The following is a 53,419-nucleotide window of genomic DNA, read 5'->3' as shown; positions in this document are numbered from 1 at the left end:
CCTGATGACGGCCGGCGTGCTGGTCTGCGTGGTGGCCCTGTTCGGCGTCACCCTGGTGTTCGGAGGCCGGTTCCTGGTGTCGTGGGCCTGTTTCGGCTGCGGACTGCTGGGTGGCTTCGTCAGCATCCAACAGCGACTCAACACCCTGGCTGACGAGGCGCTGGACCTGCTGTCGGCGTCGTGGTTCCAGATCGCGCTGATCCCGGTCTATGGCGGCCTGTTCGCCCTGGCGCTCTACCTGGGCTTCTTGAGCGGGATTGTCAGCGGCGAGGCGTTCCCGCACTTCGCGATCCCGACGTTCCACGCCCCGCCGACCACCGCCGACCTGCAGGCCTTCTTCAGCACCGCCTACCCGGCCACTGGCGCCGATCTGGCCAAACTGCTGTTCTGGTCCATCGTGGCCGGCTTCTCGGAGCGGTTCGTGCCCCAGATCATCGGCAAGGCCGGGGGCGCGACGCAGGACTAGGGACCCGAGGCGGCCTAATTCGCTCGCGGCTTTGACTCACGCCCCATGGCGACGCCACTCTGCGGCGCCCAAAACCTCAGAGGAACCGACCGATGGTCAATCTCACCCGCCCGGACGGCAACTGGGCCGGCGACCTCGATCTGACACGGCGTTCGATCGCCATGGCGCTGGCCGGCGGCTATGCAGTGGCGGCCTTCGACGCCAACGCCGAACCGATCCACACCGACGACGTCGGCCTGGTCACCGCCACGGTCGAGATCGACGCCGGCGACCGCAAGATCCCCGGCTACCTGGCGCGCCCCACCTTGAAGGGCCGCCATCCGGTGGTGTTCGTCTACACCGAGATCTTCGGGGTCCATGAGTGGATCAAGGACATCTGCCGGCGGCTGGCGAAGGCGGGTTACGTCGCCCTGGCCCCCGACTTCTTCGTTCGCAATGGCGACCCGTCCAAGCTCACCGACTTCCCGGAGATCATGAAGATCGTCGGCGCCACCCCGGACGCCCAGGTCACCTCCGACACCGCCGCGGCGCTGAAGTTCCTGAAGGCCCAGCCGTTCGGCGACCTGAAGCGCCTGGGCGTCACCGGCTTCTGCTGGGGCGGCGGCAAGACCTGGCTGGCGGCCGAACGGTTCGCCGAGTTCAAGGCCGGCGTCGCCTGGTACGGCCCGCTGGCCAGGAACGCCTACCCCCAGACCCCGCCGATCGAGCTGGCCAAAGACCTGCACGCCCCGGTGCTGGGGCTCTACGGCGGCCTCGACAAGGGCATCCCACAGACCGACGTCGACGCCATGAAGGCGGCGCTGAAGGCGGCCGGCAAGACCGGCAGCGACATCGTCGTCTATCCGAACGCCCAGCACGGGTTCCTGGCGGACTACCGGCCCAGCTACGGGGCCGTGGACGCTGCGGCCGGCTGGGCGCTGATGCTGGCGCACTTCAAGAAGAACGGGGTGGGGTAGGCGGCCTTAACTCCTGCATCGCAGCGTGTCGCCATGAGCGACCAAGCGGTGGCGTCCTATCACTACCTCTTCAATGCACACAGTGATTCAAATCTCACAGAAATTGCCGCTGACAGTAGCCCTTCCACTGGCGCGATACCGGATGAGTCAACGTTGACAATGGCGCCAGCAGGAATTGTTCGCCGTTGCTGATGCGACAGTTGTCCTCCCGCCAAGCTATTTCGGCGGCGTAGCGTGCAGGCATTCACCGGCGATCTGGTGATGGATACCCACCTCGGCCCGGCAAAACCCTAGAGAAGAACGATTCGGCCAGCGACCTCCCGCACCTGCAGGCCGCCTTCGTGGTCGACATGACAGGCTGGCTCAAGGACGGCCGGATCAAGTACCAGGAGACTATCCTCGACGGTTTCGAGCGCGCTCCCGAGGCTCATCGGGCTGTTCTCGGGCGTCAACAGCGGCAAGATGCTGATCCGCGTGGCGCAATAGTCGCACCCGGCGTCGGGCGCTCCCATCTCTGGGTATGCGTTGACCGTCAGGATCGCCAACCCGATCAGGGGTGTGCGCCCCTTCACGCCGCATCGGCGGGCGACGGCCTTCAGCAGGTGAGCCCTCGCTGTTTTCGACCCCAAGCCGACATTCAACTGCGCAGAGTTCGAGTGCGCAGAGTTCGAGGGCCGTGATATCCCGACCCCGACCGACGCGTCCGCCGCTCAGATGGGTAACCCCGAACGAGTGCGGACTGAAGTCGCGATCAGAGCGCTCGCTGGTTTCGCGGACCGGCCAGCTCGCCGCCGCATGACCACCCCCATGGCAAAGAAGCCAGCGAGCATCATCCCCCAGGTTGCCGGCTCAGGTGCGGCGCTAGGCGTGCCGCTCCCCACGAAGTCGACACGCCGGGTGTCGAAGATCATGAAGTACTGGAAGTCATCATGGAAAAATCCGAGGTACTTCTGGGCAAATCCGCTGAACGGCTTCGAGGCGGGGTTGGTATCGAGGAATGAGACCGGATGGTCGAGATTTCCGAATGCGCTGCCATAAGCGATGCTGCCGACCTGGATGAGGCCGGCGCTGTTGAAAGCTTCGCCGCCGAGACGGAAGTCTTTCCCCGGGGCTACGGCGACGAAACTGTTGCTGGTAAGCGCGACCGTGTCGGTGATCCCGTTGATCGTGAGCGAGTAGGTCAACACCGGCTCCTGCGGGAAGAACGCGCTGACCTGATCGGCGATGATCGGATGAGGGGTGCGGAATCCCTTCGAGGTGTCGTAGGTGAAGGTCTGGACGTATTCGAGGCCGTCGAGCGCGGCGTTCGCCGGGCCGAACACGCCCGCGTAGTCAGTGCCGTGATCGATCAGGCCGGAGAAGGCCCCCGTCACCACCGCGGCCCTGGCCTCGGCCGCTCCCCAACAGACGACGACGGCGATCGCCGGGACGATCAGGCGGGAGACACGCCGGGTCGAGCGGTGGGGGCGAGGTTCAGAGCGCATTGCGGATCCTGGTGTTGAGGGGCCTTGGCCCGGCCCGCCAACGCGAGCCGTGCTGGCGCAGGTCACTCCGAATCCGTGCTCTTCGCTGGATGTTTGTCCGACCTTTATCGGATTATTTCCGGACCTTGTGGCGGCGCCGGCGCCATTTCAGCGGGGCGCGTCCGTGCTAGCCTCGGCGGCAGTGCAACGGAGGTCGCCTTGCCGACGACGAGGATCAGCCTAGGGCAGGAGCCGGATCGCACGCTCGGCGGCATACAGGTCAATCCCGCACGCGGGCTCGTTTCGGACGGCGTAACCGAGCAGCGCGTGCGGCCTCAGGTTATGCAGGCGTTGCTTCTGTTGATGGACGCTGAGGGCCGGACGGTTACGCGCGACGAACTGGTGGACGGTTGCTGGGACGGCCGCGTCGTCAGCGACGACGCGATCAACCGGGTGATCGCACAGCTGCGGATCCTGGCTCGCCAGTTCGACCCCCCGCCCTTCACCCTCGAAACGATTCCGAAGATTGGCTTCCGGCTGAACGCCGCCGACAGCGGGAAGGCTGGGCCAGCCGCACCCCCGCCGCTGCTCGACAAGCCCCCACCCGACGCGAGCTCTAAGGCCCATCCTCAACTGCGAGCCCAGGGCCGCCGGTTCCTAGCCTGGGCGGCGGGGGTGGCCGGGTTGCTTCTGCTGCTGGTGATCGCCGGCGCTTGGGTGTGGTTTGGACCGGTTCCCGCGGCGCCAGACAGGATGATGGTTCGTCTGTCTGGATTCCGGACTCTGTCGGCTGACCTACCCGCAACCCTGCGCGAATCCATCAGCGCTGAGATCGCCGCAGCATTCAGTGTCGACGGCGTTGTCGGCGTTTCAACCATGTCATCTCCCAAACCGGGAACGGCGTATGCACTGGACGGCGCCATTTACCGGGTCGGCGATTCCATTCGCGTGATTACCCGATTTACCAACCAGCACACCGGCGTGGTCCTGTGGTCCGACAGTGCCGACTACGCGGCTGACCAGGTTTCAAAAGTTCCTCACAAAATCGCCGTAGATGCCGGCACCGTCGTTCGTTGCGGTCTGTCCGGCGCTGCGACCTACAGGAAAGCGCTGCCGGACACAGTCCTAAGCAATTACATGCAATATTGTCAGGAATACTGGTCTTACGGCGGAAGCAAGACGCTTCATTTCGCACAACGCGTTGTGGCTGCGGTTCCCGATTTCTCCTGGGGATGGTCTGCCGTCGCGAACGGCTACATGCAGGCTGCCGATGCAGAACGCGACAGTCGGCGAGCGGAAGAGATGCGCGCGGCGGGGCGCGAGGCCGAGGACAGAGCGGTGGCGCTCGACCGGAACAACAGCGAGGCCCTTGCGCACAAGGCTTACCTGATCGACCCACACGACTGGATCGGTCAGGAGAAGCTTTTCAAAAGCGCCATCGCGGCTAAACCGCTTGATTGCGGCTGCGAGCACTACGGCTACGGCTTGAAGTTGCAAAGCGTGGGACGACTTGGCGCCGCGATCGAACAGTTTCACGCCGCCACCGACATGCTCGCGCTGTGGCCTGACTCCCAGCTTGCTTTGGGGCGCGCGCTTTTGGGGGCGGACCGGGGCGAGGAGGCCAGACCCTACCTCGACGCCGCGATAGATCTCAGCAAAGATCCGAACTTTGACAAACGGGTCGCGGTCGCCGTGGGCGCGGAGACCGGGGACTACGCGGCCGCCATCACCGCCCTTCGCAGCCCGCGGTTGCAGATGCCAAAAGAGAGTCGCGCCGCCCTATTGTCGGGATATCAGGCCCTGGCATCGGGCGCCCCCCAGGCGAAGATGCAGGCGATCCAAGGCCTGCTTGCGTTGCCCAAGGACAAGCAGACCGAGACGGTCGCAATTCTGCTGGCGGCGCTGGGCGCGAACCGTGAGGCCTTGCAGGTTGCCGCCCAGAGGCCACGGATCTTTTGGCGTCGAAGCATGCGCGGCGTTTTGACCGAACCCGCCTTTCCAGCGCTCGCGGACCAGCTCGGCCTCATGGCCTATTGGAGAACGTCGGGCACGAAGCCCGATGCGTGCCAGACAACGAGCAAGCCCCCCTTCTGTCGGATGATCTGAATTCCGTTTTCCGATCTCAGGCGATAACCGCGGCTCATCCGTTGGCGGCTATGGACTCGCCTTCTTTGCCGCACCGCAGACCTCCTCGAGGTCTGCCACGGGTCAAGGATTCGCGTTGACCGCCCACGCTGGGCTTGGACCCGACTGGAAGACCTCCCGGCTTGCGCCGGGAAGGCCGATTGGACGTTCGGTGATTCAGAACGGCGGCTCTTCCACCTTCGGCGGGGGCGGGGCCGCGGGGGCGGGTTGGGGCGCGGCTTCGACGGTCGGGGCGGCGGGCGCCGCGGTGGCGGCGGGCATCACGCTGGCGGCGGCGGCCTTGGCGGCGGCTTCGGCCTCCCGGGTCTCCTTCTCGTCGGCCAGCCGGGCCTTTTCCTCGTCGGAGAGTTCGGGCGGGGGGGCGGCGCCTTCGATGCGTTCTTCGCCCAGGGCGACGGCCTCCTGCGCCTGCAGCGCCTGGCCCGTGACGCCGTCGGCCCGCTGGCCGGGCAGCCGGCTCTTCTGGGGCGCGGTGGCGACGCCCATCGCGAACGCGCCGACGCAGGCGGCGCCGATCAGGACGGCGACCACCTGCAGCACGGGACGGGGCATGGACCAGTTCATGGGGCGAACCTAATGCGCCGGGCGGCCCTGCGGAAGCGCCATCCGCATCCGCTTAACTTCGGTAAACGCGCGGTTAACGATTGACGTCCAAACAAGTCGTTAACGGTGGTTCGGAGCGTGTTGGGATGGCGCGGGCGGCGCGAAAGACGGGTTGGGAACTGGCGGCGCATATCGCCAGGCTTTGCTGGACGCACACCTTCACGGCGCGCCTGCGCGGCGGAATGACCGCCACCCTGGGCGTGGCCCTGGCCGCATCCTTCGCCACCTATAACGCCGCCGATCCCAGCCTGAACGCCGTCGGCGTGGGCGAGCCCACCAATGCGCTCGGCGGCGGCGCGGTGCTGGCCGACATCGGCATCCAGTCACTGGGCGTCGCCGCGGGCCTGGCCGCCCTGCTGATCGTGGTCTGCGGCCTCGCCCGGGTCGCCGATCCGGAACCCGAGGCGAACCGGGGCCGCCTGCGCCTGCGCGCGGCCGTCGGGACCCTGGGCGTGCTGGCGCTGACCGGCGCCCTGGCCTGGGCGCCGACACCCGCCGCCTGGCCGCTGGCCAAGGGGTTGGGCGGCTTCTGGGGCGACACCCTGCTCACCGGCCTGGCCGGGCTGGTCGAATACGCCCGCCTGCCGTTCGGGACGATCATCGGCGGTTCGATCCTGGGTCTGGCGGGCGTGGTGGCGTTCGGCTACGGCGTCGGCCTCTCGAAGCTGGACCTGCGCGGCCTGGCCGACGGCCTGACCCACGCCCTGACGCCCAAGCCGCGGCTGAAGGCGGCGCAGCCCGAACCGCTGAAGACCAAGGTCTCGCGCCGCAAGGCCCTCGACCCGCTGATCGCCGACGCCGCGCTGGACCCCGCGCCGCTCCCCGCCGACGGCCCCGCCCCGCTGGTCAAGCCGCCCAAGCTCGCGCCCAAGGAAAGCGTCCGCGAGCAGAAGGAGGCGCAGTCAACCTTCTCCTTCGCCCAGGAGGGCGGCTTCAAGCTCCCCGAACTAGCCATGCTGACCAAGGCCCCGCCACGCGCGGCCCAGTATGACGAGGGCGCGTTGCGCCAGAACGCCCAGCTGCTGGAGAGCGTGCTGGCCGAGTTCAGCGTCCGCGGCGCCGTGGACCAGATTCGCCCGGGCCCGGTAGTCACCCTCTATGAACTGGTCCCGGCCGCCGGGGTGAAGTCCGCCCGCGTGGTGGCCTTGGCCGACGACATCGCACGGTCGATGAGCGTGGCCTCGGCCCGCGTTTCCGTGGTGCCGGGCCGCAACGCCATCGGCATCGAGCTGCCCAACCAGCGCCGCGAGACCGTCTATCTCCGCGACCTGCTGGCCGCCTCCGAATACGAGCGCGGCGGCCAGAGCCTGCCCATGGCGCTGGGCGAGACCATCGGCGGCGAGCCCTACATCGCCGACCTGGCCAAGATGCCCCACCTGCTGATCGCCGGCACCACCGGCTCGGGCAAGTCGGTGGGCGTCAACGCCATGATCCTGTCGATCCTCTACCGCCTGCCGCCCGAGCAGTGCAGGATGATCATGATCGACCCGAAGATGCTGGAGCTCAGCGTCTACGACGGCATCCCGCACCTGCTGGCGCCGGTGGTGACCGACCCCAAGAAGGCCATCGTCGCGCTGAAATGGACGGTGCGCGAGATGGAGGACCGCTATCGCCGGATGTCGAAAATCGGCGTGCGCAACGTCGCCTCCTACAACGAGCGCGCCCGCGAGGCGCTGAGCAAGGGCGAGCACTTCGAGCGGACCGTCCAGACCGGGTTCGACGACGGCGGACGCGCCACCTACGAGAGCGAGAAGATCCGGCCCGAGCCGATGCCGTTCCTGGTGGTGATCATCGACGAGGTCGCCGACTTGATGATGGTGGCCGGCAAGGACATCGAGGGCGCCGTGCAGCGGCTGGCGCAGATGGCGCGGGCCGCGGGCATCCACCTGATCATGGCCACCCAGCGCCCGTCGGTGGACGTGATCACCGGCACCATCAAGGCCAACTTCCCAACCCGGATCAGCTTCCAGGTCACCTCCAAGATCGACAGCCGCACCATCCTGGGCGAGCAGGGCGCCGAGCAGCTGCTGGGCCAGGGCGACATGCTCTACATGGCCGGCGGCGGCCGCATCACCCGCCTGCACGGCCCGTTCGTCAGCGACGGCGAGGTCGAGGCGGTGGCCAAGTTCCTGCGCGACCAGGGCACGCCCAGCTACCTCGACGAGGTCACCGCCAGCCCAGACGAAGACGGCGAGGACGGCGACCTGGGCCTGGGTGGCGGCGAGGAGAGCAACGACCTCTACGACCGCGCCGTGGCCGTGGTCGCCCGCGACGGAAAGGCCTCCACCAGCTACATCCAGCGCCGCCTTCAGATCGGCTACAACCGCGCCGCCTCGCTGATGGAGCGCATGGAGCAGGAGGGCGTCGTCGGCCCTGCCAACCACGCGGGCAAGCGCGAGATACTGGTCTCAGCGGCTCCTTAACGCCGGCCGCCGGGCTTGAACCCATTGGTCATCGGGTCAGGCTTTTTCGGCAGGGGTTTGCCGGAGCGGTTGATGTATTTCTCCTGGCTGGAGCCCAGGCCCATGCGGCCCGGCTGCTGTTCGACCAGATTCGTGTCGCCCGAACCGATGCGGGCGATGGCGTCGCGCAAGGTAGCGGCGGTTTCGAAGTCGCCAGCCTCTGCGGCGGCGGCCATTCGGCGTTCCAGATCCTCGATCATGCCCATCGGTGGAATATAGGCGATTGCGCCGGCGCATGCCGCGCCGCTCTATGGGGCATGCGTCTGAGCGCCCTTGTCCTCGCCCTTGCCGTGGCCGCCCTGGCGCTGCCGGGCGCGGCCGCCCCGGGCTGCGCTCTGCCGAAGGGCCTGGCCCCCGCGCCCGTGGCGCCCGTCCGCCCGGACGAAGTCGAGAGCGGCGTCACCATCGCCTACTACCTGCTGGCCATCACCTGGACGCCGGACTGGCGACGGATCAACGGCCAGACGCCCGCCACCACCCCGCCGCTGGATCCGGAGCGCCGACCACAGGGCTTCGCCCTGCACGGCCTGTGGCCCAACGGCAAGGCGCCGCCCTATCCGCGCTATTGCCGGCCGGTGGGGACAATTCCCTTGGCCACGGTGCGGGCGATGTACTGCCGCACCCCCTCCGCCGGCCTGCTGCAGCACGAGTGGCAGGCGCACGGGGCCTGCGGATGGGACGACCCGGCGGCCTATTTCCGCCAGGCAGCGAAGCTCTACGACCGCGTGACCCTGCCCCGCATCGAAGGCGTCACCGCGCTCACGGCGGGCGACCTGCGCCGCGCCTTCATGGCGAAGAACCGCTGGCTCGCGGTTGAGGACATCTACGTCCAGGCCGACCGCGACGGCCGGCTGACCGAGGTGCGGCTCTGCTACGATCTGGCCGACCGGCCCGCCGCTTGTCCGGCCGGGGTTGGCGCCCCCGACGACCGGCGAGTGGGACTGACGCCCAGCACCAGCCGGCGCTTCTAGGAACGGGCGCCTGCCCGTCAGCGTTGCGCCCGGACCCGTCCACGCCCTATTGCCGCCCAGCGGGCATGCGACACCCCCGTTTATGGAACCCGCCATGACCTTCACCCGCCGCAGCCTGACCTTGGCCCTGGCCGCAGCGCCGCTGGCCGGCCCGGCCTTTGGCCAGGCGGCCCCGCAAGCCCCCCTGGCGGCGGCAGACCAGGCGCTGGTCGACCGCGCGGTCGCCTATCTGGAGGGCCTGACCGAGGCCAAGGCCCGCTTCGCCCAGACCGACGCGCGGGGCCGCACCACCACCGGCCAGCTGTTTCTGAAGCGGCCCGGCAAGGCGCGGTTCGCCTACGACCCGCCCTCCGGCCTGCTGGTGGTCTCCGACGGCGGCGTGGTGTCGGTGCAGGACGCGCGCCTGAAGACCTTCGATTCCTACCCGCTGGCGGCCACGCCGCTGTCGCTGTTCCTGGCCCGGACGATCCGGCTGGATCGGGGCGTCGCCGTCACCCGCGTGGCGCGCATGGCCGACGGCTTCGCCATCACCGCCCGCGACGGCAGGAAGGAGACGGCTGGGACCATAACGCTCACCTTCACCGACGCTCCGCTGGCGCTGGCCGGCTGGACCGTCACCGACGCCCAGAGCCGGCCCACCCGGGTGCAGCTGATCGGCCTGGAGCGCGCCTCGGGCCTGGATCGCGACCTGTTCGTGCTGAAGGACCCCCGGCCGAAGAACGTCGGACGCGGCAAGGTCTGATCCGCCGAAATGTGTCCCGGGCGACACATGCAAGCATTAATACGAAGTCCTTTGACAAACTGTCATGCCGTGACGATATTGCCACTACGTCGTCTGCGCGCCGAGCGTGCCGACGAAACCCGTGCCGGAACCTATCCCCTCCCGGCGGCGGCATGAGAGACAACTGAACAGCCCGGGCGCTCGCCATGCGCCCGGGCTTTCTTTTGCGTCCCGAGCCCCTAAAGACACCGGCATGCGCCTGCGAATCTGCACCTGGAACGTCAATTCCGTCCGCCTGCGCGCCGAGCAGGCCGCCCGCTTCGTGGCCGAGCAGGCGCCGGACGTGCTGTGCCTGCAGGAGATCAAGTGCCGCGAGGGCGAGTTCCCGGTGAACGCCTTCGTCGAGATGGGCCTGCCGCACCTGAAGATCGCCGGCCAGAAGAGCTGGCATGGCGTCGCCATCGCCTCGCGCCTGCCGCTTGGGGCGGCGCCGCCCCTGCAGGTCTGCCGCGAGGGTCACGCCCGCTGCGTGGGCGCGACGGTGGCGGGCGTCGAGATCCATAACTTCTATATCCCGGCCGGCGGCGACACGCCCGACCGGGTGCAGAATCCCAAGTTCGACCACAAACTGGACTTCTACGAGAAGCTGACCGCCGAACTGGGCCGTCGCGACCCCAAGGCGCCGCTGGCGATCGTCGGCGACCTGAACGTGGCGCCGGGTGAGTTCGACGTCTGGAACCACAGGTACATGTCCAAGGTGGTCAGCCACACCCCCGTGGAGATCGAAGCCTTCCGGGCGCTGGAGGCCTCCCTGGGCTTCATCGACCTGATGCGCGAGACCACGCCAGAGCCCGAGAAACTGGCCTCCTGGTGGAGCTACCGCGCCCAGGACTTCCGTGCATCCGCCCGCGGCCTGCGCCTGGACCACATCCTGGTGACGCCGGGGCTGAGGGACGCCGCCTTCCGACTGGGCGCCCCCGCGGCGCGCATCCACGACGACGTGCGCGAGTGGGAACGCCCAAGCGACCACGCGCCGGTGTCAGCGGACCTGGTGCTTTAGCAGGCGATGGCGTCGAGGTGGCCCTCCGCGCTCAGGTCCAGAAGCGGCAGGTCGCGGGTCATCAGGCGGTATCCGAACTGCCGGGCCGTCGCAGCTAGAATCTTGTCGGCAGGGTCCCGCAACCGGTCGCCCGGCAAGAACGCACTTGCGACGAGGACGGACACCGGGAGGGGCGCCAGCGCCATGCCGCGATCGAGGCTTCTTTGAAACCAGCGCAACGGGTCGATGGCGAGCCTTAGCCGACCGCGCGAGGCCAGTTGGCCGATTTCCCAGGCCGATATCGGGGAGACCAGGATTCCATCCAGGACCGGCGCCATCTGCTGCAGCGCCGCCTCGGCCTCAGGGCGCAGCGTTTCATTGTTGGCGATCCACAGGAGGGCGCAGGTGTCGAGCAGGATCGGCCGACTCATTCCCGCTCAGCATCCCAGACTTCGCCCGCAGGGCTGGTCAGATCCCAACTGGGAGCGACCTTGACCGTGCCGCCGAGTTCGGCCCGCAAGCGCGCGAGCCAGTCGCCCGAGCGGCCCTTCGGGGACAAGGGGTACATGACCGGGCCTTCCTCCAGGCCGGCGCCGCGCTCAGAAGCGACGGCGCGGCGAAACACAAGCTTTTCAGCTATGGTGTCGACCTGTTCCGTCACAAAGCCCGCGTCGAGCCAGACCTTCGTCATCGGGTTGTTGGACGGATTATTGCTCCACCAGGCGGGATATTTTTTTGAGTTGGGCAACGACGCGCCCAAAACCGCCTCGACCTCGCGAAACGTGAGCGTCACGCGATCCGCGGGCTGCTGTTCGAGGAATGCGCGCAGGGGTTCATAGCGGCCTATGGAAGCCTCCCTCACCGCCAAATTTGATGCAGCTTTAGTAAGCTTTCAAGGCGCCAGCTTGTATCCGCCCTGCTCGGTCAGCAGCAGGCGCGCGTTGGCCGGGTCGGGCTCGATCTTCTGGCGCAGGCGGTAGACGTGGGTTTCCAGGGTGTGGGTGGTCACCCCGGCGTTGTAGCCCCACACCTCGGCCAGCAATTCCTCGCGCGACACGGCCTTTTCGCCGGCGCGGTAGAGGTATTTCAGGATGTTGGTTTCCTTCTCCGTCAGGCGGATCTTCTTGCCCTTCTCGTCCACCAGCAGCTTGGCGGCGGGGCGAAACTCATAGGCGCCCAGGCGGAAGACCGCGCCTTCGGAATGCTCATAGTCGCGCAGCTGCACCCGGATGCGGGCCAGCAGGACGGCGAACTTGTAGGGCTTGGTCACGTAGTCGTTGGCGCCGGAACCGAGGCCCTTGACCGTGTCGTCGTCGGTGTCGGCGGCGGTCAGCATGATCACCGGGGTCGACACCCCGTCCTCGCGCATCCGCCGGCAGGCTTCGCGCCCGTCCATGTCCGGCAGGTCGACGTCGAGCAGGATGACATCGGGCTTGGCCTCGCGCGCCTGGCGAACGCCATCACCGGCCGTCGCCGCCTCGACGACCTCGAAACCCTCCGCCTGGAGCTGTTCGGCGATCGCCCCGCGAAGGTCCTGGTCGTCGTCGACGATGAGGAGAGTCTTGCGTTGAGCCATGGGCGGCAACAAACACCATCTCAGCGCTTCGCGCCAAAGGGATTCGCCAAACCGCCAGGGGGTCAAGGTGCGCTTCACCGCCACGGCAGACGGGGTTCTGGACATCGGCGGGCGCCGCGTGCGCTGCGCCCTGGGCCCCGCCGGGGTGACGCCGGCCGCGGCCAAGCGGGAGGGCGACGGCGCCTCGCCGGCCGGGGTATGGCCGATCCGCGAGGTGATCTATCGCCCCGACCGCGGCCCGCCGCCGGCCACCGAGTTCCGGGTCCGCTGCATGGCCGAGGACGACGGCTGGTGCGACGATCCCGCCGACCCGGCCTACAACCGACCCGTCAAGCTGCCCCATCCGGCCAGCGCCGAGGCGCTGTGGCGAGATGACGGAGCTTACGACATCGTCGTCGTGCTGGGCCATAACGACGACCCGCCGGTCGCGGGGTTAGGCTCGGCGATCTTCCTGCACGTGGCCAAGCCCGGTTATCCGCCGACCCAGGGCTGCGTGGCCGTCGCGCGGCAGGACCTGGAAGACCTGCTGTCGGTCGCCAAGCCCGGCGACGCGGTGGACATCAGGGCGTAGGCGGCCCTATCCCCGCGCCCCGAATACCGCCGAGCCCACGCGCACGCTGGTGGCCCCGAAGCGGATCGCCGTCTCGAAATCCCCGCTCATGCCCATCGACAGCTTCGAGAGCCCGTTGCGCTCGGCGATCTTGCGCAGCAGGGCGAAGTGGGGCCCGGCCGGTTCGCCGGCGGGCGGGATACACATCAGGCCCTCGGGCGTGAGGCCGTAGGCGCCGCGCACCGCGGCGATGAAAGCGTCGGCCTCGGCGGGGATCACGCCGGCCTTCTGCGCCTCCTCGCCGGTGTTCACCTGGATGTAGAGGCGCGGCGTGCGGCCCTGTTTCTGCACCTCGTCGGCCAGGGCGCGGGCCAGTTTCTCCCGGTCCAGGGTCTCGATCACGCCGAAGTGCGCGACCGCGTCCTTCGCCTTGTTGGTCTGCAGCGGCCCGATCAGATGGAGCGTCAGGCCCCCGGCGGCCGTCTTGCCCGCCCAGCGGGCCAGGGCTTCCTGCACGCGGTTCTCGCCGAACACCCGCTGCCCGGCCGCCAGCACCGGCTCGATCGCTTCCCAGGGCTGCTGCTTGGACACCGCCACCAGGGTCACCGCGCCGGCTAGGCGCCCGGCGGCTTGCGCGGCGCGGGCGATCCGGGCCACCACGTCGTCATAGCCTTGGGCGGTGGGAGCGGCGGACATTTCGGGGTTCTGGACCTTGCAGCGGACGGCCCGGCTCTTAGCGGCGCGACGGCGGCTGCGGAAGGCCCTGCCGGCGCTGCTGTTCTTCACCGACCCGGTCCGCACGCCCGATCCGGAGGCGGTCGCACGGCGCCTGGCGGCCGGCAGCGCCATCGTCTACCGGGCCTTCGGGGCCCCCGACGCCGAGGCCCGTGCGCGGCGGCTGAAAGCCATCGCCCGGTCGCGCGGCCTGACACTGCTGATCGGTCAGGACTGGGGCCTTGCCCACCGGGTCGGCGCGGACGGCGTTCATCTGCCCGAGCGCCTGGCCCATCGCGCCGGACCCTTGAAGCGCGCCAACCCGGGGTGGATCGTGACCAGCGCCGCCCACTCGCTCGCCGCCGCACGCCGGAGCGGCGCCGACGCCGTGGTGCTCTCGGTCGCCCTGCCGTCGCGGAGCACGTCAGCCGCCGGCGCGCTTGGCCCGATCCGCCTGGCCATCCGCGTCCGGGCTGCCGGCCGTGCGGCCTATGCGCTGGGAGGGATCAACGACAAAACAGCCCGCCGTCTGCGGGACTCGGGCCTGATCGGCTTGGCGGCGGTGGAGGGGCTCGCGCCCGTGGGCGCAGACCTGATCGGCATGTGAAATTTCAATGGCATAAAATTCGCCGGGATGAACGGTATTGGATACCCGGCCCTAGAACCTGAAGGTCGACTCGAGGCGGACCTTGGGAGTGGTCGCCGGGCGGGCCTGGTTGGCGCGCGGGGTCAGGTCCTGTTCGCCCAGGGCGACCGAGCCCCCGACCCGGATCGACGGCGTGATCCGGAAATAGGCGCCGGCCTGGATATCGTTCGGCACCAGCGGCCGTTCGTCGGGCTGCTGCATCTCCAGCGTGAAGCCGAAATGCCCCTTGCTGGCGTCCCACTTCAGTGTCCGGCCGGAGTTCGGGGCCAGCGCCAACGGCTCGGAGCGCACCGTGAAGTCCATCGGCCTGGCCTTGTCGGCCGCCCATGCGCCACCGGCTGCCGCGCTCATCAGCGTGGCCGCGGCGATCATCATGCTGATGCGGCGGAAGGTCATGGCCTGCCTATATAGTCCCAACGATCGATCATCGCGACCTGCCACATTACACAGCTGCGCGATTGCCAGCCGATTAAGGGGCTTGGGGAAATCCGGTCAACCGGACTCGCGCATAGGGTGTCCCTCTGCGGCGAGATGCCCGGCGCCTGTGGCGGTTAGGCCACGCGATTCCTGTTTGGCGCTCTTGCACGGGTTGTTATAGAGGCCCCGGCGCGGGGGCGGTGCCGTGGCGCTTCGGCGCCGCGGAAAAGGTTGGAGACAGATGCTTATGCCGTTTGTGCGCGGTAATCGGATGCGTGGCGCGATCTTCGCGGCCACTGCGGTCAGCCTCGTCGCGGTGGCGGGCTGCGGCAGCCTGCATGTGCCATTCACCGGCAACAGCAACAAGGTCCGACCGGCCGCCGACAACGCCGCGGCGATCGGCGTCAACGGCTACCTGTGGCGCGCGTCGCTGGACACCTTGTCGTTCATGCCACTGCAGTCGGCGGATCCCTACGGCGGCGTGATCGTCACCGACTGGTACACCAACCCGGAAAAGCCGGACGAGCGCTTCAAGTGCACCGTCTACATCCTGGATTCGCGCCTGCGCGCGGACGGGCTGAACGTGGCCGTGTTCAAGCAGAACAAGGGCGCGGACGGCAACTGGATCGACGCCCCGCACGCCAGCCAGACCGAGACGGACATCGAGAACTCCATCCTGACGCGGGCGCGCCAGCTTCGACTTTCGAACATCAAGGGCTGATCCAGCCCTCCGTTCGTCTGTCGGCGCGCTCGAATACACTCGGCCGTTGACCGGAAGTCCCACTCCAGTCCAAAGGCCCGTCGTCATGGCCCGCTACAATCCCAAGGAAACCGAGCCCAAATGGCGCAAGGCGTGGACCGACGCCGACGCCTTCCGGGCGGTGGCCGATCCCGCCAAGCCCAAGTACTATGTGCTGGAGATGTTCCCCTACCCTTCGGGGCGTGTGCACATGGGCCATGTGCGCAACTATTCGCTGGGCGACGTCATCGCCCGCTTCAAGCGCGCCCGCGGCTTCTCGGTCCTGCATCCCATGGGCTGGGACGCCTTCGGCCTGCCGGCCGAGAACGCCGCCATGGAGCGCGGCGTCGACCCCCGGGCCTGGACCTACGAAAACATCGCCCGCATGCGCCAGGACCTGAAGCAGCTGGGCCTGGCGATCGACTGGAGCCGCGAATTCGCCACCTGCGATGTGGAATACTACGGCAAGCAGCAGGCCCTGTTCCTGGACCTGATGGCCCGCGGCCTGGTCTATCGCAAGGAGAGCGTCGTCAACTGGGACCCGGTCGACCAGACCGTCCTGGCCAACGAGCAGGTGATCGACGGCCGCGGCTGGCGCTCCGACGCGCTGGTCGAGAAGCGCAAGCTGAACCAGTGGGCGATGCGCATCACCGACTACGCCGACCAACTGGTCGACGACCTGGCCACCCTGGACCGCTGGCCCGACAAGGTCCGGTTGATGCAGGAGAACTGGATCGGCCGCTCCAGGGGCCTGAAGTTCCGCTTCCACTTCGCAGGCGCAGGCTCAGACAACGACCTGCAGGTGTACACCACGCGCCCCGACACCCTGTACGGCGCGAGCTTCGTCGGCATCGCCGCCGACCACCCGCTGGCCGCCGAGATCGCGGCGAAGGATCCGGCCGCCGCCGCGTTCATCGAGACCTGCCGCCGGGGGGCCGCCACCGAGGCCGAGATCGAGACCGCCGAGAAGATCGGCTACGACACCGGCCTGAGGGTGAAGCACCCGTTCGAGCCCGACTGGGAACTGCCGGTTTGGATCGCCAACTTCATCCTGATGGACTACGGCACGGGCGCCATCTTCGCCTGCCCGGCCCACGACCAGCGGGACCTGGACTTCTGCCGTAAGTATGGCCTGCCGGTGACGCCGGTGGTGCTGCCGCCGGGCGAGGCGCCGTCGACGTTCGCGATCGGCGACGAGGCCTATACCGGACCGGGAATCCTGTACAATTCCAAAGAGCTGGACGGACTGGACATCGAGTCCGCCAAGGCCCGGGCGATTCAGCGGATCGAGGCCCAGGGCGACGGCGAGGGCGCGACGGTCTTCCGGCTGCGGGACTGGGGCGTCTCGCGCCAGCGGGCCTGGGGCTGCCCGATCCCGGTGGTCCACTGCGCGACCGACGGGGTGGTCCCGCTGCCCAAGAGCGCCCTGCCGGTGACCCACCCGGCCGACATCGAGTTCGGCAAGTCCGGCAATGCCCTGGAACGCCACCCGACCTGGAAGCACACCACCTGCCCGATCTGCGGCGGGCCGGCGACGCGCGAGACCGACACCCTGGACACCTTCGTGGACAGTTCCTGGTACTTCGCCCGCTTCGCCAACAGCCATGCCGAGGAACCGATCGACAAGGCCGCCGCCGACTACTGGCTGCCGGTCGACCAGTACATCGGGGGCATCGAGCATGCGGTGCTGCACCTGCTGTACGCCCGGTTCGTCACCAAGGCGCTGGCCGACGACGGCCAGCTGAGCGTGCGCGAGCCGTTCGCCGGCCTGTTCACCCAGGGGATGGTCACCCACGAGACCTACCGGCGGCAGAACGGCGAGTGGGTCGAGCCGGCGCTGGTGGAGTTCGTGACCGAGGGCGCCACGCGGCGCGCGCGGCTGATCGACGGCGGCGAGCCGCTGAGCATCGGCGACATCGAGAAGATGTCGAAGTCCAAGAAGAACACCGTGGCGCCGGAGGAGATCTTCGAGGTCTATGGCGTCGACGCCGCGCGCCTGTTCGTGCTCTCCGACAGCCCGCCCGAGCGCGACACCCAGTGGTCGACCTCCGGCGTCCAGGGCGCCTGGCGCTTCGTCAACCGGGTCTGGGACGAGTTCGACAGCCAGCCGGCCGATGTCCCCGCCGGCGAACCCGACGACGCCCTGCGGCGCGCCACCCACCGGCTGGTCAAGCAGGTGACCGAGGCGATCGACACCTTCCGCTTCAACTCCGGCATCGCGCGGCTGTACGAGTTCCTGAATCTCCTGAAGGCCAACCCCGCCGCCGGCGCCACGCCCGCCATTCTGGTCGCCCGGCACGAGGCGCTGAGCGCCTTCGCCCGGCTGATCGGCCCGTTCACGCCGCACCTGGCGGAGGAGTGCTGGGTGCGCATCGGCGGCGCCGGCATGGTGGTGGAAGCCGAATGGCCGGCCTTCGACTTAGGCCTGACCGAGGACGCGGTGAAGATCCTGCCCGTCCAGGTCAACGGCAAGCGCCGGGGCGAGATCTCCGCTCCCGCCGGGGCCGAGCCTGCCGATGTCGAGCGGATCGTGCTGGCCGACGCCGAGATCGCCCAGCGCCTCGAAGGCCTGACGATCCGCAAGATCATTGTGGTCAAGGACCGCATCGTGAATATCGTGGCCGCATGAACCGCTTCCTCGCCCATCCCTCCGTGGCCCTGGCCCTGATCGGCGCGCTGGCGCTCGGCGGCTGCGCCGGGTTCCAGCCGCTCTATGGCCAGGCCGGAGTGGTGAAGGGCCTGGCCTCGATCCAGGTGCAGGCCCCGGCCGGCCGCACCGGCTACCTGATCCGCGAGCACCTGGACGACGCCTTCGCCAAGGACCACACGGCCGCGCCGACCTATTCCATGGACCTGAGCCTGGGCGAGGCGCGCTATCCGCGCGGCGTGCGCATCGACAACGTCGCCACCCGCTACGAATATGTGCTGACCGCCGTCTACACCCTGAAGCAGCTGCCCTCCGGCGCGCTCGCCAAGCAGGGCCAGGTGCGGGTCGAGTTGACCTACGATAGCGCCGACCAGCCCTATGCCTCGATCTCGGCCCAACAGGACGCCCAGGACCGCGCCGCCGAGGAGGCCGCCCGCCGCATCCAGCTGGAACTGGCCGTCTGGCTGGCCAACGGCGGCAAACTACCCAGCGCGAAAAAATGATCCTGAGCCGCCGCCCCGATATCGAGCGGTTCCTCTCCCGACCTGACGCCGCGATCCGGGCGGCCCTGATCTATGGCCGCGACTCCGGCGTGGTGCGCGATCGTGGCCATGCCCTGGCGGCCAAGCTGATCCCCAACCCCGACGACCCCTTCGACGTGGCGCTGCTGACCGAGCAGGACCTGGCCGACGACGGGGGCCGGCTGGAGGGCGAACTGGCGGCGCAGTCGCTGATGGGCGGCCGGCGACTGGTGCGCCTGCGGCTCGCCGCCGAGAAGCCCACGGCCGACAAGCTGGCCGCCGAGGCCCTGGTCCGCCACGCCAAGGGCGAGCTCAATCCCGACGCCTTCTTCCTGATCGAGGCCGGGAACCTGGGCCGGGAGTCCGCCCTGCGGAAGGCCTGCGAGAAGGCCGCCGAAGCCGCGACCATCCCCTGCTACGAGGACGAGCCTGGCGACGTGGCCCGCATGGTCCGCGAGACCCTGGCCAAGGACAACGTCGCGCTGAACGCCGAGGCCCTGGCCCTGTTCGTCGCCCGCATGCCCAAGGAGCGCGGGGTGGCCCGCCAGGAGATCGAGCGGCTGGCCCTGTATCTCGGCCCTGGCAGCGGCAAGTCGGCCACACCCGCCGACCTGGAGCCGTTCCTGGGCGTCGAGCCCGAGGCGTCGCTGTTCGACGCGGCGGCCGACGCGTTCGGGGGACGGTTGGGCGAGGCGCAGGCCGGCCTGCGGCGGGCGGCCCAAGAGGGCGAAAGCGGCCCTGCCGCCGTCCGGGCGCTGGGCATGCACCTGGGCAAGCTACGGCGCACCCTCACCCTCGCCAAGGCCGGCGCCGGGCTGGCCGAGGCCGCCAAGGCGTCGGGCGTATTCTGGAAGCAGGAACGCGAGTTCCTGCGCCAGGCCCGCACCTGGACCCTTGACGACCTGGACCGCCTGCAGCCCGAAATCCTCGCCGCCGACCGCGCCTGCAAGACCACCGGCTCACCCGACCGCCTGATCGCCGAACGCCTGGCCCTGACCGTCGCGGGGCGGGCGCGGCGGCTGGGGCTGTAACCTTCAATCACGGCTGCCATCCCGCGAACACCGGTGTCATCCCGGTTTTGGCGCAGACAAAGACCGGGACCCACGGACATTCGCCGCGGTGGGGACGCGAGGCCTTCCCGTCGGCATGAGCGGTTGGTGGGTCCCGGTCTTCGCGTGCCGCGAAACCGGGATGACACGGGTGGGGGGTTTAGCTCCGCGTCAGACGCCGGCAGAGGTCGTCGAGCTGTTCCAGGCTGGCGTAGCGGATCCGCACCTCGCCGGCCCCGCCGCGGTCGGCGATGTCGACGCCCATGCCCAGCGCCTCCTCCAGGTCGACCTCCAGGGCCGCGGTGTCGGCGTCCTTGGGCTTGGCGCGGGGGCCCGAGGCCTTCTTCGGCCGGTCCGCGGCCGGGCGCGCCAGGGCCTCCAGGGCGCGCACCGACAGCCCCCGGGCCACTGCCAGGTCGGCCAGCCGCTCAGGGTGCTCGGCCGTCAGCAGGGCGCGGGCATGGCCGGCGCTGAGCCGCCCGGCGATCACGTGGTCGCGCACGCCCTCGGCCAGCTGGTTCAGGCGCAGGACATTGGCGATGTGGCTGCGGCTCTTGCCCACCGCCTGGGCGATCTGGTCCTGGGTATGGCCGAAACGGCCGATCAGCACGCCGTAGGCCTGGGCCTCTTCCAGCGGGTTGAGGTCCTCGCGCTGCACGTTCTCGACGATGGCGATCTCATAGGCCCGGTCGTCGGTGAGCGTGCGGATCAGCGCCGGGATGGTGGTCAGCCCGGCCTGCTGCCCGGCCCGCCAGCGCCGCTCGCCGGCCACGATCTCATATTCGCCGCCGGTCCGGGGCGAGGGCCGCACCAGGATCGGCTGCAGGATGCCCTTGTCGCGGATCGAGTGCTCCAGGTCGGCCAGCTCGGCCGCGTCGAAGCGCCGCCGCGGCTGGTCCGGGTTGGCGTGGACCAGCTCGATGGGGATGTTGCGCACGCCGTCGACCGGATCGACCGCATGGGAGATCTCCTCGGCCTCGCCCAGCAGGGCCGACAGGCCGCGGCCCAGGCCTCTCTTTTCCGCCATCTCAACTCACCTCGAACTGTGCGGCGCGGCGCTTGCGTTCGCGCAGCACGACCTCGCGCGCCAGCTTCAGATAGGCCTGGGAGCCGGCGCACTTAAGGTCGTAGACCAGCACCGGCTTGCCGAACCCCGGCGCCTCGGAGACCCGCACGTTGCGGGGGATCATCGTCTGGTAGACCGTCTCACCGAAATGGCTGCGCACGTCGCCGGAGACCTGTTCCGACAGGGAGTTTCGCCGGTCGTACATGGTCAGCACGATGCCCTGGATCTCCAGCACCGGGTTCAGGCTGCCCCGCACCAGGTCGATGGTGCGCATCAGCTGGCTCAGGCCCTCCAGGGCGAAGAATTCGCACTGCAGCGGCACCAGCACCGCGTCGGCGGCGGCCATGGCATTGACCGTCAGCAGGTTCAGCGACGGCGGGCAGTCGATCAGCACATAGGTGTAGCCGCGGCCGTCCTTCAGCGGGCTCAGTGCGTCGCGCAGCTTGAACGAGCGGCCCGCCTGCTGGCCCAGCTCCAGCTCGATACCCGAGAGGTCCGGATCGGAGGGGATAAGGTCCAGGCCCGGCACGGCGGTCTTCACCACCGCCTGCAGCAGCGCCTTCTCGCCCATCAGCACGTCGTAGAGGGTGTGCTTGCGCAGCGCGCGGCCGACGCCCAGGCCGGTGGAGGCGTTGCCCTGGGGGTCGCTATCGATCAGCAGCACCTTCTCGCCCACGGCGGCCAGCGCGGTGCCGAGATTGATCGCCGTCGTGGTCTTGCCCACTCCGCCCTTCTGGTTGGCGACCACCAGGACGCGTAGGGCCGCGGCCCTACCGGGGTAGGGCTCAGACTTTACGGGCACGGCCGAGCCTCTTCACACGCACGATGCGGCCTCCGGGATCGCTGAGGGATGGAACCACGTCCGCCTCATATTCCCAATATCTTGCGGCCTCGGTCATGTCAGCGACTACATCTTGTCCCTTGAGGAACAGTCCCTGCGCGCCCGCCGTCAGGTATGGCCGGGCATACCCCAACAGGCGGTGAAGCGGCGCACAAGCCCGCGCGGTGACGATGTCCACAGACAGGTCGAGGTTTTCAGCCCTGGCGTTGTAGACCGTGGCCGGCAGCCCAAGGTCGGTGACCACCTCGGAGAGGAACCGGCACCGCTTGGCCATGCTCTCGACGAGGTGAACATGGAAATCCGGGTCGCCCTTGCGCAGGATCGCCAGCACCAGGCCGGGGAAGCCGGCGCCGGCCCCCAGATCGGCCCAGGTCAGCGCCCGGGGCGCCAGTCGCAGCAGCTGGGCGCTATCCCAGGCGTGGCGGTTCCAGAACTCCGGGAGGCTGGCGGGGCCGACCAGGTTCATCTTGCCGTTCCAGTCGGTCAGCAGGGCGAGAAAGCGTTGCAGATCAGCCATCTGCGCCGGCGTGGCCTTGGCGGCCCTGGCGAAGCTGGCGGCGTCGGTGACCGCCACCTCAGGCCGCGCGGCGGCGGACGTGGGCCAGGAGCGCGGTGAGCGCACCCGGCGTCACGCCCTCGATGCGGGCCGCCTGGCCCAGCGTCAGGGGCTGGACGGCGAGCAGCTTCTCGCGGACCTCGTTGGAGAGGCCGCCGATGGCGGCGTAGTCCAGATCGGCCGGCAGCCGCAGGTCCTCGTCGCGCCGGAAGGCGTCGGCGTCGGCGGCCTGGCGGTCGAGATAGCCGGCGTAGGACGCGTCGATCTCCACCTGCTCGCGGACGGGCGCCGGCCAGGCGCCGATCTGCGGCCAGATGCGGGCCAGGTCCGCGAAGCCGATGGTCGGATAGGCCAGCAGGTCGATGACGTTGCGCCGCTGGCCGTCGGCCTTGACCGGCAGCCCGGCCTTGGCGGCGGCGGCCGGCGTCAGGGTCAGGGCGCGGGCCTGGGCGCGGGCGTCGGACAGGGCGGCGGCCTTGGCGGCGAATATCTGCGCGCGGGCCGTCCCGACCACGCCCAGGGCCTCGCCTTTGGCGGTCAGGCGCTGGTCGGCATTGTCGGCGCGCAGGGTCAGGCGGAACTCGGCCCGGCTGGTGAACATGCGATAGGGCTCGGTGACGCCCTTGGTGACCAGGTCGTCGATCAGCACGCCGATATAGGCATCGTCGCGGGCGAAGTGGGCGGCTTCGGCGCCCGACGCGGCGCGGGCGGCGTTCAGGCCGGCGACCAGGCCCTGGGCGCCCGCCTCCTCATAGCCGGTGGTGCCGTTGATCTGGCCGGCCAGGTAGAGGCCCGGCAGGCGCTTGACCTCCAGGGTGGGGAACAGCTCGCGCGGATCCACGTAGTCGTACTCGATCGCATAGCCGTGCCGACGCACCGCCACCTGCTCCAGGCCCGGGATGGTGCGCAGGAACAGGTCCTGAGTCTCGGCCGACACCGAGGTAGAGATGCCGTTCGGATAGACCGTGTCGTCGGTCAGGCCCTCCGGCTCCAGGAAGATCTGGTGGCTGGTCTTGTCGCGGAACCGGACCACCTTGTCCTCGATGGAGGGGCAGTAGCGCGGGCCGCGGCCGGTGGCCCGCCCACCATAGACCGCGCTCTCGCCCAGCCGTTCGGCGATGATCGCGTGGGTTTGCTCGGTGGTGTAGGTGATCCCGCACTCGATCTGCCGGGTGGCGATCCGGTCGGTCAGGAACGAGAACGGGATCGGCTCGGCGTCGGCCGCCTGCATCTCCAGCCGGTCCCAGCCGATGGTCGAGCCGTCCAGCCGCGCCGGCGTGCCGGTCTTCAGCCGCCCCATCTTGAGCCCGGAGGCGTAGAGGCGGTCCGCGAGCCCGATGGCCGGGGCGTCGCCGAGCCGGCCGGCCGGGATGCGCTGCTCGCCCTGATGGATCACGCCCTTGAGGAAGGTGCCGGTGGTCAGCACCACCCGGGCGGCGCGATATTCGGTCCCGCTGGCGCCGACCACGCCTTTGAGGTCAACATGGCCGAGGCCTGCGCGGGTGTCGACGATCAGGTCCTCGACAGCCTCGGCGACGATCGTCAGGTTCGGCGTGGCGGCGAGTTCGGCCTGCATCGCCTCGCGGTAGAGCTTGCGGTCGATCTGGCTGCGCGGGCCGCGGACGGCGGCGCCCTTGGAGCGGTTCAGCATCCGGAACTGGATGCCCGCCACGTCGGCCAGCCGGCCCATCAGCCCGTCCAGGGCGTCGATCTCGCGGACCAGGTGGCCCTTGCCCAGGCCGCCGATGGCCGGGTTGCAGCTCATCTCGCCGATGGGCTCGAGCTTGTGGGTGAGCAGCAGGGTGCGCGCGCCGAACCGCGCCGCCGCCGCCGCCGCCTCGCAGCCGGCGTGCCCCCCGCCAATGACGATCACATCCCAGGTCATGAGCGGGCGCTTATAGGCGAAGGCGGCCGGTGTTTCACGTGAAACAACGACAGAGACGTTGCTCCCCCGGGGGAGCTGTCAGCGAAGCTGACTGAGGGGGTCCTCCACGGAGGTGGGACCGGGCGGCGCGGAGGCGCAGAGACGATCGCTGCGGCGTGGAGGCCCCCTCCGGCGCTTCGCGCCACCTCCAACAACGGGGGAGGATTTTTGGGAGCCTCACTTACCGATGCAGAAGGTGGCGAAGATGCGGCCCAGGACCTGTTCCGGGTCGATGCGACCGGTGATGCGGTCCAGGGCGCGGGCGGCGAGGCGGACGTCTTCGGCGGCCAGTTCCACATGCTCTTGCTGCGTCAGCGCATGGAGCAGGCAGTTGGAGGCCTCTGTCAGGTGTTGCTGGTGGCGCAGGCGGGTGGCGGCCGGGGGCTCTGCGCCGGCCAGCGCCTCGACGATCAGGCCCTCAAGGGTGCGTTCCAGCCACGCGACGTCATTCGGGCTGCGCGCGGTGAAGGCGGCTCCGTCTAGGTCGGGGGGTCCATCGCCCAGATCGCGCTTGGTCACCAGGCGCAGGTCATCCGGACCGGCGCCCTCGAAACTGGCGGCCGGGTCCGTCCCGTCGGCGAGCCAGATCCGCAGGTCCGCTTGCGCCGCCCACGCCCGCGCCCGGCGCACCCCCTCGGCCTCGATTTCGTCCGTCGTGACCCGAAGACCCGCCGTGTCAGCGATGACCACCTTGTAGCCGGCCAGCACCATCGGAACCTCGATGACGTCGCGGGTGGTCCCCGGGATGGCGGTGACGATCGCAGCGTCCCGTTTGGCCAGCACGTTCAGCAGGGTGCTCTTGCCGGCGTTTGGCGCGCCGACCAGGGCGATCCGATAGCCCTCCCGCACCGCCCGGCCCCGTTCGGCGTCGGCGGCCGCCGCTTGCAGTTCGGCGAGCAGGCCCGTCAGGATCGGCCGGGCGCGCGCGGCCACGTCCGCGGGCAACGCCTCGTCCGGGAAATCCACCGCGGCCTCCAGCAGGGCCAGGGCCTCGAGCAGCGCCTCGGTCCAGCGCGCCTGGACCTCCGACAGCCGGCCGCCCAGCTGTTCGAGGGCCTGGCGGCGCTGGGCTTCGGTCTCGGCATCCACCAGGTCGGCGACCCCCTCGGCCTGGGCCAGGTCCAGCTTGCCGTTCTCGAAGGCGCGGCGGGTGAATTCGCCCGGTTCGGCCAGGCGCAGGCCCAGGGCGGCCAGCGCCGCCAGCACCGCGGCCATCACGGCCGGCCCACCGTGCACCTGCAGTTCGGCGACGTCCTCGCCGGTGTAGCTGTGGGGTCCCTTGAAGAACAGCACCAGCGCCTGGTCGACCGGCGCGCCGTCCGCCCCGATCACGGTCCGCAGGCTGGCCGTCCGCGTCCGCGGCACTGGCGGCGTCAGCGCCCGGAGCGCGCCGCGGGTTCCGGGCCCTGAGATCCGCACCACCGCGACGGCCGCCCGGCCCGCGGCCGTGGCCGGCGCATAGATGGTGTCGGTCATTTCCGGGTCGTGGCGACTTCCATGAACTTGCGGAACTGTTCCTGGGCTCCGGTCCCAAAGCTCATCCAGTTCTTCATGAAGTCCTCGGGGTTGAGCATGTTGATGTTGGCGTCGATCCGCTTGGTCATCTCGCCGACCAGGTGGTCGTTCAGCCCGCTCACATCCGGCAGCCCCATGAACCGGCGCGCTTCCTCCGGGGTGCAATCGACCTCGATGGTCATCTTCATGGCGTCTGGCCCTTCCTGTCCTCGACGAGCATATGGCGGCGCCCCGCGCTTCTGCGCTAGTAGGCTCTGGCGGACGGCCGTGTCGCCGTCCCTTTCAAGGGGGCCCTGGCCGATGCGCGCAATCCAATTCGAGACCACCGGCGGCCCCGAGGTGCTACAGCTCGTCGAGCTCGAGACGCCGGTCCCCGGTCCGGGCCAGATCCTGCTGCGGCACCAGGCGATCGGGATCAACTTCATCGAGTGCTACCAGCGCACGGGGCTCTATCCGATGAAGCTCCCGGCCATTCCCGGCGGCGAGGCGGCCGGCGTGGTCGAGGCGGTCGGCGAGGGCGTGACCCGCTTCAAGGTCGGCGACCGGGCGGCGACCACCAGCGCCGGCGGCGCCTATGCCGAGGCGAGCCTGGTGCGCGCCGACCGCGCGGTGGCCATACCGGCGGCGATCTCGACGCAGGTCGCGGCCGCCATCCTGCTGAAGGGGATGACCACTGAGGCCTTCATCCGCCGCACCTATCCGGTGAAGGCCGGTGAGACGGTGCTGGTCCATGCGGCGGTCGGCGGGGTCGGCCAGATCATGACCCAGTGGCTGAAGGCGATCGGCGCGGTGGTGATCGCCACCGTGGGTTCCGAGGACAAGGCCGCCAAGGCCCGGGCGCTGGGCGCCGACCACGTGATCCTCTACCGCGAACAGGACGTCGCCGCCGAAGTGAAGCGGCTCACCGGCGGCGTCGGCGTGCCGGTGGCCTACGACTCGGTGGGCAAGGACACCTTCGAGGGCACCCTGGCCAGCCTGGCGCGCCGTGGGCTGTTCGTCAGCTTCGGCAACGCCTCGGGCCCGGTCCCGCCCTTCGCCCCCGGCCGGCTGGCCGCGGGCGGCTCGTTGTACCTGACCCGCCCCACCCTGTTCGACTACATCGTCACCACCGAGGATCTGGACGGGTCTGCGGGGGCGGTGTTCGAGATGGTCGCCTCGGGCAAGGTGCAGATTGAGATCGGCCAGACCTTCCCCCTGGCCGACGCCGCCAAGGCCCATGAGGCGCTGGAGAGCCGGGCCACGGTCGGGGCAAGCCTGCTGATCCCGTAGGGGCCGACAAGTTGCTCCCCCTTGGGGGAGCTGTCGCGAAGCCGACTGAGGGGGTCCTCCACGGCGGGTCGACCGGGATTCCGGGAGGGCCTGGGTGGGGGCGTCAGGAGGACCCCTTCCGGCGCTCCGCGCCACCTCCCCCAGAGGGGAGGAACTCGGGCGGCGGGCGCTACCTTGGGTGTTTCACGTGAAACAGTAATGCCGGTATGGCCCGCCCTACCTCAGGTGCGGGATCGCGTGTCCGGGAGGGCGCGCCCTGCGCGCTGGGAGGCGGGCCAGGGGACGTCCTGCGGCGCTTGTTTCGCGACAGGGGCGATTTTCCTGCCGGGTCTTTGAAATGGCTGATGTTTCTGGTTGCTCGTTCCTGGCTCGGGTCAGGTGTTCATCGACTGGAAGAAGTCGTCGTTGTTCTTGGAGCTGCGGAGCTTATCGAGCAGGAACTCGATGGCGTCCTGGGCGCCCATGGGGTTGAGGATGCGGCGCAGGATGTAGGTCTTCTGCAGCTGGTCCTTAGGGGTGATCAGCTCTTCCTTGCGGGTGCCGGACTTCAGGATGTCGATGGCCGGGAAGATGCGCTTGTCGGCGACCTTGCGGTCGAGCACGATTTCAGAATTGCCGGTGCCCTTGAACTCTTCGAAGATCACCTCGTCCATCCGGCTGCCGGTATCGATCAGCGAGGTGGCGATGATGGTCAGCGAGCCGCCCTCCTCGATGTTGCGCGCCGCGCCGAAGAAGCGCTTGGGGCGCTGCAGGGCGTTGGCGTCGACGCCGCCGGTCAGCACCTTGCCCGACGACGGGACCACGGTGTTGTAGGCGCGGCCCAGGCGGGTGATGTTGTCCAGCAGGATCACCACGTCGCGCTTGTGCTCGACCAGGCGCTTGGCCTTTTCGATGACCATTTCGGCGACCTGAACGTGGCGGGTGGCGGGCTCGTCGAAGGTCGAGGAGATCACCTCGCCCTTCACGGTGCGCTGCATGTCGGTGACTTCTTCCGGCCGCTCGTCGATCAGCAGCACGATCAGGTAGCACTCGGGGTGGTTGGTGGAGATCGCCCGGGCGATGTTCTGCATCATGATCGTCTTGCCGACCCGCGGCGGGGCGACGATCAGGCAGCGCTGGCCCTTGCCGAGCGGCGCGGCGATGTCGATGACCCGGCCGGAGCGGTCCTTCAGCGTCGGGTCGTCGATCTCCATCCGCAGGCGCTCTTCCGGATAGAGCGGCGTCAGGTTGTCGAACAGCACCTTGTGGCGAACGTTCTCGGGGGCTTCGAAGTTGACCTGGTCGACCTTCACCAGGGCGAAGTAGCGCTCGCCCTCCCGGGGGGCGCGGACCTCGCCGACGACGGTGTCGCCGGTGCGCAGGCCGAACTTCCGAATCTGCGAGGGGCTGACGTAGATGTCGTCGGGGCCCGGCAGGTAGTTGGCTTCCGGCGAGCGCAGGAAGCCGAAGCCGTCCTGCACCACTTCCAGGGTGCCGGAGCCCGAGATCGCCACGCCTTCTTCGGCCAGCACCTTGAGGATCGCGAACATCATGTCCTGCTTGCGCATGGAGTTCGCGGATTCGATCTCCAGCTGCTCGGCGAAGGCCAGCAGGTCGGCCGGCGACTTGTCCTTCAGCCCCTGCAGGCTGGCCTGGGTCAGGCCCATGGCGGCGATCGCCTTGGACGCCTCGCTGGGCTCCTCGTTCTCGGCCTCGGCCTGGGCGGCCGCCTCGGCCTCGCTGACCACGGGCTCCAGGACGTCGAGGTCGGTGTCGGAGGCGTGGTCTTCGGTATCGTCTTGCATTGATTTCACTTTGGAATTCGCGCGCACCGGACGGAGGCCGGGTGCGGGCGGGGCAATCATGTAGGCGCTGGAGGCGCCGTTGTCAGTTTCGTTGGGGACCGGTCGGGGCGCGGCTGCCGCGCGGACCGGTAAGAGGCGGGGCGCGCCGTGACCGACGCGTGACGCCAGCGGAACCACATCGGGGGGATGGGGTCAAGGATATCCCTCCTCTTCAGGGGAGGGTGGATGGCCGCAGGCCAGATAGATGGGAAGTGGGCTTCAGGCCCGGGAGGATCAAGGGTTCCCCACCCTGCTCGCCTCACGGCGAGCTGTCCCTCCCCATGATGGGGAAGGAAAAATCAGTGGTTGCCGAATTCCAGGGTGACGGCCAGGACCATGACCACGGCGGCCAGGAAGGGCAGTTCGTTGGTGGCGCGCCAGAACTTCGCCGAGCGCGGGCGTTGGCCGGCCGCGATCTGCTTGCGCGCGCCCGCCAGCATGCCGTGCCAGTAGCCCATGAAGACGACGCCGGCGAGCTTCACCAGCATCCAGGGTTCCAGCAGGAAGCCCCAGCCCTGCCGCATGGCATAGACGTGATATAGGATCAGGCTGATCCCGAGGATGAAGGTGATGGTCATGGCCGGGTTCATGATGATCGACATGAGTTTGGCCTCCCACCGCTGGAAGTGGGCGTCGAACTCGCTGCCCGGGGGTGCGGTCTCGGTGTGGTAGGCGAAGAGGCGGGGCAGGTACATCATCCCCGCCATCCAGGCGATCACCGCGATGATGTGCAGGCCGCGTAGCAGATTGTACCAGTCCATCAGGCCGTCCCCTCCCGGCAGGCGCATTTGCCATGGCCGGCCGGGCATCGCCAGGGGCCATGGGGCGCGACCCCTTGCCGGCCGAGCGCGCCCTCGACCGCGCGGGCCAGTTCGGCGATGAAGCCCGCGTCGACGCCGGGCGTCCGGGCCCGCAGGTAGGGCGTCACCTCCAGCTCCTGGGCCAGCTCGGCATATTCGTGGTCCAGCTCGACCAAGGTCTCCACGTGCTCGGAGACGAAGGCGATGGGGGCGATCAGCACCCCCTTGCCGTCGGCGCCGGCCTGGCGGATGGCGGTCTCCGTGGACGGCTCGAGCCACTTGAGACGGCCCACCCGGCTCTGGAAACACACCTGCCAGTCGGCGATCTCCGGCAGCCGTTCGGCGATCGCCGCGGCGGTGGCGGCGATCTGGGCGGCGTAGGGGTCGCCGGCGTCGACCACCTGCTGCGGCAGGCCATGCGCCGAGAACAGCAGCCGCAGGTCGGCCGGCCGGCCGCCGGCCTCCCAGACCTTGCGGATCTCGGCGACGTGGGCGTCGATCAGCCCCGTGGCGGTGGGATAGCAGCACACGGTGCGGCTGCGGCCCGGCCCCCGGTAGGCCCGCGCCCAGGCCTTGGCGGACGACGCGGTGGTGGTGGTCGAATACTGCGGATAGAGCGGCAGCAGCACGATCTCGTCGGGGGCATAGGCGGCCACCGCCCTGGCGGTGTCGCGGGTGAACGGCTTCCAGTAGTTCATGGCGATGAAGGATCGGGCGTCGACGCCCTGGCGCTTCAGTTCGGTGTCCAAGGCGGCAGCCTGGGCCTGCGTCTCCGGCAGCAGGGGCGAGCGGCCGCCCATGATCGCGTAGTTGGCCTGGGCGGTCTTGTTGCGCGTGGTGGAGATCAAGGCCGCCAGCGGATAGCGCGCGATAGCCGGCAGGGTGATGATTGCCGGATCCCGGAACAGATTGAACAGAAACGGCCGCACCGCCGCCAGGCTGTCCGGCCCGCCCAGGTTGAAGAGCACGACGGCGACACGGCTCATCCCGCAGATCCTCCCCCGTCGGGGGAGGTGTCGCCGCAAGCGAGGGAGGGGGTCCTCCACGGCGGCGGCGCATAAGCCCTGTCGACGCCGGGGCGGCGCCCGGTCGATCCGTTTGAGCAGACCCCCTTCGTCAGCTTCGCTGACAGCTCCCCCGAGGGGGGAGCAACTCTGCGGCGTCTCACGCTGCGGCCATCCGGGTCACCGGCTTGCCCGTGACCCGCGCCACGACCTGGGCGATGTGTTCCAGGGGGGTGTCGGGGATCACCCCGTGGCCGAGGTTGAAGATGTAGGGGCCTTGGCCCCAGGCCTCGAGCAGGGCGTCGACGCGGGCGTCCAGGGCCGGGCCGCCGGCCCGCAGCAGCAGGTTGTCGAGCGCGCCTTGGATGGTCTTGCCGTCGGCTTGGATGCGCCGGCCCATGGCGAAGCTGGCCTGGGTGTCCAGGGCGACGCCCTGGACCGGGACCTTGGCCGCGTAGTTCTCCACCAGCGCGCCGCAGCCGCGCGGGAAGCCGATGAACGGCACGTCGACCCCGGCGGCGCGGACCTGCTGGACGATGCGGGTGTGCGGGCCGACCACGATGCGCTCAAAGACGTCCTCGGCCAGGTTCTCCGCCCAGCTCTCGAACAGCTTCAGCGCCTGCGCGCCGGCTCTGGCCTGCATGACCAAGTAGCGGGCGGTAGAGTCCACCAGGACATCCAGCAGGGCGTCCAGCGCCTCGGGATGCTGGTAGGCGTACGTACGTGCGGCCTCGCGCTGCGACCCGCGGCCCTCGATCATGTAGGTGGCGACCGTCCAGGGGGCGCCGGCGAAACCGATCAGGGCGCGGTCCGACTCCAGCTCGGCGCGGACCCGGCTCAGGGTCTCGCCGATATTGGCCAGCTTGACGGTCGAGCCTTCGACAGCGTCGCGCAGCGCCTGGATCGGGGGCAGGGCGCCCAGGCGCGGCCCCTCGCCGGCCTCGAACCAGACCTCCTGGCCCAGGGCCTGCGGCAGCAGCAGGATGTCGGCGAAGACGATGGCGCCATCCATCGGAAAGCGACGCATGGGCTGCAGCGTCGCCTCGGCCGCCATCTCGGGGTTGAAGCAGAAGGCCATGAAGTCCTTCGCCCGGGTGCGCAGCTCGCGATATTCCGGCAGCGACCGGCCGGCCTGGCGCATGAACCAGATCGGCGGCCGGTCCAGGGTCTCGCCGGCCAGGGCGCGGAGAAGGCGGGGGGTCTCGCTCATGGCGGACTTAAAGCCTGCCGGGCCGCCGGGCTCAAGGCCCCCGCGCCCCGGCTTGTTCGTCTGCAATCCTAAGAGTCTTGAATCTAAGGACGACAGGAGCGGTAGAGGGTGTCGCGAGCGGGGAAAACTTGACGATCCCGTCACGGCGCCCAGGTCGTCCCCAGCCTGTCCAGGCCGGCGGGTGGGTTCATCCCGGCCTGTGGATTGCGGGGACCGCAGGCCAAACCCTCGGAGGCCATTAGGGTTTCGTTAACACTTCGCGGGAGAACGCCGGGCGCCGATGCGGCCATCGCCCGGCGCTCGACTTCGGACGGTCAAGCGGCGCCCCGATCCGCAGCCTGGGGGTTAACGAGGCGTAAACGGGCCCGTTCATACAGCCGATCCCGGCCGGGGCCCGGCGGGCCCACATTCCACCTCGTCTATCCCCAAGGCCCGCGAGCTTCGCTAAGAGAGTACCCACAGGATCCGTCCCCAGCTTCCGTGAGCCCGTCCCCCGTGCCGAACACCCCGCCGCCCCGGCTCGCGACCTACTTCCACGTCCACCTGGTGTCGGACTCCACCGGCGAGACGCTGAACGCCATGGCGCGCGCGGTCTGCGCCCGGTTCGAGAACGTGCTGCCGATCGAACACATCTATGCCTTGGTCCGCTCGCAGCGGCAGCTGGACCGGGCGCTGGGCGATATCGAGGAGGCGCCGGGGATCGTGCTGCACACCATCGTCGACGAGAAGCTGCGCGACGCCCTGGAGGAGGGCTGCCGGCGGATGGACATGCCCTGCCTGCCGGCCCTGGACCCGCTGGTCAGCGCCATGCAGCGCTACCTAGGGGCGGCGACCACCAGCCGGGTGGGGGCGCACCTGCGGCTGGACAACGACTATTTCAACCGCATGGACGCGCTGAATTATGCCATCGGCCACGACGACGGCCAGGGCGGCCAGGACCTGGACCAGGCCGACGTGGTGCTGCTGGGGGTGTCGCGGACCTCGAAGACCCCCACCTGCATCTACCTGGCGCACCGCGGCGTACGGGCGGCCAACGTCCCGCTGGTGCCCGGCCGGCCGCTGCCGGAGAAGCTGTTCCACCTGAAGAACGCCCTGATCGTCGGGCTGCTGATCGCGCCGGACCGGCTGATCCAGATCCGCCGCAACCGGCTGCTCAGCCTCAAGGAGACCCGGGAGTCGACCTACATCGACCAGGACAAGGTGCGCGAGGAGGTGATCGACGCGCGGCGGCTCTATGAGCGCCACGGCTGGCCGACCATCGACGTCACGCGCCGCTCGGTGGAGGAGACGGCGGCGGCGGTGATGAACCTGCTGCACAAGGGCCATGGCCAGGTCGAGGTGCTGGGGTGAGCCTCATCCTGGCGTCGAAGAGCGCCGCGCGGCGGGCCGTGCTGGCTGGCGCGGGCGTACCGCATGAGGCGGTGGTGCCCGGCGTCGACGAGGACGCGGTAAAGGCGGGGCTGCTGGCCGAGGGCGCGGGGCCGCGCGAGGTGGCCGACGCGCTGGCGGAACTGAAGGCGATCAAGGTGTCGCGCAGCCGCCCGGGCCTGGTGATCGGCGCGGACCAGACGTTGGACCTGGACGGGCAGCTCTACGACAAGGCCGAGACCGTGGCGGCGGCCCGCGAACGGCTGCGGATCCTGCGCGGCAAGACCCACAAGCTGCATTCGGCGGTGGTGGTAGCCCGCGACGGGGCGCCGATCTGGCGCGAAGTGGCGACCGCCAGCCTGACCATGCGCGACTTCTCCGACGCCTTCCTCGACCACTACCTGGCGACCGAGGGCGAGGCCGCCCTGGGCTCGGTGGGCTGCTACCGGCTGGAGGGGCCGGGCGCGCAGCTGTTCTCGCGGATCGAGGGCGACTATTTCGCCATCCTGGGCCTGCCGCTGCTGGGCCTCCTGGACCTGCTGCGGCGGCACGGGGAGCTGGCGGCATGATCACCGGACGCACGGTGGTGGCCGGCGTCGCGGGTCGGCCGGTGGGCCATTCCCTGTCGCCGATCCTGCACAACGCCTGGCTGGCGGCGGCGGGGATCGACGCGGTCTATGTGGCCTTCCCGCTGGAGGGCGACGGGTTCGAGGCCTTCGCCCACGCCCTGCGCGGCGGGGTGGTGCGCGGCCTCAACGTGACCCTCCCGTTCAAGGCGCGGGCGCTGGCGGTCGCCGACCAGGCCAGCGACCTGGCGCGGCGCTCAGGCGCGGCCAATGTGCTGACCTTCGAGCCCGATGGACGGATCCTGGCCCACAACACGGACGGCATCGGCCTGCTCCGCGCCTTCCAGCGCCAGGCCCCGGCCTGGGACGCGGCGGCAGGCTCGGTGGCGGTGCTGGGGGCAGGCGGCGCGGCGCGCGGCGCGGTGGCCGCGCTACTGGGGGCCGGCACGCCCCGGGTGTGGGTGGTCAACCGCACCCTGGCCCGCGCCGAGGCGATCGCGCAGGCCCTGGGGCCGCAGGTCCAGGCCCTGCCGCTGGGCCGGGCCGGCGAGGCGCTGGCCGACGCCACGGCGGTGATCAACGCCACCTCGGCCGGCCTCGCCGGGCAGGGCGGCCTGCCCGTGTCGCTGGACGCGACCCCGGCGGGGTGCGTGATCATGGACATGGTCTACCAGCCGCTCGACACCGCGTTCCTGCGGCAGGCGCGCGCCCTGGGCAGGTCCACGGTGGACGGGCTGGAGATGCTGATCGGCCAGGCGGTCCCGGCCTATGAGGCCTTCTTCGGCGCGCCGCCGCCGGCGGGGGTGGATGTCCGCGCCCTGGCCCTGGCGGCCCTGGCGGGGGACCGAGGATGAAGGTGATCGGGCTGACGGGCTCCATCGGCATGGGCAAGTCGACCACCGCGGCGATGTTCCGCGAGGCCGGGCTGCCGGTCTATGACGCCGACGCCGCGGTGCACGAGCTCTACGACCGGGGCGGCGCGGCCGTGGGTCCGGTGGGCGAGGCCTTCCCGGGCGTGGTGGCGGACGGGCGGGTCGACCGCGAGGCGTTGCGGCAGCGGGTGCTGGGGCATCCCGAGGAATTGAAGCGGCTGAACGCCATCGTCCACCCGCTGGTGGGCCAGGACCGCGGCGGGTTCATGAGAAAGGCACAGGCCGACGGCGCCGACTGGGTGGTGTTCGACGTGCCACTGCTGTTCGAGACCGGCGGCCACGCCAATGTCGACGCCATAGTGGTGGTCTCGGCGCCGGCGCCGATGCAGCGCGAGCGGGTGCTGGCCCGGCCGGGCATGAGCCCCGAGCGCCTGGACGCCATCCTGGCCCAGCAGCTGGCCGATGCCGAGAAGCGCGCCCGGGCGCACTATGTGGTCGACACCGGCCAGGGCCTGGAGGCGGCCCGCGCCCAGGTCCGGGCGATCGTCGCGGCTCTGCGTCTGAAGACGGATTAACCACTAAAAACACTGAAGACACTGAAAGGGGGGCAGATCGCCGGCGTACCCTGATAATCCTTATCGCTATATATTTCAGTGTTTTCAGTGTTTTCAGTGGTTCAAAGAATGGGCCGGCGCGGCGTCTCCGCGGTTGAATCGCGGGCCGCAATCGGGGCATGAAGGCGGGATGGCGCGCGAGATCGTTCTCGATACCGAGACCACCGGCTTCGATCCGAAGACCGGCGACCGGCTGGTGGAGCTGGCCTGCCTGGAGATCGAGAGCTTCGTGCCGACCGGCCGCAGCTTCCACGTCTATATCGACCCCTGCCGCGACATGCCGGCCGACGCCCAGCGGGTGCACGGGCTGTCGGCAGCCTTCCTGCGCGGCAAGCCGCGGTTCGAGCATCCCGAGGTGGTCGAGGCCTTCCTGGACTTCGTCGGCGACGCGCCGCTGATCGCCCACAACGCCGGCTTCGACCGCGGCTTCCTGAACTGGGAGCTGGCGAACTGCCGCCGCGAGCACCTTCCGGAGCATCGCTGGATCGACACGCTGGCGCTGGCCAAGCAGCGCTTCCCGGGGATGCACAACTCGCTGGATGCGCTGTGCAAGCGCTTCAAGATCTCGCTCAGCGAGCGGGAGAAGCACGGCGCGCTGATCGACGCCAAGCTGCTGGCGGCGGTCTATCTGGAGCTGAAGGGCGGCCGCGAGCGGCGCCTGGAGCTGTCCACCGCCGCCATGACCGCGGCGGCGGCCGTCGCCGCGCGTAACGAATATGGGGTCAGGCCCCGCCCGCTGCCGCCACCCTCCACCGCCGAGGAGCGCACGTTGCACGCGGCGTTCATCCGCGGCGCGGTGAAGAGCGAGGAGCTCTGGGGGCGGTTCGGGCTGTAGGCGCGCGTTTCCCTCCCCTTCATGGGGAGGGCCGACTCGCCGAAGGCGAGCGGGGTGGGGAGCCCACATTCAAGCTCAGCGCCCGGTCGTGACTTCCCCACCCGGACCGCTTCGCGGTCTGTCCCTCGCCATGAAGGGGAGGGAAAAGATCAGGCGTGCCCCACCACCGGTTCCACGGCGCCGGCCTTGCGGGCGGCGTAGACGCCGCCGAAGTCGATGGGGTCCAGCAGGAAGGGCGGGAAGCCGCCTTGCGAGGAGACCTCGGCGATCACCTGGCGGGCGAAGGGGAACAGGTAGCGCGGGCACTCGATCAGCAGCACCGGCTCCATCTCGTCGGTCGGCACGCCGGTGATCTGGAAGACGCCGCCGTACAGCAACTCGACCACGAACAGCGGGCCGTCCGAGCGGTTGGCGCGGGCCGAGAGCTTCAGGTCCACCTCGAACAGGCCATCGTCGCGGCCGCGGGCGTTCATCTCGACGTTGAGGTCGATCTGCGGCTGGTCCTGGCTGGGGCGCAGGGCGTCGGGCGCGCGGGGGTTCTCGAACGACAGGTCGCGGATGAACTGGGCGAGGATGCGGATTCCGGGCTCACCGCCCTCGGCGGCGACCGGCGCGCCGGTGTCGATTTCGCTCATGGGTGACGGAATTCTCTCAGGCGGAGACGCGGGAAACGCGCCGGTTCAGGGGCGAGCGGCTATCATGGCCCCCCGGGCGATGCAACGCCGCCCCTGACGGCGGCGTTGCAAGAGGACTATATAGGCCGAAGGGGTGTATGGTCCCTGTTAGAGCCTCCTTGAAAGCCGACGTGCAAGTTCTGGAACTGATCATATTCGCGGGTCTCGCCGCCATCGTGCTCTACCAGCTCTATGCGGTGCTGGGCCGGCGCGTGGGCCGCCAGCCCGAAGACGGGCCCGCCGCCGAGGCCGCCGCGCCGCTGCTGCGCCCGCTCGACCGACCCCTCGAGCCGGTCGACGACGGCGTCCACCTGACCGGCCTGGCCGCGGTGAAGGCCAGGGACCCCAGCTTCGACATGACGACCTTCCTGTCCGGGTCGAAGCAGGCCTACGAGCTGATCGTCAAGGCCTTCGCCGAGGGCGACCGGCCGACGCTGCGCAACCTGCTGGCCCCCAAGATCCTCGCCGACTTCGAGACGGCCATCGACGGCCGCGAGGGGGAAGGCCGCACCGAGACGGTGGAGTTCCTGCATCCGCCCCGCGCCGACCTGGACAAGGCCGAGGTGGTCTCCGGCGACCTGGCCCAGTTGACGGTCCGCTTCCTGGCCGAGTTCCGCAGCCGCACCAAGGGGCCGGAGGGCGAAGGCGTCGACGACCGCCGCACCGCCGAGCTGTGGACCTTCGAGCGCCGGCTGAAGAGCAAGGACCCCAACTGGGCCCTGGTCCACGTGGACGCCGCCGAAGCGTGAGCCGCCCGCGCCTGCGTCCTGCCACGGCGGTATTCGCCGCGCTGAGCGTCGCTGCCTGCGCCACGCCGCACGCCGTCCCGGCCCCTCGCGACCTGCCTCCGGCCCAGCCCTACGCCTATCCGCGGCCGCCACCCGAGCGGTCGCCGCTGCCCGAGCCGCCGCGGCGGCTGGAGCTGTCCGCCCTGCCCGGTTGGACGCTGGAGGACCACGATGCGTCCTTCACCGCCTATCGCGCCACCTGCGGCGTGGCGCGCGACCCAGCCCTTGCGGACCTCTGCGCCCGGGCCAGGCTGGCGCGGTCGGTGGCCCCGGGCGACGGGCGAATCTTCTTCGAGACCGCGTTCCAGGCCGAGCCGATCGCCGGCGCGGGCGTGCTGACCGCCTATTTCGCGCCGATCTATGAGGCCAGGCGGCGGCCGGACGGCGAGTTCAGCGCCCCGGTGCGGCCCAAGCCGGCCGACCTGACGCCCGGCGCGCCCTACCTGGACCGGACGGCCATCGAGGCCCAGCCGATCGACAAGCCGCTGGCCTGGATGCGGCCGGAGGAGCTGTTCTTCCTGCAGGTGCAGGGCTCCGGCGTGCTGGTGTTCGAGGACAGCCGGCGGCTGAAGGCGCTCTATGCGGCCAACAACGGCCTGCCGTTCGTCGGCGTGGCCAACGCGATGCGCGACCGCGGCCTGCTGGCGCGCGACAACACCTCGGGCGACGCGATCCGCGCGTGGCTGGCGGCACACCGGGGGCCGGACGCCGACCAGATCATGCGGCTGAACCCGCGCTACGCCTTCTTCACCCTGGCCCCGGACGACGGCAAGCCGCCGGTGGGGGCGGCCAATATCACCCTGCCGCCCGGCCGCGCGGTGGCGGTGGACCCGGGCTTCCACCTGATGGGCGAACTGCTGTGGATCGACGCCGAGGCGCCCTTGCTGGCCGGCGCCTTTCCGACCTACCGGCGGCTGGTCACTGCGCTCGACACCGGCGGGGCGATCAAGGGCGAGGTCCGCGCCGATCTCTACCTGGGCCAGGGCGACGCCGCCGGCGCAGAGGCCGGCCGCGTGCGCCACACCCTGCGGCTCTATCGGCTGGTCCCGCGATGAAGCGGCCGCTGAAGCCAGAGGAGCTGAAGGTGTGGTCGATGGTCGCCGCCACGGTGCACCCGCTGCCCGGGCGCGGCGTCCCGAAAGCGCCAGCCGAGTCGTTTCCCTCCCCTTCATGGGGAGGGACAGCTCGCGAAGCGAGCCGGGTGGGGAAGTCAGGATCAAGCCGCGCCGCGGGGTCCGGCCCACCGCTCCCCACCCCGGCCGCTGCGCGGCCTGCCGCTCCCCATAAAGGGGCGGGAAAGGGGATCGAGCCGAACCGCCGGCAGCGGATCGCGCGGGATCGGGAGGAGATCGGCGGCCGCATCGACCTGCATGGGATGACCCAGGACCGCGCGCGGCCGGCGCTGGAGGCGTTCCTGATCCGCGCCTGGGACGAGGGCTTCCGCGCGATCCTGGTGATCACCGGCAAGGGCGTCCAGGGCGACGGCGTCCTGCGCCGCCGGGTCCCCGAATGGCTGGGCGCCGCCCACCTGGCCCACATCGTCGCCGGCATGTCGGAAGCCCACCGCAAGCACGGCGGCGAAGGCGCGCTCTACGTGGCGCTGAAGCGGAAGGCGCGGGGGTGACGGCGCCTACTTGGAGCGCGCCGACTTCTCCGCCAACCCCGACTTCCCCTCGCGGGCTTCCAGCTTTTCGGCGACTTCGTCGAGGCTGACGCCGGCGGCGGCGATGACCACCAGCCAGTGGTAGATCAGGTCGGCGCTTTCCTCGGTGAGGGCGTCGCGGTCGCCCTGGGCGGCGGCGATGACGGTTTCGACGGCCTCTTCGCCCAGCTTCTTGGCGGCGCGGTCCAGGTCGGCCAGCAGCTGGGCGGTATAGGAGGCGCCCTGGTCGGCGCCGCGGCGGCTTTCGATGGTCTCGGCCAGGCGGCCGACGACGGCGGAGAATCGGCGGTTCATGCGGGCTCCGTAAGGCGGACGGGGATGCCGGCGGCGGCCATGGCCTGTTTGGCCTCGCCGATCCCGACCTCGCCGAAGTGGAAGATGGAGGCGGCCAGCACCGCGTCGGCCCCGGCCAGGACGGCCTCGACCAGATGCCGCGTATTGCCCGCGCCGCCCGAGGCGATCACCGGCACGCCGACCGCGGAACTGACCGCGCGCACCAGCGCCAGGTCGTAGCCGGTCTTGGCGCCGTCGCGGTCCATCGAGGTCAGCAGGATCTCGCCCGCGCCCTTCGCGACCACCTCGATGGCGTAGTCGACGGCGTCGAGGCCGGTCGGGTTGCGCCCGCCATGGGTGAAGACTTCCCATCGCGCGCCGATCCGCTTGGCGTCCACCGAGACCACCACGGCCTGGCTGCCGAAGGCGTCGGCGCAGCGGGCGACCACGTCGCGGTCGTTCACGGCGGCGGTCATCACCGAAATCTTGTCGGCCCCGGCCAGCAGCAGGCGCCGCGCATCCTCGACGCCGCGGATGCCGCCGCCCACGCTGAGCGGCATGAAGCAGACGTCCGCCGTGCGGGCCACCACGTCCAAGATCGTGCCGCGGTTCTCGTGGCTGGCGGTGATGTCGAGGAACATCAGCTCGTCGGCCCCGGCGGCGTCATAGGCCTGGGCCTGTTCCACCGGGTCGCCGGCGTCCCGCAGGTTGACGAACTGCACGCCCTTCACCACCCGGCCGTCCTTGACGTCCAGGCAGGGGATGAGGCGGATCTTCAGGCTCATCCTGCTTCGCTCCTGACGGAGCTTCGCAGGACGGGTCCTTCGAAGCCTTGCCGAAGAAGGATCATGCGGCCACGCGCAGGGCCTGGGCGGGGTCGATGGCGCCGTTGTAGAGCGCGCGGCCCAGCACGGCGCCGGCCACCGGCACGCCCTTGCGCTTCTTCAGCCGCACGATGTCGTCGATGCTGGCCAGGCCGCCGGCGGCGATCACCGGGATCGAGACCGCGTCGGCCATGGCCCCGAAGGCCTCGACGTTGAAGCCCATCACCGTGCCGTCGCGGTCGATGTCGGTGACGATCAGGGCGGCGACCCCCACGTCCTCGAAGCGGCGGGCCACGGTGATCGCGTCCAGGTCGCTGTCGGCGGTCCAACCCTCGACGGCCACCTTGCCCTTGCGCACGTCGACGCTGACGGCGATCTGCTCGGGATAGAGCTTGGCGGCGGCCAGGACCACGGCGGGGTCCTTCACCGCCACGGTGCCCAGGATCACGCGGCTGACGCCGGCCTCGATCCAGCGCTCGATGTCGGCCAGGGTGCGGATGCCGCCACCCAGCTGCACCGGCACCGAGACGGCGTGCAGGATCGCCTCGACCCCCGGCGCATTGACCGCCTGGCCCTGCACCGCCCCGTTCAGGTCGACCACATGGATCCAGTGGAAGCCGGCCTCGACCCAGGCGCGGGCCTGGGCGGGCGGGTCGGCGTTGAACACCGTGGCGGTGGAGAGGTCGCCGTGCAGGACGCGCACACACTGGCCGTCTTTCAGGTCGATGGCCGGATAGAGGATCACGGGCGCCACTCCAGGAAGTCGGACAACAGTTTGAGGCCGGTGGCCTGGGATTTCTCGGGGTGAAACTGGACCCCTGCCATGTTGCCCCGCGCCACCGCGGCGGGGAAGCGTCCGCCGTGGTCTGTCCAGGCGGCGATGTCGGCGTCGTCGGTGGGGAACATGGCGAAGGAGTGGGTGAAGTAGACCGGCTCGCCGGCCCTGGCGCCCGCCAGCATCGGCAGGTCGCCGACCCCGGTCAGGGTGTTCCAGCCCATGTGCGGGATCTTCAGGGCCCGGTCGGAGACCTCGATCTTGCGCACGTCGCCGTCGATCCAGCCCAGGCCGGGGGTGACGCCGAACTCCAGCCCGCGGCTGGCCATCAGCTGCATGCCGACGCAGATGCCGAGGAAGGGGACGCCGCGCCCGGCGACCGCGCGGTTCATCGCCTCGATCACCCCGCTCCGCGCCGACAGCGCCGCCATGCAGGCGGCGAACGCGCCGACGCCCGGCAGCACCACGGCGTCCGCGCCGGCCACCGTCTCCGGATGATTGGTGACGACGATCTCCGCCCGTCCGCCGGCCACGCGGACGAGGGCCTTTTCAGCCGAGCGAAGGTTGCCCGACCCGTAGTCGATCAGGGCGATCCTCTGCATCGTGATGATCCTAGAGGACGCCCTTGGTGGAGGGCGCGTGGCCGAGGGTCTTGGGGTCGACCTCGACGGCGGCGCGCAGCGCCCGGGCCAGGGCCTTGAAGCCGCTCTCGGCGATGTGGTGCGAATTGGCCCCGTAGAGGGTCTCCAGGTGCACGCAGGCGCCGCAATTCATCGCGAAGGCGTGGTGGAATTCCTTGAACAGCTCGGTGTCCATGTCGCCGACCTTGGGGGTCCTGAACTCGACCTTCCAGATCAGGTAGGGGCGGTTGGAGAGGTCCAGGGCGCAGCGGCTGAGCGTCTCGTCCATCGGGATATAGGCGTGGCCGAACCGGCGGATGCCCGTGAAGCCGGGGATCGCCTGCTTCACCGCCTGGCCGAGCACGATGCCGGTGTCCTCGACAGTGTGGTGCATGTCGATGTGCAGGTCGCCCTTGGTCTCGACGGCGAGGTCGATGCCGCCATGGCGGGCGAAGCTCTCCAGCATGTGGTCGAAGAAGCCGATGCCGGTGGAGATCTGCGACACGCCGGTCCCGTCCAGGTCCACGGCCACGCGGATCTGGGTCTCCTTGGTGTTGCGGACGACTTCGGCCTTGCGGCTCATCGTTACAGTCCTTTGGCTGCGGCCAGGTCCTTGAGCGAGACCTGCGGCCGCGGGCCGTAGTGCGAGATCACCTCGGCGGCCGCCAGCGAGGCCAGGCGTCCGCAATCGTGCAGCGACCGCCCCCGCGACAGGCCGAACATGAAACCGGCTGCGTATTGGTCGCCAGCGCCGGTCGTGTCCACGACTTTCTCCACCGGCTCGGCGGCGATGTGCAGCAGCTCGCCCTTGGAGACGATCGTCGAGCCTTTTTCGCTGCGGGTGATCGCGGCCAGGTCACAGTGGGTGCGGACCTGCTCGCAGGCCTCGTCGAAGTCGTCGGTCTCGAACAGCGCCAGGATCTCGCCCTCGTTGGCGAACAGCAGGTCCACCTGGGTCTCGATGAAGCCCTTGAGGCCGCCCCGGTGGCGCTCGACCACGAACCTGTCGGACAGGGTCAGCGCGATCTGGCGGCTGGCCCCGTGCGCGAAGGCCGCGGCCTTGGCGAACGCCTTGCGGGCCGCCTCGGCGTCGAACAGATAGCCCTCCAGGTAGACGATCTTCGAGGCCTCGACGGTCTCGGGGTCCACGTCGCTGTCGGTGAACTCCACCGAGGCGCCCAGGAAGGTGCACATGGTGCGCTGGGCGTCGGGGGTGACGTTGATCATCGAGACGCCGGTGGCCGGGCCGCCGACCAGGGGCGTGTTCTCGAACCGGGCCCCGATGGCGCGCATGTCGTGGGCGAAGGTGCGGCCCAGCTGGTCGTCGGCCACCTTGCCCATGAAGACGCCGCGGCCGCCGAAGCTGGCCAGGCCGGCGATGGTGTTGGCCGCCGAGCCGCCCGAGGCCTCCACCGCCTGGGCCATCCTGGAATACAGCGCCGCCGACTGCTGGGGATCGACCAGCATCATCGCGCCCTTGGTCAGGTTGTTCTCGGCCAGCCAGGCGTCGGTCGCCGGGGCGATCACGTCGACGATGGCGTTGCCGATCGCGGCGACGTCGTAGAGATCCGGCATTGCGGGGCTTTCGTGCGGGCGTAGGGGCGGGCGATTACAGGGAAAGGCGCACGGAGGCCAGGGGCGTAGGTTGCTCCCCCGTTGGGGAAGCCGTCAGCGAAGCTGACTGAGGGGGTCCGCTCAAAAGGTTCGATAGGGCGCCTCAGCGGCGCACAGAGCGCTTCGGCGGCGCCGTCGTGGAGGACCCCCTCCGGCGCTTCGCGCCACCTTCTCCGACGGGGGAGGAACTTGGCGTTACCCCCCGAACCCGCCGTGGAAGCCGCCTTCGCCGCCGAAGCTGTGGCTGGACATGCGGCCGCCGAAGCCGCCGCGGGAGATCACCGAGGCGCGGGAGATGGTCTTCGGCGGGCCGTGCATGACGTCGGGGGCGTCGAAGCCGCGGGAGCCCAGGCGGGTGCGGCCGGTGGAATAGTCGGTGAAGATCCGGCCGCCGGAGGAGGTGTAATACCCGCCGTCGCGCCAGTCGCGGTACATGCCGCGGCCGCCCCAGCCGCCGTCCAGCATGCGGCCGACCACGAAGCCGGTGATCAGCGGCCCCCAGAACGAGCCGCCGCCACCACCACCGTTGTTGGCGTTGCGCGGCACGCACTGGCCGGGGCCGTAGACGTCCTCGCAGGAGGCCTGTTCCTTGTAGGTGGCGGTCTTCTGCTGGTCGGCCAGGGCGTTCTTCTGGGCGGTGTCGCAGGCGTCGTCGGGGATCTGGTTCTTGTCCTTGCACTCCTGAACCGAGGCATAGGTGTAGGCGTCGACCGCCGGGCCGGGGTTCTGGATGCGGACATTGTCGGCGTTGTCGCCGCCGCAGGCGGTGAGCGAGACGCCGCCCAGGGCCATCAAGCTGGTCAGCGCGAGTTTGCGGGTGCGTTTCATGGCGGCGGACCTCAGGTCGACATGCAGGCGGCGTTCAGGATGCCGACGGCCAGCGAGATCATCAGCAGATAGAGGGCGGCCGACATCTCGCCGCGCTCGATGCGGGCCGAGAGGTCCGGCAGCGCCAGGCGGCGCACCACCCAGAAGGCCACGATCTGGATCACCCCGGCCAGGGTTGCCCAGGCCACGAATTCCAGCAGGCTCTCGGTGTGGGTAAGCGCCGAGGCGAGCGGGATCACATAGCCCAGCACCGCCCCGCCCAGCGCCACGGCGGCGGCCGAATTGCCGGCCTTGATCAGGGCGCCCTCGTTGTGCGGCGTGATCGCCTGGTAGATGGCCTTGAAGATCAGGGTGAAGGCGCCCGCCGCCACGAAGGCCAGGCCGAAGCTCTGGGCGCCGCTGAGGAACGCAATCGGGTCGAAGATCATCGTTTTCCTTTCGAATTCGGACGCGTGGCGCCGCGTCTAGGCTTCGAATTCTCCAACATTGAGGGGGATGCCGACCATGATCTCATGGGTCAGGTCGCCGCCTTCCGGCTCCATCTCCAGCGCCAGAAGCAGCTCGCGGCCATCGCCCGGCAGGTCGCGGGCGAACAGCATGCAGGTCTGGTAGATCTTGCGGAAATTGATCCCGGTGCGGTCGTCGTAGACGGTCTCCCAGAAGCTGACCGGCTCCTGGCGCTCGTCGGTGTCGCCGAACCAGAAGCGGCGGTAGTCCGGCAGGGTGGGGTCGCTGAAGGTGCGCCCGCGCAGCCGGTCGGCCCAGACGCGCTTGGCGGCGCCGTCCGGCGGATAGGCGCTGGACCACGGCCCGAACAGGGTGAAGTCGTTGGCGTCCTGGCCCATGGCGTCGCTGCTGACCATCTGCAGCATCATGTCGTCGTCGGTGTAGAACCGGTGCACGAAGCCGTCGGCGCCCAGGTCGATCCGGCCCTGGGCGACGATCTCCAGGGTGTCGGTGTCGAGCCGGAACTTGGTCTCCGACCCCAGCCGGCGCCACGCCAGGGCGTCCAGGCGTACGCTGCGCCCGATGGTGACGTTGCGCACCACCGGAATCACCTGGTCGCGACCGTCGTCGCCCTTGTTTCCGAACAGTCCCCGGAGGATCACGTCATCAGCCCTTGTTCTAAACCGATCATAGTCCCATCTTGCGCCCTGTCAAACATACGCGTATTCATACCATGAACATATGCGAAAGCCGAAGGACAAGGCGGCGGGCCTGAGCCCCGCGGAACGGACCCGGCACTGGCGCGAGGAGCGCCAGCGCCTGGGGCTCGTGAAGCTGGAGCTTTGGGTTCCTCCCGGCGCCAAGTCGCATATCCAGGCGGCCGCACGAGCCATCGTCACAGCGTCGAGCCGCGGACCGGCGCTGTGGGACAACCCTGAACCTCCGCCAGGATCATATCAAATGGACCATGTCATCGACACCGATTGGTCGGTGAAGAGTCTCAGCCGGGCGCTGGCCGAGACCCACCTGCTGCGCGAGGGCGAAATGACCGCCCGCGTGGTCGAGGGGACCGACCCGGTGCTGCACATCGCCATGCACGAGTTCGGCGACCTGCCGGTGTTCCTGAGCGTGGGCGCCGAGCAGATCGTGGTCTCCGCTATCCTGTGGCCGGTGGACGAGCAGCCCGACCAGGCGGCCTTCAACACCTTCCTCCTGAAGGCCCAGAAGCTGGTGCCGCTGTCGAATTTTGGCATCACCACCGTGTCCGGGCGCGACTACTATGAGCTCTTTGGCGAGCTCTCGTGCAAGACCACTTTGCAGACCGTGGTGATCGAGGTGCGCATGCTGGCCGAGAACGCCATCCGCGCGGCCTCCGACCTGCGCGACAATTTCAGCCACGCCGCCGCCTAAGGGGGTCCGACCATGTCCATCTTCTCAAAGCTCCTCACCCTGCTGCGCGGCGGCGCCCATGACGCCGGCGCCGCCGTCGTCGACGCCAACGCCCTGCGCATCCTCGACCAGGAGATCCGCGACGCCGACACCGCCCTGGGGCGGGCCCGCGACGACCTGGCCACCCTGGTCGCGCGGCGCCGCATGCTGGAGAAGGAGCTGCAGGGCCTCAGCGACCAGTCGGGCCGCTACGAGAGCTCGGCCCGCGCCGCGCTGGCCAAGGGCGACGAGACCCTGGCCCTGGAGGTCGCCACCCGCATTTCCGAGCTGGAGGCCGAGGTCGCCCAGAAGACCCCGCAGCTGGCCGACATGAAGACCGCCGAGCAGCGGCTGCACGCCACCATCGCGGCCACCCAGACCAAGGTCGAGAACCTGCGCCGCGAGATCGACACGGTGAAGGTCAACGACAGCGTCCAGCGCGCCCAGGCCGCCGTCGCCTCCCGCGGGGCCGGCGCCACGGCGGCGCTGGGCTCGGCCGCCGACAGCCTCAAGCGCATCAAGGAGCGCCAGGCGATCCAAGACGAGCGCTTCAAGGCCGCCGCCGAGCTGGAAGACCGCCGCACCGGCGCCGACCTCGACGCCAAGCTGCAGGCCGCCGGCATCCTGCCGGGCGGCGCTTCGTCGGCCAACGACGTCCTGGCCCGCCTGCGCGCGCCGAAGGGCGAGGCGATGCCGCAGCTGGAAGCCCCGCACCTCCAGATCGAGGCCCAGCCTGTGCCGGTAGCGCGGGACGAGAAAACCTAAGGCGCGGCCGCCTCCTCTCCCCCGGCGCGCAGCGCCGAGAGGGAGAGGGTAGGGAGAGGGTCGGCTGGACCCCTGGGTTCGTACCGATGGCAGCCCGAGGATCATCAGCGGCGACGTGAAGGACTCATGGCTGAACCAAGGGCGGCACACCGCTGCACGAGCCGACCCTCTCCCTACCCTCTCCCCCTCCGCTTCGCGGGGGGAGAGGAGCTGATCGGATCGAGGAGACCATGAAACGCATCAAGACCGACGAGCGGCCCGGCTGGGATGAGAAGGCGCAGGCGCTGGGCTTCACCTGGCGCCACCTCGACGGCGCCCGGTACTGGGACGAGCGGGCCTATTACGAGTTCACCCTGGCCGAGGTCGAGGACGGCCTCGAGGAACCGGCCCGGGAACTGCACGCCCTGTGCCTCGACCTGGTCGCCGAGGTGGTGAAGAGCGAGGCGCTGATGGAGCGCCTGGCGATCCCGGCGGCGTCGCGCGACGACGTGGCGGAGAGCTGGGCCGCCAAGGCGCCGTCGCTCTATGGCCGCTTCGACTTCGCCTATGACGGCCAGGGTCCGGCCAAGCTCTACGAATACAACGCCGACACCCCGACCAGCATCTATGAGACCGGCACCTTCCAGTGGATCTGGCTGGAGGACATGATCGAGGCCGGCCGCCTGCCGGCCACCACCGACCAGTTCAACAGCCTGCACGAGAAGCTGGAGCAGCGGTTCCGCGCCCTGTTCCCGGCCGGCGGCTTCGTCCACTTCGCCAGCGACCCTGACTCGGTCGAGGACCGTCAGACGGTGAAGTACCTGGAGGACATCGCCGGCCAGGCTGGGATCGAGCCCAAGTTCGTGCCGGTGAACCAGATCGGCCTCGACGCCGACGGCCGGTTTATCGACCAGGACAACTACCTGATCGGGGCGCTGTTCAAGCTGTACCCGTGGGAGGACATGTTCCGCGAGGACTACGCCGCCAAGATCAAGGGCTCGAAGACTCAGTTCCTGGAACCGGCCTGGAAGGCGGTGCTGTCCAACAAGGGGATGCTGCCCCTGCTCTGGGACCGCCACGCCGGCCACCCGAACCTGCTACCGGCCTTCTTCGAGGACGACCCGCGCGCCGCCGACCTGGGCAATTCCTATGTGAGGAAGCCGCTGTTCTCCCGCGAGGGCGCCAACATCGAGCTGGTCGCCGCCGGCCGCCGCGCCAAGGTGCTGGATCAGGGCTATGGCGAGGAGGGCCATATCCGCCAGCGCCTGCACACCCTGACCGCGTTCGACGGCAACTACCCCGTGATCGGCGCCTGGATGGTCGACGCCGAACCCGCCGGCATCGGCATCCGCGAGGACCGTAGCCGCGTGACCAGGAACCTGTCCCGCTTCGTGCCGCACGTGATCGTCGGCTGAGGCCGGTCACCCAGATGTGTCATCCCGGTTTCGCTGCAGGCGAAGACCAGGACCCACGACCGGTCGCCGCGGCAGGACGACAGCGAAAGGCCGAGCCTGATGGTGGGTCCCGGTCTTTGGCTGCGCCAAAACCGGGATGACACCGCGATGTTGGGTGCGGTGCTCACTCCTCCAGTGGCATGCCGTAGAGTTCCAGGCGGTGGTCGACCAGGCGGTAGCCGAGCTTGCGGGCGATGGCTTCCTGGAGGGCCTCGATCTCTTCGTCGACGAACTCGACCACCTTGCCGGTCTTCATGTCGATCAGGTGGTCGTGGTGCTCGTCGGAGTGTTCCTCGTAGCGTGAGCGGCCGTCGCGGAAATCCAGCCGGTCGATGATCCCGGCCTCCTCGAACAGCCGCACGGTCCGATAGACCGTGGCGATCGAGATGTGCGGGTCGACGGCGTGGGCGCGGCGGTGCAGTTCCTCGACATCCGGGTGGTCGACGGCAGCGGACAGCACGCGGGCGATCACGCGCCGCTGGTCGGTCATCCGCATATTCTTCTCGAGGCAGAGCTTTTCGATGCGGTCCGACACGGGTCCTCTCCTTTGACCTGACGATAGGTCTAGTGGGCCGATGACGTAAGGTCGAGCCGCATCACCAGGGCGTCGGCGCGGCCGTTTGCGCCGCGGTCGTAATAGGCTTTGCGCAGCCCGGCGCGGCTGAAACCCAGGCGCTCGTAGAGGCCGACGGCGGCGACGTTGTCGATGTCGACCTCCAGGAACATGACGCTGGCCCCCACCGCGCGGGCGGCCCCCATGGCGGCGGTCATCAGGGCGACGCCGATCCCCTGGCGCCGCGCCCAGGGCGGAACGGCCAGGGTCAGCACCTCGGCCTCGCCGCCCATCGCCCGGCACAGCACGACGCCCATCGGGTCCTCGCCGGCGGCGACGAAGGCATAGGCGCCCGGTCCCGCCAGGAAGGTCTTGAAGGTCGCCGCGTCCCAGGGCCGGTCGAAGGCCTGGGCGTGGGCCGAGGCCATGGCCGGGGCGTCGGTGGCGCTGGCGCAGACCAGCTTCATGCGAGCAGCTTGCCGCCCGGCAGCCTGGCGTCGGGTGCGCGCAGGTAGAGCGGGTGGATCGGGGTCGGCGCGCGGGCGGCGGCCAGGCGGGCGACCTGACGCGCGTCGCAGCCGTCGGGGATCAGGATGGCGGCGTCTGGGGTTGCGTCTGCCAGCAGCGGCGCGCCCGAGCCGACCAGGGTCAGCGGCCGGCCCCTGGCCAGCTCCGCTAGCCGCGCCGCCGCCACGCCGAGCGGCAGGACGTCGGGCGCCATCAACGGCGCGCCGGCCTCGAAGACCTGCAGGTAGACCTGCTCGCGCCGCGCATCGAGCACCGCGGCGACCAGGCCCTGAGCCTCCGTGGCCAGGGCCTCCAGCGACCCGACGCCCACGGCCGGGATCGAAAGCGCCGAGGCCAGGCCCTTGGCGAAGGCCACGCCGACCCGCAGGCCGGTGAAGGAGCCGGGCCCGACGGTCGCGCCGATCCGCCGCAGGCGGTTGAAGGGCAGGCCGGCCTCAACCATCACCGCCTGGGCCATGGGCGCCAGGCGCTCTTGGTGGCCGCGGGCCATGGTCTCGGAGGCGAAGGCCAGCACCCGCGCGCCATCCAGGACGGCGACCGAGCAGGCGTTCAGGCAGGTGTCGAGCCCCAGGACGATCATCCGCGGTGGGGGTAGCCGCTTACGGCGCGCGCTTAAAGGGCCTGTTCGACCGCGGTCACTTCTGGGACGTAGTGTTTCAGCATGTTCTCGACGCCGGCCTTCAGGGTGGCGCTGGACGACGGGCAGCCGGAACAGGCGCCGCGCATGTTCAGCCAGACCACGCCAGTGGCGACGTCGAAGCGGTTGAACAGGATGTCGCCGCCGTCCTGGGCCACGGCCGGGCGGATGCGGGTGTCCAGCAGGTCCTTGATCTCGGCGACGATCTGGGCGGTTTCGCCCTCATAGACGCCCTCGTCGTGGCCGCCGGCCTCGCTGTCGTCCGCGTCGGCGAACAGCGGCCGCCCGGCGGTGAAGTGATCCATGATCGCCGCCAGGATCGGCGCTTTCAGGAAGGCCCAGTCCTCGTCGGGGGTCTTGCCGACGGTGATGAAGTCCGGGCCGAAGAACACCCGCGTCACCCCGTCCAGCTCGAACAGGTCGGCGGCCAGCGGCGAGGCGGCGGCCTCCTCGACGCTGCGGAAGTCCCGCGTGCCCTCGCCCAGCACGGCCTTGCCGGGCAGGAACTTCAGCACCTCGGGGTTGGGCGTGGGTTCGGTCTGGATGAACATGGGAGAGATGTGGCGCTTAGCGAGCCGAAGCGCAAGTTTCCCTCCCCTTCATGGGGAGGGACAGACGGCGGAGCCGTCAGGGTGGGGAAGTGTGGGCCGGAGCTGGGCGTAGGTGCTAGAACCCCGAGCTCCCCGCCCTGGCCGCTTCGCGGCCTGTCCCTCCCCATGAAGGGGAGGGAAAAGCGTCACGCCAGGTCGGCGATCTCCTCGTCGGTGAGGTCGCCGGGGACGATGGTGATGGGGACCTTGCGGTCGCCCCACTTGACGCCCTCCTTGGCGATCGAGGCGACCAGCGGGCCCGGGCCGCGGCCGCCGACCGCGGCGGCCAGGACCATGATCTTGATGTCGGGGTCCTCGCTCAGCACCTGGCGGAGCGCGGCGCGGGTGCTGTCGGCCTCGCGGATCAGGTATTCCGGCGGCAGGCCGGTCTCGGCGTGCACGTACTCGGCGGCCTGCCGCAGGGCGGCCTCTGCCTCCTCGCGCTGTTGGCGGGCGATCTCCTCGCGCACGCCGGACCAGTGCTCGAACACGGCGGGCTCGATCACCCGCAGCAGGGCGACGTGGCCGCCGGTGGAGCGTGCGCGGCGGCAGGCGAAGCGCAGCGCCGTCTGGAACTCCGGCGTGTCGTCGGCGACCACCAGGAACTTGCGGCGCGTGCTCATGGGGGGAGCGTGCGGCGCCGCCCCGGCCGGCGCAAGTCAGCCCGCCCAGAACCCCACGATGCGCTTGACCTCGGCCAGGGTTGGGGCGGCGACCTCGCGGGCGTGTTCGGCGCCGGCGGTGAGGATGCGGTCGATCTCGGCGGGGTCGGCCAGCATCCGGCGCATCTCGCCGCCAATCGGGGCCATCACCGAGACGGCGAGGTCGGCCAGCTTCGGCTTGAACGCCCCGAAGCCCTGGCCGGCGAACTCGGTGAGCACGTCCTGCGCCGTGCGACCCGAGAGCGCCGCATAGACGCCCACCAGGTTCTCCGCCTCGGCGCGGCCCTTCAGGTCTTCCAGCTTCTCCGGGAGGACCTCGGCGTCGGTGCGGGCTTTGCGCACCTTCTGGGCGATGGTGTCGGCGTCGTCGGTCAGGTTGATCCGTGAGTTGTCCGAGGGGTCGGACTTGGACATCTTCGCCGACCCGTCGCGGAGCGACATGATCCGCGCGCCGGGGCCCTGGGTGAGGGCGTCGGGCAGGGGGAAGAAGTTCGGGGCGCCGAAGTCGTGGTTGAACTTGGCGGCGATGTCGCGGGTGAGTTCCAGGTGCTGGCGCTGGTCCTCGCCGACGGGCACGTGGGTGGCCTTGTAGATCAGGATGTCGGCGGCCTGCAGCACCGGATAGGTGTAGAGCCCGACGCTCTCGCGCTCCTTGTGCTTGCCGGCCTTGTCCTTGAACTGGGTCATCCGGTCCAGCCAGCCGAGGCGGGCGACGCAGTTGAACACCCAGGCCAGCTCGGCGTGGGCGGGCACCGCCGACTGGGCGAAGATGGTCGCGACCTTGGGGTCCAGGCCGGTGGCCAGGTAGGCGGCGGCGATCTCGCGCACCTGGTCCTTCAGCTTCGCCGGGTCCTGCCAGGCGGTGATGGCGTGCAGGTCGGCGACGAAGATGAAGGTCTCCATCTCGTGCTGCAGGCGCGCGAACTTCACCAGGGCGCCGAGGTAGTTGCCCAGGTGCAGGTCGCCGGACGGCTGCACGCCGGAGAGCACGCGGGGTTTGCCCGCGTAGGGGGCTGGGGCTTGGTCGGTCATGATGCTGGGCTTCTGGATTGAACGGACAGGCGGGCGCAAGGCCCGAGTTCGCGGGTCAGCGGGTCAGCGCCATCGCCAGCTGAGGTGTCCGGTCAGAGCCATGGCCGCGCCAATACCGCCGCGCGCGGCTCACGGCAAGTCGGCGAGCGGGGCGGACCTGTCGCCCTTGCGGCGGCGGAAGGCGGCGCGGGCCTCGGCCGGGGTGACCCCGCCGAACGCGAACAGCAGCACCGGATAGAGCGCGATCCCGGCCGCCGAAAGCAGCAGCACCGTGATCTCCTTGGCGCCCAGCGGCCCCAGATGCAGGTGCGCCAGCGGGGCCTCCAGCACCGGCCGGAAGTGCGAGCCTATCGCGACAGCCGCGCCCATGCCGAGGCTGGCCAGCGTGACCCGGATCATCTTGCCGACCGCGCGCGCCGAGGGGCTCCATAGGCCCTTGGCGCGCAGGCGCAGCACCATCTGGACCACGGTGATCCAGGAGGCCGCGGCCGTCGCGAAGGCGATCCCCTGGAAGCCGATCGAGAAGAACAGCGCCACGCCCAGCACGATGTTCACCACCACCGAGACCAGCGAATAGATCATCGGGTTGCGGGTGTCGCCGCGGGCGAAGAAGGCCGGTTGCAGGATCTTGATCAGCACGAAGGCCGGCACGCCCCAGCCGTAGTGGAACAGCAGCCTGGCCGAATCCGCCGCATCCTGGTGGGTGAAGGCGCCGCGCGCGAACAGGCCGTCGGTGAGATAGCCCGGCATGCCCATCAGGGCGGCGGCGGCGGGCAGGCTGAGCGCCAGGCCGAACACCACCGCCTGGTCCATGGCGCCCTGGGCGTCGTCGTGGTCGTCCACCTGCAAAGCCGTCGACAGGCGCGGCAGCAGGGCCACGCCGATGGCCACGCCCACCAGGCTGAGCGGCAGCTGGTAGAACCGCTCGGCCACGTTCAGCCAGACCCGCATCCCGGCCACCTGGCTGGCCAGCATGGCGGAGATGAACAGGTTGATCTGGGTGGCGCTGGAGGCGATCACGCCGGGCACCATGCGGCGCACCAGGGCCTTGATCTCCGGCGTGAAGCGCAGGTGGCGCGGGTGGATGCGGGCGCCGGAATGGTGCGCACCCCACCAGCAGAGGCCGGCCTGGCTGATCCCGGCGACGATCACCCCCCAGGATGCCGCCCACGCCGCCCGGGTCGGATCGTTCTGCGGCAGCACGACCGCCAGCATCACCACGTTCAGCAGGGTCGGATAGAAGCCGTAGACGATGAACCGCCCCCGCGCCGTCAGCACCCCGGCGAACAGGGCCGCGATCACCATGCACGGCAGGTAGGGCATGGTGACCATGGTCA

61 protein-coding genes and 1 pseudogene (1 of these 62 cut by a window edge) are annotated in these 53,419 nt (G+C 69.8%); 25 read left to right on the top strand and 37 right to left on the bottom strand.

Features of this window, described 5'->3' with window-relative positions; all coding sequences use genetic code 11:
- Both Q0R13_RS20910 and Q0R13_RS20905 read left to right on the top strand, forming a co-directional pair.
- A protein-coding gene (locus Q0R13_RS20910) for a hypothetical protein (RefSeq protein ID WP_293907597.1) crosses the window boundary here: on the top strand, positions 1–466 show its 3' portion. 44 nt of this gene lie to the left of the window's left edge; the window shows 466 of its 510 coding nt (coding positions 45–510); its start codon lies beyond the left edge, outside the window; the stop codon is at positions 464–466.
- 92 nt (positions 467–558) lie between these two features.
- On the top strand, positions 559–1,422 hold the full coding sequence (locus Q0R13_RS20905) for a dienelactone hydrolase family protein (protein ID WP_293907595.1): 864 nt from the start codon (positions 559–561) through the stop codon (positions 1,420–1,422).
- A 94-nt stretch (positions 1,423–1,516) separates the two neighbouring features.
- On the opposite strand, the pseudogene Q0R13_RS20900 reads toward Q0R13_RS20905, so the two are convergent.
- The 3 genes and pseudogenes from Q0R13_RS20900 to Q0R13_RS20890 all read right to left on the bottom strand — a co-directional run.
- Positions 1,517–1,738 (bottom strand): annotated as a pseudogene (locus Q0R13_RS20900) (transposase); the annotation flags it as partial.
- On the bottom strand, positions 1,713–2,051 hold the full coding sequence (locus Q0R13_RS20895) for a hypothetical protein (protein ID WP_293907613.1): 339 nt from the start codon (positions 2,049–2,051) through the stop codon (positions 1,713–1,715). The gene Q0R13_RS20895 and the pseudogene Q0R13_RS20900, both read right to left, overlap by 26 nt.
- 81 nt (positions 2,052–2,132) lie before the next feature.
- Positions 2,133–2,906: a PEP-CTERM sorting domain-containing protein gene (locus Q0R13_RS20890; protein WP_293907593.1), complete on the bottom strand. Its 774-nt coding sequence runs from the start codon at positions 2,904–2,906 to the stop codon at positions 2,133–2,135.
- A 198-nt stretch (positions 2,907–3,104) separates the two neighbouring features.
- On the opposite strand from Q0R13_RS20890, the gene Q0R13_RS20885 reads away from it, so the two are divergent.
- The gene (locus tag Q0R13_RS20885) at positions 3,105–4,991 is read left to right on the top strand and encodes a winged helix-turn-helix domain-containing protein (RefSeq protein WP_293907591.1); all 1,887 of its coding nucleotides are present in this window, start codon (positions 3,105–3,107) and stop codon (positions 4,989–4,991) included.
- A 195-nt stretch (positions 4,992–5,186) separates the two neighbouring features.
- Here Q0R13_RS20885 and Q0R13_RS20880 read toward each other — a convergent pair whose 3' ends face one another.
- A complete protein-coding gene (locus tag Q0R13_RS20880) occupies positions 5,187–5,582 on the bottom strand; it encodes a hypothetical protein (RefSeq protein ID WP_293907589.1) in 396 nt (131 codons plus the stop codon).
- Positions 5,583–5,719: 137 nt separating this feature from the next.
- Between Q0R13_RS20880 and Q0R13_RS20875 the strand changes: the two genes are divergently transcribed.
- Positions 5,720–8,056, top strand: coding sequence for a DNA translocase FtsK (locus tag Q0R13_RS20875; RefSeq protein WP_293907587.1), 2,337 nt, complete (start codon positions 5,720–5,722; stop codon positions 8,054–8,056).
- Here Q0R13_RS20875 and Q0R13_RS20870 read toward each other — a convergent pair.
- Complete coding sequence (locus Q0R13_RS20870) at positions 8,053–8,301, bottom strand: UvrB/UvrC motif-containing protein (RefSeq protein ID WP_293907585.1); 249 nt, start codon at positions 8,299–8,301, stop codon at positions 8,053–8,055. The two genes, Q0R13_RS20875 and Q0R13_RS20870, sit on opposite strands and share 4 nt — an antisense overlap.
- Positions 8,302–8,352: 51 nt before the next feature.
- Here Q0R13_RS20870 and Q0R13_RS20865 point away from each other — a divergent pair, with 51 nt between their 5' ends.
- The 3 genes from Q0R13_RS20865 (at position 8,353) to Q0R13_RS20855 (ending at position 10,847) form a co-directional block, all read left to right on the top strand.
- Positions 8,353–9,066 carry a ribonuclease T gene (locus tag Q0R13_RS20865; protein WP_293907583.1) on the top strand — a complete coding sequence of 238 codons (714 nt, stop codon included), beginning with the start codon at positions 8,353–8,355 and terminating at the stop codon, positions 9,064–9,066.
- A 94-nt stretch (positions 9,067–9,160) separates the two neighbouring features.
- Entirely contained in the window at positions 9,161–9,808 is a 648-nt protein-coding gene (locus Q0R13_RS20860) for an outer-membrane lipoprotein carrier protein LolA (protein ID WP_293907581.1), read from the top strand.
- A 232-nt stretch (positions 9,809–10,040) separates the two neighbouring features.
- Positions 10,041–10,847, top strand: coding sequence for an exodeoxyribonuclease III (locus Q0R13_RS20855; protein WP_293907579.1), 807 nt, complete (start codon positions 10,041–10,043; stop codon positions 10,845–10,847).
- Here the strand turns inward: Q0R13_RS20855 and Q0R13_RS20850 are convergent.
- The 3 genes from Q0R13_RS20850 to Q0R13_RS20840 form a co-directional block, all read right to left on the bottom strand.
- Positions 10,844–11,257 (bottom strand): type II toxin-antitoxin system VapC family toxin, encoded by a 414-nt coding sequence (locus tag Q0R13_RS20850; RefSeq protein WP_293907577.1) that lies wholly within the window; start codon positions 11,255–11,257, stop codon positions 10,844–10,846. The two genes, Q0R13_RS20855 and Q0R13_RS20850, sit on opposite strands and share 4 nt — an antisense overlap.
- Positions 11,254–11,619, bottom strand: coding sequence for a hypothetical protein (locus Q0R13_RS20845; protein ID WP_293907575.1), 366 nt, complete (start codon positions 11,617–11,619; stop codon positions 11,254–11,256). Before Q0R13_RS20845 ends, Q0R13_RS20850 begins: the two co-directional genes overlap by 4 nt.
- A 99-nt stretch (positions 11,620–11,718) precedes the next feature.
- Positions 11,719–12,402 carry a response regulator transcription factor gene (locus Q0R13_RS20840; protein WP_293907573.1) on the bottom strand — a complete coding sequence of 228 codons (684 nt, stop codon included), beginning with the start codon at positions 12,400–12,402 and terminating at the stop codon, positions 11,719–11,721.
- Positions 12,403–12,469: 67 nt separating this feature from the next.
- Between Q0R13_RS20840 and Q0R13_RS20835 the strand changes: the two genes are divergently transcribed.
- Positions 12,470–12,973 (top strand): L,D-transpeptidase family protein, encoded by a 504-nt coding sequence (locus Q0R13_RS20835; protein ID WP_293907571.1) that lies wholly within the window; start codon positions 12,470–12,472, stop codon positions 12,971–12,973.
- Positions 12,974–12,979: 6 nt separating this feature from the next.
- Here Q0R13_RS20835 and Q0R13_RS20830 read toward each other — a convergent pair whose 3' ends face one another.
- The gene (locus Q0R13_RS20830; protein ID WP_293907569.1) at positions 12,980–13,648 is read right to left on the bottom strand and encodes a YggS family pyridoxal phosphate-dependent enzyme; all 669 of its coding nucleotides are present in this window, start codon (positions 13,646–13,648) and stop codon (positions 12,980–12,982) included.
- Positions 13,649–13,664: 16 nt separating this feature from the next.
- Between Q0R13_RS20830 and Q0R13_RS20825 the strand changes: the two genes are divergently transcribed.
- Positions 13,665–14,273 (top strand): thiamine phosphate synthase, encoded by a 609-nt coding sequence (locus Q0R13_RS20825; RefSeq protein WP_293907567.1) that lies wholly within the window; start codon positions 13,665–13,667, stop codon positions 14,271–14,273.
- Positions 14,274–14,324: 51 nt separating this feature from the next.
- On the opposite strand, the gene Q0R13_RS20820 is transcribed toward Q0R13_RS20825, so the two are convergent.
- Positions 14,325–14,708, bottom strand: coding sequence for an NtrZ family periplasmic regulatory protein (locus Q0R13_RS20820; RefSeq protein WP_293907565.1), 384 nt, complete (start codon positions 14,706–14,708; stop codon positions 14,325–14,327).
- 268 nt (positions 14,709–14,976) lie between these two features.
- Here Q0R13_RS20820 and Q0R13_RS20815 point away from each other — a divergent pair, with 268 nt between their 5' ends.
- The 4 genes from Q0R13_RS20815 (at position 14,977) to holA (ending at position 19,667) form a co-directional block, all read left to right on the top strand.
- Positions 14,977–15,450: a DUF3576 domain-containing protein gene (locus Q0R13_RS20815; RefSeq protein WP_293907611.1), complete on the top strand. Its 474-nt coding sequence runs from the start codon at positions 14,977–14,979 to the stop codon at positions 15,448–15,450.
- An 85-nt stretch (positions 15,451–15,535) separates the two neighbouring features.
- Positions 15,536–18,097: a leucine--tRNA ligase gene (leuS, locus tag Q0R13_RS20810; protein WP_293907563.1), complete on the top strand. Its 2,562-nt coding sequence runs from the start codon at positions 15,536–15,538 to the stop codon at positions 18,095–18,097.
- Positions 18,094–18,618 carry an LPS assembly lipoprotein LptE gene (gene lptE, locus Q0R13_RS20805; protein WP_293907561.1) on the top strand — a complete coding sequence of 175 codons (525 nt, stop codon included), beginning with the start codon at positions 18,094–18,096 and terminating at the stop codon, positions 18,616–18,618. The genes leuS and lptE overlap by 4 nt, the downstream gene beginning before the upstream one ends.
- Positions 18,615–19,667 carry a DNA polymerase III subunit delta gene (gene holA / locus Q0R13_RS20800; RefSeq protein WP_293907559.1) on the top strand — a complete coding sequence of 351 codons (1,053 nt, stop codon included), beginning with the start codon at positions 18,615–18,617 and terminating at the stop codon, positions 19,665–19,667. Before lptE ends, holA begins: the two co-directional genes overlap by 4 nt.
- Positions 19,668–19,845: 178 nt before the next feature.
- Here the strand turns inward: holA and Q0R13_RS20795 are convergent, their stop codons facing one another.
- The 6 genes from Q0R13_RS20795 to Q0R13_RS20770 form a co-directional block, all read right to left on the bottom strand.
- Positions 19,846–20,712 (bottom strand): ParB/RepB/Spo0J family partition protein, encoded by an 867-nt coding sequence (locus tag Q0R13_RS20795; RefSeq protein ID WP_293907557.1) that lies wholly within the window; start codon positions 20,710–20,712, stop codon positions 19,846–19,848.
- Position 20,713: 1 nt separating this feature from the next.
- Positions 20,714–21,553 (bottom strand): ParA family protein, encoded by an 840-nt coding sequence (locus tag Q0R13_RS20790; RefSeq protein WP_293907555.1) that lies wholly within the window; start codon positions 21,551–21,553, stop codon positions 20,714–20,716.
- On the bottom strand, positions 21,537–22,109 hold the full coding sequence (gene rsmG / locus Q0R13_RS20785; protein WP_293907609.1) for a 16S rRNA (guanine(527)-N(7))-methyltransferase RsmG: 573 nt from the start codon (positions 22,107–22,109) through the stop codon (positions 21,537–21,539). The genes Q0R13_RS20790 and rsmG overlap by 17 nt, the downstream gene beginning before the upstream one ends.
- Before the next feature lie 58 nt (positions 22,110–22,167).
- Positions 22,168–24,033 (bottom strand): tRNA uridine-5-carboxymethylaminomethyl(34) synthesis enzyme MnmG, encoded by a 1,866-nt coding sequence (gene mnmG, locus Q0R13_RS20780; RefSeq protein ID WP_293907553.1) that lies wholly within the window; start codon positions 24,031–24,033, stop codon positions 22,168–22,170.
- A gap of 216 nt (positions 24,034–24,249) precedes the next feature.
- The gene (mnmE, locus tag Q0R13_RS20775; RefSeq protein WP_293907552.1) at positions 24,250–25,548 is read right to left on the bottom strand and encodes a tRNA uridine-5-carboxymethylaminomethyl(34) synthesis GTPase MnmE; all 1,299 of its coding nucleotides are present in this window, start codon (positions 25,546–25,548) and stop codon (positions 24,250–24,252) included.
- On the bottom strand, positions 25,545–25,775 hold the full coding sequence (locus Q0R13_RS20770; RefSeq protein WP_293907551.1) for a DUF6489 family protein: 231 nt from the start codon (positions 25,773–25,775) through the stop codon (positions 25,545–25,547). The genes mnmE and Q0R13_RS20770 overlap by 4 nt, the downstream gene beginning before the upstream one ends.
- 112 nt (positions 25,776–25,887) lie before the next feature.
- Here Q0R13_RS20770 and Q0R13_RS20765 point away from each other — a divergent pair, with 112 nt between their 5' ends.
- A complete protein-coding gene (locus tag Q0R13_RS20765; protein WP_293907549.1) occupies positions 25,888–26,856 on the top strand; it encodes a quinone oxidoreductase in 969 nt (322 codons plus the stop codon).
- Between the two features lie 374 nt (positions 26,857–27,230).
- Here Q0R13_RS20765 and rho read toward each other — a convergent pair whose 3' ends face one another.
- The 4 genes from rho to hemE all read right to left on the bottom strand — a co-directional run bounded on the left by rho (position 27,231) and on the right by hemE (position 31,693).
- Positions 27,231–28,640, bottom strand: a complete 1,410-nt coding sequence (rho, locus tag Q0R13_RS20760) for a transcription termination factor Rho (protein ID WP_293907547.1) — start codon at positions 28,638–28,640, stop codon at positions 27,231–27,233.
- A 338-nt stretch (positions 28,641–28,978) separates the two neighbouring features.
- On the bottom strand, positions 28,979–29,440 hold the full coding sequence (locus Q0R13_RS20755; protein ID WP_293907545.1) for a CopD family protein: 462 nt from the start codon (positions 29,438–29,440) through the stop codon (positions 28,979–28,981).
- Positions 29,440–30,465, bottom strand: coding sequence for a ferrochelatase (gene hemH, locus Q0R13_RS20750; RefSeq protein WP_293907543.1), 1,026 nt, complete (start codon positions 30,463–30,465; stop codon positions 29,440–29,442). Before hemH ends, Q0R13_RS20755 begins: the two co-directional genes overlap by 1 nt.
- A 178-nt stretch (positions 30,466–30,643) precedes the next feature.
- A complete protein-coding gene (gene hemE / locus Q0R13_RS20745) occupies positions 30,644–31,693 on the bottom strand; it encodes a uroporphyrinogen decarboxylase (protein WP_293907541.1) in 1,050 nt (349 codons plus the stop codon).
- A gap of 480 nt (positions 31,694–32,173) precedes the next feature.
- Here hemE and Q0R13_RS20740 point away from each other — a divergent pair, with 480 nt between their 5' ends.
- The 5 genes from Q0R13_RS20740 (at position 32,174) to dnaQ (ending at position 35,948) form a co-directional block, all read left to right on the top strand.
- On the top strand, positions 32,174–33,043 hold the full coding sequence (locus Q0R13_RS20740) for a pyruvate, water dikinase regulatory protein (RefSeq protein WP_293907539.1): 870 nt from the start codon (positions 32,174–32,176) through the stop codon (positions 33,041–33,043).
- Positions 33,040–33,630, top strand: coding sequence for a Maf family protein (locus tag Q0R13_RS20735; protein ID WP_293907537.1), 591 nt, complete (start codon positions 33,040–33,042; stop codon positions 33,628–33,630). Before Q0R13_RS20740 ends, Q0R13_RS20735 begins: the two co-directional genes overlap by 4 nt.
- A complete protein-coding gene (gene aroE / locus Q0R13_RS20730) occupies positions 33,627–34,481 on the top strand; it encodes a shikimate dehydrogenase (protein ID WP_293907535.1) in 855 nt (284 codons plus the stop codon). The genes Q0R13_RS20735 and aroE overlap by 4 nt, the downstream gene beginning before the upstream one ends.
- A complete protein-coding gene (gene coaE, locus Q0R13_RS20725; protein ID WP_293907533.1) occupies positions 34,478–35,074 on the top strand; it encodes a dephospho-CoA kinase in 597 nt (198 codons plus the stop codon). Before aroE ends, coaE begins: the two co-directional genes overlap by 4 nt.
- A 169-nt stretch (positions 35,075–35,243) precedes the next feature.
- The gene (gene dnaQ / locus Q0R13_RS20720) at positions 35,244–35,948 is read left to right on the top strand and encodes a DNA polymerase III subunit epsilon (protein WP_293907531.1); all 705 of its coding nucleotides are present in this window, start codon (positions 35,244–35,246) and stop codon (positions 35,946–35,948) included.
- 149 nt (positions 35,949–36,097) lie between these two features.
- Here dnaQ and secB read toward each other — a convergent pair whose 3' ends face one another.
- Positions 36,098–36,583 (bottom strand): protein-export chaperone SecB, encoded by a 486-nt coding sequence (gene secB / locus Q0R13_RS20715; RefSeq protein ID WP_293907529.1) that lies wholly within the window; start codon positions 36,581–36,583, stop codon positions 36,098–36,100.
- Between the two features lie 170 nt (positions 36,584–36,753).
- Here secB and timA point away from each other — a divergent pair, with 170 nt between their 5' ends.
- From timA to Q0R13_RS20700, 3 genes are read left to right on the top strand one after another with little or no spacing between them, the layout of a single operon-like run.
- Positions 36,754–37,371 (top strand): TIM44-related membrane protein TimA, encoded by a 618-nt coding sequence (gene timA / locus Q0R13_RS20710; RefSeq protein WP_293907528.1) that lies wholly within the window; start codon positions 36,754–36,756, stop codon positions 37,369–37,371.
- Entirely contained in the window at positions 37,368–38,465 is a 1,098-nt protein-coding gene (locus Q0R13_RS20705) for an MltA domain-containing protein (RefSeq protein WP_293907526.1), read from the top strand. Before timA ends, Q0R13_RS20705 begins: the two co-directional genes overlap by 4 nt.
- The gene (locus tag Q0R13_RS20700) at positions 38,462–39,034 is read left to right on the top strand and encodes a Smr/MutS family protein (RefSeq protein ID WP_366853354.1); all 573 of its coding nucleotides are present in this window, start codon (positions 38,462–38,464) and stop codon (positions 39,032–39,034) included. Before Q0R13_RS20705 ends, Q0R13_RS20700 begins: the two co-directional genes overlap by 4 nt.
- A 6-nt stretch (positions 39,035–39,040) precedes the next feature.
- Here Q0R13_RS20700 and Q0R13_RS20695 read toward each other — a convergent pair whose 3' ends face one another.
- The 9 genes from Q0R13_RS20695 to Q0R13_RS20655 all read right to left on the bottom strand — a co-directional run bounded on the left by Q0R13_RS20695 (position 39,041) and on the right by Q0R13_RS20655 (position 45,113).
- On the bottom strand, positions 39,041–39,367 hold the full coding sequence (locus tag Q0R13_RS20695; protein ID WP_293907524.1) for a phosphoribosyl-ATP diphosphatase: 327 nt from the start codon (positions 39,365–39,367) through the stop codon (positions 39,041–39,043).
- Entirely contained in the window at positions 39,364–40,131 is a 768-nt protein-coding gene (gene hisF, locus Q0R13_RS20690) for an imidazole glycerol phosphate synthase subunit HisF (protein WP_293907522.1), read from the bottom strand. The genes Q0R13_RS20695 and hisF overlap by 4 nt, the downstream gene beginning before the upstream one ends.
- Positions 40,132–40,192: 61 nt before the next feature.
- Entirely contained in the window at positions 40,193–40,915 is a 723-nt protein-coding gene (gene hisA / locus Q0R13_RS20685) for a 1-(5-phosphoribosyl)-5-[(5-phosphoribosylamino)methylideneamino]imidazole-4-carboxamide isomerase (protein ID WP_293907520.1), read from the bottom strand.
- On the bottom strand, positions 40,912–41,547 hold the full coding sequence (hisH, locus tag Q0R13_RS20680; protein WP_293907518.1) for an imidazole glycerol phosphate synthase subunit HisH: 636 nt from the start codon (positions 41,545–41,547) through the stop codon (positions 40,912–40,914). Before hisH ends, hisA begins: the two co-directional genes overlap by 4 nt.
- A gap of 10 nt (positions 41,548–41,557) precedes the next feature.
- A complete protein-coding gene (gene hisB, locus Q0R13_RS20675; RefSeq protein ID WP_293907516.1) occupies positions 41,558–42,148 on the bottom strand; it encodes an imidazoleglycerol-phosphate dehydratase HisB in 591 nt (196 codons plus the stop codon).
- Between the two features lie 2 nt (positions 42,149–42,150).
- Entirely contained in the window at positions 42,151–43,140 is a 990-nt protein-coding gene (locus tag Q0R13_RS20670; protein WP_293907514.1) for an adenosine kinase, read from the bottom strand.
- Positions 43,141–43,374: 234 nt separating this feature from the next.
- The gene (locus Q0R13_RS20665) at positions 43,375–44,007 is read right to left on the bottom strand and encodes a DUF1190 domain-containing protein (RefSeq protein WP_293907512.1); all 633 of its coding nucleotides are present in this window, start codon (positions 44,005–44,007) and stop codon (positions 43,375–43,377) included.
- 11 nt (positions 44,008–44,018) lie between these two features.
- Positions 44,019–44,435 carry a DUF350 domain-containing protein gene (locus Q0R13_RS20660; RefSeq protein ID WP_293907510.1) on the bottom strand — a complete coding sequence of 139 codons (417 nt, stop codon included), beginning with the start codon at positions 44,433–44,435 and terminating at the stop codon, positions 44,019–44,021.
- 36 nt (positions 44,436–44,471) lie between these two features.
- On the bottom strand, positions 44,472–45,113 hold the full coding sequence (locus tag Q0R13_RS20655) for a DUF2491 family protein (RefSeq protein ID WP_293907605.1): 642 nt from the start codon (positions 45,111–45,113) through the stop codon (positions 44,472–44,474).
- Between the two features lie 301 nt (positions 45,114–45,414).
- On the opposite strand from Q0R13_RS20655, the gene Q0R13_RS20650 reads away from it, so the two are divergent.
- From Q0R13_RS20650 to Q0R13_RS20640, 3 genes are all read left to right on the top strand, one after another.
- Positions 45,415–45,864: a DUF2170 family protein gene (locus Q0R13_RS20650; RefSeq protein ID WP_293907508.1), complete on the top strand. Its 450-nt coding sequence runs from the start codon at positions 45,415–45,417 to the stop codon at positions 45,862–45,864.
- 12 nt (positions 45,865–45,876) lie between these two features.
- Entirely contained in the window at positions 45,877–46,647 is a 771-nt protein-coding gene (locus Q0R13_RS20645; RefSeq protein WP_293907506.1) for a PspA/IM30 family protein, read from the top strand.
- A 230-nt stretch (positions 46,648–46,877) separates the two neighbouring features.
- Positions 46,878–48,041 carry a glutathionylspermidine synthase family protein gene (locus Q0R13_RS20640; RefSeq protein WP_293907504.1) on the top strand — a complete coding sequence of 388 codons (1,164 nt, stop codon included), beginning with the start codon at positions 46,878–46,880 and terminating at the stop codon, positions 48,039–48,041.
- 163 nt (positions 48,042–48,204) lie between these two features.
- On the opposite strand, the gene Q0R13_RS20635 is transcribed toward Q0R13_RS20640, so the two are convergent.
- The 7 genes from Q0R13_RS20635 to murJ all read right to left on the bottom strand — a co-directional run.
- Entirely contained in the window at positions 48,205–48,576 is a 372-nt protein-coding gene (locus tag Q0R13_RS20635; RefSeq protein ID WP_293907603.1) for a Fur family transcriptional regulator, read from the bottom strand.
- 68 nt (positions 48,577–48,644) lie between these two features.
- A complete protein-coding gene (rimI, locus tag Q0R13_RS20630) occupies positions 48,645–49,100 on the bottom strand; it encodes a ribosomal protein S18-alanine N-acetyltransferase (protein WP_293907502.1) in 456 nt (151 codons plus the stop codon).
- A complete protein-coding gene (gene tsaB / locus Q0R13_RS20625; RefSeq protein ID WP_293907601.1) occupies positions 49,097–49,738 on the bottom strand; it encodes a tRNA (adenosine(37)-N6)-threonylcarbamoyltransferase complex dimerization subunit type 1 TsaB in 642 nt (213 codons plus the stop codon). Before tsaB ends, rimI begins: the two co-directional genes overlap by 4 nt.
- 35 nt (positions 49,739–49,773) lie before the next feature.
- Positions 49,774–50,349: a NifU family protein gene (locus Q0R13_RS20620; RefSeq protein WP_293907500.1), complete on the bottom strand. Its 576-nt coding sequence runs from the start codon at positions 50,347–50,349 to the stop codon at positions 49,774–49,776.
- A gap of 185 nt (positions 50,350–50,534) precedes the next feature.
- Positions 50,535–51,011 (bottom strand): universal stress protein, encoded by a 477-nt coding sequence (locus Q0R13_RS20615; RefSeq protein WP_293907498.1) that lies wholly within the window; start codon positions 51,009–51,011, stop codon positions 50,535–50,537.
- A 36-nt stretch (positions 51,012–51,047) separates the two neighbouring features.
- Positions 51,048–52,082, bottom strand: a complete 1,035-nt coding sequence (gene trpS, locus Q0R13_RS20610) for a tryptophan--tRNA ligase (RefSeq protein ID WP_293907496.1) — start codon at positions 52,080–52,082, stop codon at positions 51,048–51,050.
- Between the two features lie 129 nt (positions 52,083–52,211).
- Positions 52,212–53,419, bottom strand: a 1,208-nt coding sequence (gene murJ / locus Q0R13_RS20605; protein ID WP_293907494.1) for a murein biosynthesis integral membrane protein MurJ, incomplete at its 5' end; no start/stop codon positions are given.

Origin of the sequence: Phenylobacterium sp., from assembly GCF_025351295.1 — a bacterium.
In the GTDB taxonomy this organism is placed as follows: domain Bacteria; phylum Pseudomonadota; class Alphaproteobacteria; order Caulobacterales; family Caulobacteraceae; genus Phenylobacterium.
This window is presented reverse-complemented; position numbering and strand designations above follow the sequence as displayed.

What these genes read in the sequence shown, in the direction of transcription:
- lptE (WP_293907561.1), top strand. Translation starts at nt 18,094, where the DNA reads ATGAACCGCTTCCTCGCCCATCCCTCCGTGGCCCTGGCCCTGATCGGC.
- Q0R13_RS20770 (WP_293907551.1), bottom strand. Translation starts at nt 25,775, where the DNA reads ATGAAGATGACCATCGAGGTCGATTGCACCCCGGAGGAAGCGCGCCGG.
- Q0R13_RS20650 (WP_293907508.1), top strand. Translation starts at nt 45,415, where the DNA reads ATGGACCATGTCATCGACACCGATTGGTCGGTGAAGAGTCTCAGCCGG.
- Q0R13_RS20875 (WP_293907587.1), top strand. Translation starts at nt 5,720, where the DNA reads ATGGCGCGGGCGGCGCGAAAGACGGGTTGGGAACTGGCGGCGCATATC.
- Q0R13_RS20890 (WP_293907593.1), bottom strand. Translation starts at nt 2,906, where the DNA reads ATGCGCTCTGAACCTCGCCCCCACCGCTCGACCCGGCGTGTCTCCCGC.
- dnaQ (WP_293907531.1), top strand. Translation starts at nt 35,244, where the DNA reads ATGGCGCGCGAGATCGTTCTCGATACCGAGACCACCGGCTTCGATCCG.
- mnmG (WP_293907553.1), bottom strand. Translation starts at nt 24,033, where the DNA reads ATGACCTGGGATGTGATCGTCATTGGCGGGGGGCACGCCGGCTGCGAG.
- secB (WP_293907529.1), bottom strand. Translation starts at nt 36,583, where the DNA reads ATGAGCGAAATCGACACCGGCGCGCCGGTCGCCGCCGAGGGCGGTGAG.
- Q0R13_RS20640 (WP_293907504.1), top strand. Translation starts at nt 46,878, where the DNA reads ATGAAACGCATCAAGACCGACGAGCGGCCCGGCTGGGATGAGAAGGCG.
- Q0R13_RS20815 (WP_293907611.1), top strand. Translation starts at nt 14,977, where the DNA reads ATGCCGTTTGTGCGCGGTAATCGGATGCGTGGCGCGATCTTCGCGGCC.
- Q0R13_RS20905 (WP_293907595.1), top strand. Translation starts at nt 559, where the DNA reads ATGGTCAATCTCACCCGCCCGGACGGCAACTGGGCCGGCGACCTCGAT.
- Q0R13_RS20645 (WP_293907506.1), top strand. Translation starts at nt 45,877, where the DNA reads ATGTCCATCTTCTCAAAGCTCCTCACCCTGCTGCGCGGCGGCGCCCAT.
- Q0R13_RS20855 (WP_293907579.1), top strand. Translation starts at nt 10,041, where the DNA reads ATGCGCCTGCGAATCTGCACCTGGAACGTCAATTCCGTCCGCCTGCGC.
- Q0R13_RS20620 (WP_293907500.1), bottom strand. Translation starts at nt 50,349, where the DNA reads ATGTTCATCCAGACCGAACCCACGCCCAACCCCGAGGTGCTGAAGTTC.
- rsmG (WP_293907609.1), bottom strand. Translation starts at nt 22,109, where the DNA reads ATGGCTGATCTGCAACGCTTTCTCGCCCTGCTGACCGACTGGAACGGC.
- Q0R13_RS20850 (WP_293907577.1), bottom strand. Translation starts at nt 11,257, where the DNA reads ATGAGTCGGCCGATCCTGCTCGACACCTGCGCCCTCCTGTGGATCGCC.
- hisH (WP_293907518.1), bottom strand. Translation starts at nt 41,547, where the DNA reads ATGCAGAGGATCGCCCTGATCGACTACGGGTCGGGCAACCTTCGCTCG.
- Q0R13_RS20830 (WP_293907569.1), bottom strand. Translation starts at nt 13,648, where the DNA reads ATGTCCGCCGCTCCCACCGCCCAAGGCTATGACGACGTGGTGGCCCGG.
- Q0R13_RS20865 (WP_293907583.1), top strand. Translation starts at nt 8,353, where the DNA reads ATGCGTCTGAGCGCCCTTGTCCTCGCCCTTGCCGTGGCCGCCCTGGCG.
- Q0R13_RS20870 (WP_293907585.1), bottom strand. Translation starts at nt 8,301, where the DNA reads ATGGGCATGATCGAGGATCTGGAACGCCGAATGGCCGCCGCCGCAGAG.
- Q0R13_RS20660 (WP_293907510.1), bottom strand. Translation starts at nt 44,435, where the DNA reads ATGATCTTCGACCCGATTGCGTTCCTCAGCGGCGCCCAGAGCTTCGGC.
- mnmE (WP_293907552.1), bottom strand. Translation starts at nt 25,548, where the DNA reads ATGACCGACACCATCTATGCGCCGGCCACGGCCGCGGGCCGGGCGGCC.
- rimI (WP_293907502.1), bottom strand. Translation starts at nt 49,100, where the DNA reads ATGAAGCTGGTCTGCGCCAGCGCCACCGACGCCCCGGCCATGGCCTCG.
- Q0R13_RS20820 (WP_293907565.1), bottom strand. Translation starts at nt 14,708, where the DNA reads ATGACCTTCCGCCGCATCAGCATGATGATCGCCGCGGCCACGCTGATG.
- hisB (WP_293907516.1), bottom strand. Translation starts at nt 42,148, where the DNA reads ATGAGCCGCAAGGCCGAAGTCGTCCGCAACACCAAGGAGACCCAGATC.
- aroE (WP_293907535.1), top strand. Translation starts at nt 33,627, where the DNA reads ATGATCACCGGACGCACGGTGGTGGCCGGCGTCGCGGGTCGGCCGGTG.
- Q0R13_RS20755 (WP_293907545.1), bottom strand. Translation starts at nt 29,440, where the DNA reads ATGGACTGGTACAATCTGCTACGCGGCCTGCACATCATCGCGGTGATC.
- Q0R13_RS20615 (WP_293907498.1), bottom strand. Translation starts at nt 51,011, where the DNA reads ATGAGCACGCGCCGCAAGTTCCTGGTGGTCGCCGACGACACGCCGGAG.
- hemH (WP_293907543.1), bottom strand. Translation starts at nt 30,465, where the DNA reads ATGAGCCGTGTCGCCGTCGTGCTCTTCAACCTGGGCGGGCCGGACAGC.
- leuS (WP_293907563.1), top strand. Translation starts at nt 15,536, where the DNA reads ATGGCCCGCTACAATCCCAAGGAAACCGAGCCCAAATGGCGCAAGGCG.
- Q0R13_RS20860 (WP_293907581.1), top strand. Translation starts at nt 9,161, where the DNA reads ATGACCTTCACCCGCCGCAGCCTGACCTTGGCCCTGGCCGCAGCGCCG.
- trpS (WP_293907496.1), bottom strand. Translation starts at nt 52,082, where the DNA reads ATGACCGACCAAGCCCCAGCCCCCTACGCGGGCAAACCCCGCGTGCTC.
- Q0R13_RS20670 (WP_293907514.1), bottom strand. Translation starts at nt 43,140, where the DNA reads ATGCCGGATCTCTACGACGTCGCCGCGATCGGCAACGCCATCGTCGAC.
- Q0R13_RS20700 (WP_366853354.1), top strand. Translation starts at nt 38,462, where the DNA reads ATGAAGCGGCCGCTGAAGCCAGAGGAGCTGAAGGTGTGGTCGATGGTC.
- Q0R13_RS20635 (WP_293907603.1), bottom strand. Translation starts at nt 48,576, where the DNA reads ATGCGGATGACCGACCAGCGGCGCGTGATCGCCCGCGTGCTGTCCGCT.
- Q0R13_RS20695 (WP_293907524.1), bottom strand. Translation starts at nt 39,367, where the DNA reads ATGAACCGCCGATTCTCCGCCGTCGTCGGCCGCCTGGCCGAGACCATC.
- hemE (WP_293907541.1), bottom strand. Translation starts at nt 31,693, where the DNA reads ATGAGCGAGACCCCCCGCCTTCTCCGCGCCCTGGCCGGCGAGACCCTG.
- Q0R13_RS20795 (WP_293907557.1), bottom strand. Translation starts at nt 20,712, where the DNA reads ATGGCGGAAAAGAGAGGCCTGGGCCGCGGCCTGTCGGCCCTGCTGGGC.
- coaE (WP_293907533.1), top strand. Translation starts at nt 34,478, where the DNA reads ATGAAGGTGATCGGGCTGACGGGCTCCATCGGCATGGGCAAGTCGACC.
- Q0R13_RS20840 (WP_293907573.1), bottom strand. Translation starts at nt 12,402, where the DNA reads ATGGCTCAACGCAAGACTCTCCTCATCGTCGACGACGACCAGGACCTT.
- rho (WP_293907547.1), bottom strand. Translation starts at nt 28,640, where the DNA reads ATGCAAGACGATACCGAAGACCACGCCTCCGACACCGACCTCGACGTC.
- Q0R13_RS20665 (WP_293907512.1), bottom strand. Translation starts at nt 44,007, where the DNA reads ATGAAACGCACCCGCAAACTCGCGCTGACCAGCTTGATGGCCCTGGGC.
- Q0R13_RS20880 (WP_293907589.1), bottom strand. Translation starts at nt 5,582, where the DNA reads ATGCCCCGTCCCGTGCTGCAGGTGGTCGCCGTCCTGATCGGCGCCGCC.
- holA (WP_293907559.1), top strand. Translation starts at nt 18,615, where the DNA reads ATGATCCTGAGCCGCCGCCCCGATATCGAGCGGTTCCTCTCCCGACCT.
- Q0R13_RS20765 (WP_293907549.1), top strand. Translation starts at nt 25,888, where the DNA reads ATGCGCGCAATCCAATTCGAGACCACCGGCGGCCCCGAGGTGCTACAG.
- hisF (WP_293907522.1), bottom strand. Translation starts at nt 40,131, where the DNA reads ATGAGCCTGAAGATCCGCCTCATCCCCTGCCTGGACGTCAAGGACGGC.